Origin of the sequence: Xenophilus azovorans DSM 13620, from assembly GCF_000745855.1 — a bacterium.
Classification (GTDB): Bacteria; Pseudomonadota; Gammaproteobacteria; order Burkholderiales; family Burkholderiaceae_C; genus Xenophilus; species Xenophilus azovorans.
In genome coordinates this window covers 1-55,945 of sequence record NZ_JQKD01000025.1, presented here as the reverse complement: position 1 = coordinate 55,945, position 55,945 = coordinate 1, and the positions used below count along the sequence as shown (strand labels likewise).

The 55,945-nt window shown below is 72.1% G+C and carries 50 protein-coding genes (1 of these 50 cut by a window edge); 18 read left to right on the top strand and 32 right to left on the bottom strand.

The window, feature by feature from the left end; all coding sequences use genetic code 11:
- Positions 1-91: the end of a LysR substrate-binding domain-containing protein gene (locus Q392_RS15255; RefSeq protein ID WP_245610724.1), read on the top strand. The gene continues 854 nt to the left of window position 1, outside the view; only the last 91 of its 945 coding nucleotides appear in the window; its start codon lies beyond the left edge, outside the window; its stop codon occupies positions 89-91.
- A gap of 6 nt (positions 92-97) precedes the next feature.
- On the opposite strand, the gene Q392_RS15250 is transcribed toward Q392_RS15255, so the two are convergent.
- Genes Q392_RS15250 through uvrC form a run of 3 tightly spaced genes read right to left on the bottom strand, consistent with a single transcriptional unit; the run spans position 98 to position 3,555 of the window.
- On the bottom strand, positions 98-985 hold the full coding sequence (locus Q392_RS15250) for a DMT family transporter (protein WP_038209394.1): 888 nt from the start codon (positions 983-985) through the stop codon (positions 98-100).
- Positions 982-1,548: a CDP-diacylglycerol--glycerol-3-phosphate 3-phosphatidyltransferase gene (gene pgsA, locus Q392_RS15245; RefSeq protein WP_038209392.1), complete on the bottom strand. Its 567-nt coding sequence runs from the start codon at positions 1,546-1,548 to the stop codon at positions 982-984. The genes Q392_RS15250 and pgsA overlap by 4 nt, the downstream gene beginning before the upstream one ends.
- A gap of 45 nt (positions 1,549-1,593) precedes the next feature.
- Positions 1,594-3,555 carry an excinuclease ABC subunit UvrC gene (uvrC, locus tag Q392_RS15240; RefSeq protein ID WP_038209390.1) on the bottom strand — a complete coding sequence of 654 codons (1,962 nt, stop codon included), beginning with the start codon at positions 3,553-3,555 and terminating at the stop codon, positions 1,594-1,596.
- A 32-nt stretch (positions 3,556-3,587) separates the two neighbouring features.
- On the opposite strand from uvrC, the gene earP reads away from it, so the two are divergent.
- From earP to Q392_RS15215, 5 genes are all read left to right on the top strand, one after another.
- Positions 3,588-4,673 (top strand): elongation factor P maturation arginine rhamnosyltransferase EarP, encoded by a 1,086-nt coding sequence (gene earP, locus Q392_RS15235; RefSeq protein ID WP_038209513.1) that lies wholly within the window; start codon positions 3,588-3,590, stop codon positions 4,671-4,673.
- A gap of 146 nt (positions 4,674-4,819) precedes the next feature.
- Positions 4,820-5,374, top strand: a complete 555-nt coding sequence (gene efp, locus Q392_RS15230; protein ID WP_038209387.1) for an elongation factor P — start codon at positions 4,820-4,822, stop codon at positions 5,372-5,374.
- Between the two features lie 85 nt (positions 5,375-5,459).
- On the top strand, positions 5,460-6,701 hold the full coding sequence (locus tag Q392_RS15225; protein ID WP_157008015.1) for an MgtC/SapB family protein: 1,242 nt from the start codon (positions 5,460-5,462) through the stop codon (positions 6,699-6,701).
- A gap of 21 nt (positions 6,702-6,722) precedes the next feature.
- Entirely contained in the window at positions 6,723-7,517 is a 795-nt protein-coding gene (locus tag Q392_RS15220; protein WP_038209384.1) for a crotonase/enoyl-CoA hydratase family protein, read from the top strand.
- Positions 7,518-7,617: 100 nt separating this feature from the next.
- Positions 7,618-8,490: an LOG family protein gene (locus Q392_RS15215; protein ID WP_038209383.1), complete on the top strand. Its 873-nt coding sequence runs from the start codon at positions 7,618-7,620 to the stop codon at positions 8,488-8,490.
- 13 nt (positions 8,491-8,503) lie between these two features.
- Here Q392_RS15215 and Q392_RS15210 read toward each other — a convergent pair whose 3' ends face one another.
- The 12 genes from Q392_RS15210 to pncB all read right to left on the bottom strand — a co-directional run bounded on the left by Q392_RS15210 (position 8,504) and on the right by pncB (position 27,121).
- Complete coding sequence (locus Q392_RS15210) at positions 8,504-10,588, bottom strand: SWIM zinc finger family protein (protein WP_038209381.1); 2,085 nt, start codon at positions 10,586-10,588, stop codon at positions 8,504-8,506.
- Positions 10,588-11,733: a VWA domain-containing protein gene (locus Q392_RS15205; RefSeq protein ID WP_245610723.1), complete on the bottom strand. Its 1,146-nt coding sequence runs from the start codon at positions 11,731-11,733 to the stop codon at positions 10,588-10,590. Before Q392_RS15205 ends, Q392_RS15210 begins: the two co-directional genes overlap by 1 nt.
- Entirely contained in the window at positions 11,730-12,458 is a 729-nt protein-coding gene (locus tag Q392_RS15200; protein ID WP_038209506.1) for a hypothetical protein, read from the bottom strand. Before Q392_RS15200 ends, Q392_RS15205 begins: the two co-directional genes overlap by 4 nt.
- Before the next feature lie 35 nt (positions 12,459-12,493).
- A complete protein-coding gene (locus Q392_RS15195) occupies positions 12,494-14,875 on the bottom strand; it encodes a DUF5682 family protein (protein WP_038209378.1) in 2,382 nt (793 codons plus the stop codon).
- Positions 14,876-14,879: 4 nt separating this feature from the next.
- Positions 14,880-15,995 (bottom strand): ATP-binding protein, encoded by a 1,116-nt coding sequence (locus Q392_RS15190; RefSeq protein ID WP_051953515.1) that lies wholly within the window; start codon positions 15,993-15,995, stop codon positions 14,880-14,882.
- A gap of 68 nt (positions 15,996-16,063) precedes the next feature.
- A complete protein-coding gene (locus Q392_RS15185) occupies positions 16,064-16,483 on the bottom strand; it encodes a hypothetical protein (protein ID WP_038209375.1) in 420 nt (139 codons plus the stop codon).
- Complete coding sequence (locus Q392_RS34050) at positions 16,480-20,601, bottom strand: WGR and DUF4132 domain-containing protein (protein ID WP_038209372.1); 4,122 nt, start codon at positions 20,599-20,601, stop codon at positions 16,480-16,482. The genes Q392_RS15185 and Q392_RS34050 overlap by 4 nt, the downstream gene beginning before the upstream one ends.
- A gap of 240 nt (positions 20,602-20,841) precedes the next feature.
- Positions 20,842-22,032 carry an MFS transporter gene (locus tag Q392_RS15170; protein WP_038209361.1) on the bottom strand — a complete coding sequence of 397 codons (1,191 nt, stop codon included), beginning with the start codon at positions 22,030-22,032 and terminating at the stop codon, positions 20,842-20,844.
- Positions 22,033-22,048: 16 nt separating this feature from the next.
- Positions 22,049-23,509 (bottom strand): DNA recombination protein RmuC, encoded by a 1,461-nt coding sequence (locus Q392_RS15165; protein WP_038209358.1) that lies wholly within the window; start codon positions 23,507-23,509, stop codon positions 22,049-22,051.
- A complete protein-coding gene (locus Q392_RS15160; protein ID WP_038209355.1) occupies positions 23,509-24,492 on the bottom strand; it encodes a 2-hydroxyacid dehydrogenase in 984 nt (327 codons plus the stop codon). Before Q392_RS15160 ends, Q392_RS15165 begins: the two co-directional genes overlap by 1 nt.
- Positions 24,493-24,503: 11 nt before the next feature.
- The gene (locus Q392_RS15155) at positions 24,504-25,913 is read right to left on the bottom strand and encodes a sodium:proton antiporter (RefSeq protein WP_038209352.1); all 1,410 of its coding nucleotides are present in this window, start codon (positions 25,911-25,913) and stop codon (positions 24,504-24,506) included.
- Positions 25,910-27,121, bottom strand: coding sequence for a nicotinate phosphoribosyltransferase (gene pncB, locus Q392_RS15150; RefSeq protein ID WP_038209349.1), 1,212 nt, complete (start codon positions 27,119-27,121; stop codon positions 25,910-25,912). The genes Q392_RS15155 and pncB overlap by 4 nt, the downstream gene beginning before the upstream one ends.
- 217 nt (positions 27,122-27,338) lie before the next feature.
- On the opposite strand from pncB, the gene Q392_RS15145 reads away from it, so the two are divergent.
- Together Q392_RS15145 and Q392_RS15140 are read left to right on the top strand one after the other, a co-directional pair.
- Positions 27,339-27,572 (top strand): CsbD family protein, encoded by a 234-nt coding sequence (locus Q392_RS15145; RefSeq protein ID WP_038209346.1) that lies wholly within the window; start codon positions 27,339-27,341, stop codon positions 27,570-27,572.
- A 20-nt stretch (positions 27,573-27,592) separates the two neighbouring features.
- Positions 27,593-28,006, top strand: a complete 414-nt coding sequence (locus Q392_RS15140) for a hypothetical protein (protein WP_038209343.1) — start codon at positions 27,593-27,595, stop codon at positions 28,004-28,006.
- Here the strand turns inward: Q392_RS15140 and Q392_RS15135 are convergent.
- The gene (locus Q392_RS15135) at positions 27,984-28,436 is read right to left on the bottom strand and encodes an acyl-CoA thioesterase (RefSeq protein ID WP_038209341.1); all 453 of its coding nucleotides are present in this window, start codon (positions 28,434-28,436) and stop codon (positions 27,984-27,986) included. The genes Q392_RS15140 and Q392_RS15135 overlap by 23 nt on opposite strands.
- 184 nt (positions 28,437-28,620) lie before the next feature.
- Between Q392_RS15135 and phaP the strand changes: the two genes are divergently transcribed.
- Complete coding sequence (gene phaP, locus Q392_RS15130; RefSeq protein WP_038209339.1) at positions 28,621-29,172, top strand: TIGR01841 family phasin; 552 nt, start codon at positions 28,621-28,623, stop codon at positions 29,170-29,172.
- Positions 29,173-29,360: 188 nt separating this feature from the next.
- Positions 29,361-30,119 carry a 3-hydroxyacyl-CoA dehydrogenase gene (locus Q392_RS15125; RefSeq protein WP_038209337.1) on the top strand — a complete coding sequence of 253 codons (759 nt, stop codon included), beginning with the start codon at positions 29,361-29,363 and terminating at the stop codon, positions 30,117-30,119.
- A gap of 19 nt (positions 30,120-30,138) precedes the next feature.
- On the opposite strand, the gene Q392_RS15120 is transcribed toward Q392_RS15125, so the two are convergent.
- A complete protein-coding gene (locus Q392_RS15120) occupies positions 30,139-30,984 on the bottom strand; it encodes a dienelactone hydrolase family protein (protein WP_038209335.1) in 846 nt (281 codons plus the stop codon).
- 92 nt (positions 30,985-31,076) lie between these two features.
- Between Q392_RS15120 and Q392_RS15115 the strand changes: the two genes are divergently transcribed.
- Positions 31,077-32,072, top strand: coding sequence for a GlxA family transcriptional regulator (locus Q392_RS15115; protein WP_038209333.1), 996 nt, complete (start codon positions 31,077-31,079; stop codon positions 32,070-32,072).
- A 6-nt stretch (positions 32,073-32,078) separates the two neighbouring features.
- On the opposite strand, the gene Q392_RS15110 is transcribed toward Q392_RS15115, so the two are convergent.
- The gene (locus Q392_RS15110) at positions 32,079-32,912 is read right to left on the bottom strand and encodes a YihY/virulence factor BrkB family protein (RefSeq protein WP_245610727.1); all 834 of its coding nucleotides are present in this window, start codon (positions 32,910-32,912) and stop codon (positions 32,079-32,081) included.
- 179 nt (positions 32,913-33,091) lie between these two features.
- On the opposite strand from Q392_RS15110, the gene dnaG reads away from it, so the two are divergent.
- From dnaG to Q392_RS15095, 3 genes are all read left to right on the top strand, one after another.
- Positions 33,092-34,963, top strand: coding sequence for a DNA primase (dnaG, locus tag Q392_RS15105; protein ID WP_038209494.1), 1,872 nt, complete (start codon positions 33,092-33,094; stop codon positions 34,961-34,963).
- 330 nt (positions 34,964-35,293) lie between these two features.
- A complete protein-coding gene (gene rpoD, locus Q392_RS15100) occupies positions 35,294-37,690 on the top strand; it encodes an RNA polymerase sigma factor RpoD (RefSeq protein WP_038209330.1) in 2,397 nt (798 codons plus the stop codon).
- A gap of 90 nt (positions 37,691-37,780) precedes the next feature.
- The gene (locus Q392_RS15095; protein ID WP_038209325.1) at positions 37,781-39,013 is read left to right on the top strand and encodes a multidrug effflux MFS transporter; all 1,233 of its coding nucleotides are present in this window, start codon (positions 37,781-37,783) and stop codon (positions 39,011-39,013) included.
- A 30-nt stretch (positions 39,014-39,043) separates the two neighbouring features.
- Here the strand turns inward: Q392_RS15095 and Q392_RS32845 are convergent, their stop codons facing one another.
- From Q392_RS32845 to Q392_RS15075, 5 genes are all read right to left on the bottom strand, one after another.
- Positions 39,044-39,895, bottom strand: a complete 852-nt coding sequence (locus tag Q392_RS32845; protein ID WP_157008013.1) for a zinc-ribbon domain-containing protein — start codon at positions 39,893-39,895, stop codon at positions 39,044-39,046.
- Positions 39,896-39,964: 69 nt separating this feature from the next.
- Entirely contained in the window at positions 39,965-40,249 is a 285-nt protein-coding gene (locus Q392_RS31330) for a hypothetical protein (RefSeq protein WP_051953509.1), read from the bottom strand.
- A 120-nt stretch (positions 40,250-40,369) separates the two neighbouring features.
- Positions 40,370-41,350 (bottom strand): tripartite tricarboxylate transporter substrate binding protein, encoded by a 981-nt coding sequence (locus Q392_RS15085; protein ID WP_038209319.1) that lies wholly within the window; start codon positions 41,348-41,350, stop codon positions 40,370-40,372.
- 41 nt (positions 41,351-41,391) lie between these two features.
- Complete coding sequence (locus tag Q392_RS15080) at positions 41,392-42,543, bottom strand: CaiB/BaiF CoA transferase family protein (RefSeq protein WP_038209317.1); 1,152 nt, start codon at positions 42,541-42,543, stop codon at positions 41,392-41,394.
- Positions 42,544-42,572: 29 nt separating this feature from the next.
- Positions 42,573-43,523, bottom strand: a complete 951-nt coding sequence (locus Q392_RS15075) for a hydroxymethylglutaryl-CoA lyase (protein ID WP_038209315.1) — start codon at positions 43,521-43,523, stop codon at positions 42,573-42,575.
- A gap of 102 nt (positions 43,524-43,625) precedes the next feature.
- On the opposite strand from Q392_RS15075, the gene Q392_RS15070 reads away from it, so the two are divergent.
- Complete coding sequence (locus Q392_RS15070) at positions 43,626-44,576, top strand: LysR family transcriptional regulator (RefSeq protein WP_038209313.1); 951 nt, start codon at positions 43,626-43,628, stop codon at positions 44,574-44,576.
- A gap of 22 nt (positions 44,577-44,598) precedes the next feature.
- On the opposite strand, the gene Q392_RS15065 is transcribed toward Q392_RS15070, so the two are convergent.
- The 8 genes from Q392_RS15065 to Q392_RS15030 all read right to left on the bottom strand — a co-directional run bounded on the left by Q392_RS15065 (position 44,599) and on the right by Q392_RS15030 (position 51,455).
- Entirely contained in the window at positions 44,599-45,150 is a 552-nt protein-coding gene (locus Q392_RS15065; protein ID WP_038209311.1) for a DUF4329 domain-containing protein, read from the bottom strand.
- Between the two features lie 72 nt (positions 45,151-45,222).
- The gene (locus Q392_RS15060) at positions 45,223-45,870 is read right to left on the bottom strand and encodes a dihydrofolate reductase family protein (RefSeq protein ID WP_038209308.1); all 648 of its coding nucleotides are present in this window, start codon (positions 45,868-45,870) and stop codon (positions 45,223-45,225) included.
- A 40-nt stretch (positions 45,871-45,910) separates the two neighbouring features.
- On the bottom strand, positions 45,911-46,615 hold the full coding sequence (locus Q392_RS15055; RefSeq protein WP_038209305.1) for an ABC transporter ATP-binding protein: 705 nt from the start codon (positions 46,613-46,615) through the stop codon (positions 45,911-45,913).
- Positions 46,608-47,399 carry an ABC transporter ATP-binding protein gene (locus tag Q392_RS15050; protein WP_051953507.1) on the bottom strand — a complete coding sequence of 264 codons (792 nt, stop codon included), beginning with the start codon at positions 47,397-47,399 and terminating at the stop codon, positions 46,608-46,610. Before Q392_RS15050 ends, Q392_RS15055 begins: the two co-directional genes overlap by 8 nt.
- A complete protein-coding gene (locus Q392_RS15045) occupies positions 47,396-48,385 on the bottom strand; it encodes a branched-chain amino acid ABC transporter permease (RefSeq protein WP_038209302.1) in 990 nt (329 codons plus the stop codon). The genes Q392_RS15050 and Q392_RS15045 overlap by 4 nt, the downstream gene beginning before the upstream one ends.
- The gene (locus Q392_RS15040) at positions 48,385-49,257 is read right to left on the bottom strand and encodes a branched-chain amino acid ABC transporter permease (RefSeq protein WP_038209299.1); all 873 of its coding nucleotides are present in this window, start codon (positions 49,255-49,257) and stop codon (positions 48,385-48,387) included. The genes Q392_RS15045 and Q392_RS15040 overlap by 1 nt, the downstream gene beginning before the upstream one ends.
- Before the next feature lie 113 nt (positions 49,258-49,370).
- Complete coding sequence (locus Q392_RS15035) at positions 49,371-50,540, bottom strand: ABC transporter substrate-binding protein (protein WP_038209298.1); 1,170 nt, start codon at positions 50,538-50,540, stop codon at positions 49,371-49,373.
- A gap of 141 nt (positions 50,541-50,681) precedes the next feature.
- The gene (locus tag Q392_RS15030; protein ID WP_038209297.1) at positions 50,682-51,455 is read right to left on the bottom strand and encodes a GntR family transcriptional regulator; all 774 of its coding nucleotides are present in this window, start codon (positions 51,453-51,455) and stop codon (positions 50,682-50,684) included.
- A gap of 161 nt (positions 51,456-51,616) precedes the next feature.
- On the opposite strand from Q392_RS15030, the gene Q392_RS15025 reads away from it, so the two are divergent.
- Positions 51,617-52,669, top strand: a complete 1,053-nt coding sequence (locus tag Q392_RS15025) for an aromatic ring-hydroxylating oxygenase subunit alpha (RefSeq protein ID WP_038209296.1) — start codon at positions 51,617-51,619, stop codon at positions 52,667-52,669.
- On the opposite strand, the gene Q392_RS15020 is transcribed toward Q392_RS15025, so the two are convergent.
- On the bottom strand, positions 52,611-53,525 hold the full coding sequence (locus Q392_RS15020) for a LysR family transcriptional regulator (RefSeq protein WP_051953505.1): 915 nt from the start codon (positions 53,523-53,525) through the stop codon (positions 52,611-52,613). The genes Q392_RS15025 and Q392_RS15020 overlap by 59 nt on opposite strands.
- 118 nt (positions 53,526-53,643) lie before the next feature.
- On the opposite strand from Q392_RS15020, the gene Q392_RS15015 reads away from it, so the two are divergent.
- Both Q392_RS15015 and Q392_RS15010 read left to right on the top strand, forming a co-directional pair.
- On the top strand, positions 53,644-54,351 hold the full coding sequence (locus Q392_RS15015; RefSeq protein ID WP_038209293.1) for a CBS domain-containing protein: 708 nt from the start codon (positions 53,644-53,646) through the stop codon (positions 54,349-54,351).
- Positions 54,351-55,841, top strand: coding sequence for a nitronate monooxygenase (locus tag Q392_RS15010; protein ID WP_051953503.1), 1,491 nt, complete (start codon positions 54,351-54,353; stop codon positions 55,839-55,841). The genes Q392_RS15015 and Q392_RS15010 overlap by 1 nt, the downstream gene beginning before the upstream one ends.
- The last annotated feature ends 104 nt before the right edge of the window (positions 55,842-55,945 follow it).

Here is a 55,945-nt window from a genome sequence, read left to right as displayed (position 1 = left end):
GCCGAAGACGCCGCGCCGCGTGCGCCTGCTGGTCGATGCGCTGGCCGAGCGCTTCCGCGCCGAGCCGTGGAAGTCCGGCCGGGCCGGATGAACGGCGTCAGCGCTGCCGCACGACCAGCCCCACGCCGACGGCCGTGAGCGCGATGCCGGCCACCGTCAGCGCGGTGATCGGCTCGCCAAAGAGCAGCCACGCCATCACCGCCGTGCAGGGCGGCACCAGGTACAGCAGGCTGGTCACCGCCGTGGCCGTGCCGCGCTGGATCAGCAGGTACAGCAGCGAGTTGCCGCCCAGCGTGAGGGCCAGCACCGACCAGGCCATGGCGCCGATCGACTCCGCGTTCCAGACGATCGGCTGAGCCTCCAGCCACAGCGCCAGCGGCAGGGTGACGGCCAGCGCGGCGATCTGCTGCACCGCGCTGGCGGTACGCACGTCGCAGGGCGCGACGAAGCGCTTCTGGTAGAGCGTGCCGACGGTGATGGACAGCAGCGCCAGCACGGCCAGCGACATGGTCAGCGCGTTCACCTCGCCGCCCTGCCCCAGCTTGCGCCACACGACCAGCGCCAGCCCCGCGAAGCCCAGCAGCAGGCCCACCCACTGGCGTGCCGTGACGCGGCCGCCGTGCATTGCGAGCCACAGCGCGGTGAGCACCGGCTGGATGCCGACCAGCAGCGCCACCAGCCCCGAGCCCATGCCCGCCTTGACGGCGGCCCACACGCCGCCCAGGTAGCCGGCCTGCATCAGCACGCCGGTGATGGCCAGGTGCATGGCCTGCGTGCGCGAGCGCGGCCACGCCGCCGCGCCGGCCCGCGCCCAGAGGCACAGCGCCACGGCCGACAGCGCGTAGCGCACGGCGAGGTACTTGAGCGGCGGCGCGTGCGGCATCGCGTAGCGCGCCACGATGAAGCCGGTGCTCCAGATCAGCACGAAGACCACCGGCATGGCGCGCAGCCAGCCGTCGGCCTGCGCCCCGCGGCCGGGGCTCATCGCGCCCGCGCCCGGATCTCGGGAATGGCCTTTTGCAGGTAATACACCATCGACCAGACGGTGAGCACCGCCGAGAGCCAGATCAGCCACTGGCCCCAGAGGCCGGTGTCGATCAGGCCGAACAGCCGGCCGTCGAACAGCAGGAAGGGAATGGCCACCATCTGCACCGTGGTCTTGACCTTGCCGATCATGTGCACCGCCACGCTCTTGCCCGCACCGATGGTCGCCATCCACTCGCGCAGGGCGGAGATGGCGATCTCGCGGCCGATGATGATGAGGGCCACGAACACGTCGCAGCGGTTCAGGTGCACCAGCACCAGCAGCGAGGCGCAGACCAGGAACTTGTCGGCCACCGGGTCGAGGAAGGCGCCGAAGGCGGAGGTCTGGTTGAGCTTGCGCGCGAGGAAGCCGTCGAGCCAGTCGGTGGCGGCGAAGACGATGAACATCACCGTCGCGATGAGGTTGCGCACCGGCTCGGCCAGCGGCAGGTAGAACACCCCGACGATCAGAGGAATCGCGACGATGCGCGTCCAGGTCATGATGGTGGGGAGCGTCCAGAACATGGCGGGGATTGTGTCATGCGGCCGCGGCGGCGCCGGCCGCCGGGGTCAATGCAATGCGCGGTAGATCTCTTCGGCCAGATCGATGGCGATGCCGTCGACCGAGGCGATGTCCTCCACGCTGGCCGCCGCCACGCCGCGGATGCCGCCGAAGCGCTGCAGCAGGCGTGCACGGCGCTTGGGGCCGATGCCGGGGATGTCCTCCAGCTGGCTGCCGCCCACGCGCACCTTGGCCCGCTTGGCGCGCATGCCGGTGATGGCGAAGCGGTGCGCCTCGTCGCGGATCTGCGCCACCAGCATCAGCGCAGCCGAGTCGCGGCCCAGGTACACCTTGTCGCGGCCGTCGGCGAAGACCAGTTCCTCCAGCCCCACCTTGCGGCCCTCGCCCTTTTCGACGCCGGCGATCAGCGCCAGCGGCAGGCCCAGCTCGGTGAAGACCTCGCGCGCCATGCTCACCTGCCCCTTGCCGCCGTCGACCAGCACCAGGTCGGGCATGCGCGCGGCCAGCGTGCCGGGCTTCGCATCGGCGCCGCCGCCGTCGCCCGGCGTGGGCGCGTCGGCCTCGGAGGCCATGGCCTCGGCGATCTTGCCGTAGCGGCGGTGCAGCACCTGCCGCATGGCGGCGTAGTCGTCGCCGGGCGTGATGCCGTCGATGTTGTAGCGGCGGTACTCGCGGTTCTGCATCGCGTGGTGCTCGAAGACAACGCACGAGGCCTGCGTCGCCTCGCCCGCCGTGTGCGAGATGTCGAAGCACTCGATGCGGAAGCCGTCCAGGTCGTCGGGCGCGAGTTCCAGCGCATCGACCAGCGCGCGCGTGCGCGCCTGCTGCGAGCCCTCCTCGGCCAGCAGGCGGGCGAGCTGGATGTCGGCGTTCTTCTGTGCCATCTCCAGCCACAGGCGCCGCTGCGCGCGCGGCTGGAAGACGGCGGTGATGCGCGCGCCGCCCTGCTGCGCCAGCGCCTCGATCAGCTCGCGGCCCACCACCTCGCCCAGCACCAGCGTGGGCGGCGCGGGCGCGTCGATGTAGTGCTGCGCGAGGAAGGCCTCGAGCACCTGGCGCTCGACGGATTCGGCCAGCGCGCCGTCCGCCGGCGCGCCGGCCTCGTCGGCGCCCTCGGCCTGCGCCACCAGCGCCGCGTCCTCCACGTGCGCCGGGAAGTACGCGCGGTCGCCCAGGTGCCGGCCGCCGCGCACCATCGCCAGGTTCACGCAGGCCTTGCCGCCGTGCACCTTCACGGCCAGGATGTCCACGTCCTTGTCGGAGGCGATCTCCACCGACTGCTGGTGCAGCACCTTCGACAGCGCCGACATGCGGTTGCGCAGCTCGGCCGCCTGCTCGAATTCGAGCTTCTCGGCGTGCGCCATCATGCGCGCCTCCAGCTCCGACAGCACCTGCTGCGTGTCGCCGCGCAGGAAGGCCTCGGCGTCGGACACGTCGCCCGCGTAGGCCTCGGCCGAGATGTGGCCCACGCAGGGCGCGCTGCAGCGCTTGATCTGGTAGAGCAGGCAGGGCCGCGTGCGGTTGGCGTACACCGTGTCCTCGCAGGTGCGGATGCGGAACACCTTCTGCAGCAGCTGGATGGTGTCCTTGACCGCCCAGGCGCTCGGATAAGGGCCGAAGTAGCGGTGCTTGCGGTCGGTCGCGCCGCGGTAGTAGGCCAGCCGCGGGAAGGCGTGGCTGGCGATCTTGAGGTAGGGGTAGCTCTTGTCGTCGCGGAACAGGATGTTGTAGCGCGGCTTGAGCGTCTTGATGAGGTTGTTCTCCAGCAGCAGCGCCTCGGCCTCGGAGCGCACCACCGTCGTCTCCATGCGCGCGATCTTGCCCACCATGTGGCCGATGCGGGTGCCGGCGTGGTTCTTCTGGAAGTAGCTCGAGACGCGCTTCTTGAGGTTGCGCGCCTTGCCCACGTAGAGCACGCCGCCCGCCGCGTCGAAGTAGCGGTACACCCCCGGCATCGAGGGCAGCGCCGCCACCTCGGCCAGCAGTTGTTCGGAATGCGCTTGCGACATGGCGGCTATTGTGGCGCGCCGACAATCGCCGCATGCGCTGGGACATCTTCTGCCGAGTCATCGACAACCACGGCGACCTGGGCGTGTGCTGGCGTCTCGCGCGCCAGCTCGCCGAGGCGGGCGAGGCGCCGCGGCTGTGGGTCGACGACGGCGCGGCGCTCGCCTGGATGGCGCCGGATCGCGCGGGCGTGGAGTTCGTCGACTGGTCGGACCCCGCCGCCGAAGAGGCCGCTCTGGCCGCACCGGCACCCGACGTGCTGGTCGAGGCCTTCGGCTGCAACCCTTCGCCCGCACTGGCCGAGCGCTTCGCGGCCGGGCCGGGCGCCACGCATCCGCGCGCCTGGATCAACCTGGAATACCTCTCCGCCGAGCCGCACGTCGAGCGGCTGCACACCCTGCCCTCGCCGGTGTTCCGCGGGCCGGGCGCCGGGCTGACCAAGTGGTTCTTCTACCCCGGCTTCACGTCCGGCACGGGCGGGCTGCTGCGCGAGCCGGACCTGGCCGCGCGCCAGGCCGCGTTCGACCGCGGCGCGTGGCTGCAGGCGCAGCGCATCGACTGGCGCCCGGGCGAGCGCCTCGTCTCGCTCTTCTGCTACGAGCCGCCCGCGCTGGAGGCGGTGCTGGCCGGCATGGCCGGCGGCAGCGGGCCGACGCACCTGCTGGTCACGCCCGGCCGCGCCGCGGCGGCGGTACGCGCCCTGCCCGCGCTGGCGGCCGGCGCCGGGCGGCTGCGCGTGAGCGAGCTGCCCTGGCTGGCCCAGCCCGACTACGACCACCTGCTGTGGAGCTGCGAGCTGAACTTCGTGCGCGGCGAGGACTCGCTGGTACGGGCCCTCTGGGCCGGCGCGCCGCTGGTCTGGCACATCTACCCGCAGGACGACGACGCGCACCACGCCAAGCTCGCGGCCTGGCTGGACTGGATGCAGGCGCCGCCCTCGCTGCGCGCCCTGCACCTGGCCTGGAACGGCGCGGGCGCGCCCCCGGCACAGGCCGCGGCGCCGGCGGACGGGGCGCTTGCCGACTGGCGCCAGGCCGTGCAGTCCGCGCGCGCCCGGCTGCTGGCGCAGGACGACCTCCTCACCCAGTTGCGGCGCTTCGTCGGGGCCGGGGTAAAATAGCGGGCTTTGCGAAGAAAGGCAGCCCGGCCCGCCGGGGCCGCCGGCCTTTTCGCCCCACCCGCCGCGGGTTGGCAGCGCACCGTCACATCTCTTTCGGGCAGCCTGCCGCGCCGAGCGGCCCAACGTCCTCGCAAGGACCTTCACTCATGAAAATCGCTCAAGAAATCCGCGCCGGCAACGTGATCATGCACGGCAAGGACCCGATGGTCGTGCTCAAGACCGAATACAGCCGCGGCGGCCGCAACAGCGCCACCGTGCGCATGAAGCTCAAGGCCCTGCTCAACAACATGGGCACCGAAGTCGTCTTCAAGGCCGACGACAAGATGGACCAGATCGTGCTGGACAAGAAGGAGTGCACCTACTCCTATTTCGCCGACCCGATGTACGTCTTCATGGACACCGAGTACAACCAGTACGAGGTCGAGGCCGAGAACATGGGCGACGCCCTGCACTACCTGGAAGACGGCATGGCCGTCGAGGTGGTGTTCTACGACGGCAAGGCCATCTCGGTGGAACTGCCCACCAGCGTCGAGCGCGAGATCACCTGGACCGAGCCGGCCGTCAAGGGCGATACCTCGGGCAAGGTGCTCAAGCCCGCCAAGATCGCCACCGGCTTCGAGGTGAACGTGCCGCTGTTCGTGGACCAGGGCGACAGGATCGAGATCGACACCCGCACCGGCGAGTACCGCAAGCGCGTCTGATCCGGCACACTTCGGCACCCTTGGAAAAGAGCCCTGCGAGGGCTCTTTTCTTTTGGAGACGCCCGAACTGCCTTTCTGCCCGCCGATGCCGCCCTCCACCGACGCGCTCTCGCTGGTTTCGCTGTCCACCGCCCTGGGCACGGGGCTGCTGATCGGCCTGGTCTACGAGCGCCGCAAGGGCGAGGACCCGAGCATCGCCGGCGGCCTGCGCTCGCACACGCTGGCCGCGCTGATGGGCGTGGTGTCGCTGTGGCTGGGCCTGCCGGTGTTCACCGCCGCCGTGCTGCTGACCGGCGTCTTCGTCGCGCTGGGCTACTGGCGCACCAGCCAGACCGACCTGGGCGTGACCTCGGAGCTGGCACTGGTGTCGAGCTGCCTGCTCGGCGGACTGGCGCTGCGGCAGCCGGCCATCGCGGGCGCGCTGGCGGTGCTGGTGGCGATCCTCGTCTTCGCCAAGCCGCACCTGCACCGCTTCAGCCGCGAGCTGATCAGCAACCGCGAACTTGCCGACGGCCTGATGCTGCTGGCCTTCGCGCTGATCGTGCTGCCGCTGCTGCCCGACCGCACCGTCGACCCGTGGGGCCTGCTGAACCCGGCCACCGTCTGGACGCTGGCGGTGCTGGTGATGGCGATCAGCGCGCTGGGCCACGTCGCGCTGCGGCTGGTGGGCACGCGCTGGGGCCTGCTGGCGGCGGGCTTCTTCTCCGGCTACGTCTCCTCGACCGCCGCCACCGCCGGCTTCGGCAGGCAGGCGCAGCAGCAGCCGGCGCTGCTGCCCTCGGCCATCGGCGCGGCGATGCTGGCCAACCTGGCCTCGCTGAGCCTGTTCGTGCCGATCCTGCTGGCGGTGGCACCGGGCCTGCTGCCCGGCGTGCGCTGGATCCTGCTGGCCGCCGGCCTCGTGCTGCTGCTGGGCTCGGCCTTCGGCCTGCGCCGCGGGCAGCAGACCGAGGCCGCACCGCCCACCGCCGAGACGCGCATGTTCCGCATCGGCCACGCGCTCGGCTTCGCCGCGACCATCACCGCGGTGATGGTGGGCTCGAAGCTGCTGGGCCAGTGGCTCGGCCCGGGCGGCGCCCTGGCCGCGACGCTGCTGGCGGCGCTGGCCGAGCTGCAGTCGGCCGCGGCCGGCGTGGCCAGCCTGTACCGCGACGGCGTGCTCGACGAACGGCTGGCGCGCTGGGCCGTGGTCGGGCTGCTGGCGGCGAGCGCGGCGGCCAAGTCGCTGGTGGCCTTCACCAGCGGCGGGGCACGCTACGGCATCCGCATCACCATCGGCCTGGCGGGGATGACGCTGGCGGCAGCCCTGGCCGCGACACTGCCGTGAAGGCGCCTGTAAGCTGGCGCGATGGACACCGCCGCACCTGACGCCACCCCCGCCGTCCGCACCGAGACGAACGGCCCCGTCGCCACCATCGTCCTGAGCCGCCCGCACTGCCGCAACGCGGTGGACGGCCCCACCGCCGCGCTGCTGCGCCGGGCCTTCGAGCGCTTCGAGGCCGACGACAGCCTGCGCGTGGCGGTGCTGTGGGGCGAGCACGGCAGCTTCTGCGCCGGCGCCGACCTGGGCGCGGTGGGCGATCCGGCGCGCCGCAACGAGCTGGACCCGGAAGGCGGCGGCAGCGGCCCGATGGGGCCGACGCGCATGGCGCTCGCCAAGCCGCTGGTCGCCGCCATCGCCGGCCATGCGGTGGCGGGCGGGCTGGAGCTGGCGCTGCTGGCCGACCTGCGCGTGGCCGAGGAGGACGCAGTGCTCGGCGTCTTCTGCCGGCGCTGGGGCGTGCCGCTGATCGACGGCGGCACGGTGCGGCTGCCGCGCCTGGTCGGCATGGGGCGGGCGCTGGACCTGATCCTGACCGGCCGGCCGGTGTCCGCGGACGAGGCGCTGGCCATGGGGCTGGTCAACCGCGTGGTGCCGCGCGGCCGGGCCCGCGCCGAGGCCGAGGCGCTGGCGCGGCAGATCGCCGCCTTCCCGCAGCAGTGCATGCTGGCCGACCGCGCCAGCGCCTACGCGCAGTGGGACCTGCCGCTGGCCGAGGCACTGCGCCGCGAGGGCCGCGACGGCGTGCCCATCGTGGCGGCCGAAGGTGCCGCCGGAGCGGCGCGCTTCGTGGCCGGCGCGGGCCGCCACGGGCGCTTCTGAGCGCGGCGGCGGCGTGCGCGGCAGGCGCACAATGCACGCCCCGCATCACATCGCCCGCCCCCGCGGGGTGCCGCCCGGCGCCCCAGCCCGCCACTGCCGCATGTCTTCGAAGAACGCCACCCACCGCCTCCACGACAAACGCCTCGCCGACGCGTGGGCCACGCTGCAGGCCCACGCCGACCAGGGCCTGCCGCTGGACAAGGACCCTTCCCGCCTCGCCTTCGCCGACCCCGAATTCCTGCTGCGCCGCGAGACGCGCGGCCTGCGCATGCAGTTGGAACTGATGAAGCCCGACCTGGAGATGCAGGCCCATGGCATCGAGAACACCATCGTCGTCTTCGGCAGCGCGCGCTTCCGCAGCGAGGAAGAGAGCGCCGCCCTGATCGCCCAGGCCGAGGCGCAGGGCGACGCGAAGGCCGCCGCACGCTGGCGCCGGCTGGCGCGCGGCAGCCACTACTACGAGCAGGCGCGCGCCTTCGGCAAGCTGGTCGCCCACTACAGCGACGACAAGGAGCCGGCCGACAAGCTCTTCGTGTGCACCGGCGGCGGCCCCGGCATCATGCAGGCGGCCAACCGCGGCGCCTACGAGGGCGGCGGTCTCTCGGTGGGCCTGTCGATCGCGCTGCCGATGGAGGAAGCCGCCAACCCCTACATCACGCCGGCGCTCTCGTTCAAGTTCCACTACTTCGCCATCCGCAAGATGCACTTCATGATGCGGGCGAAGGCACTGGTGGCCTTCCCGGGCGGCTTCGGCACGCTGGACGAGCTGTTCGAGGTCGTCACCCTGGTGCAGACGCGCAAGTCCCGGCAGGTGCCGATCGTGCTGTTCGGCTCGGACTACTGGAAGCGGCTGATCGACTTCGAGTTCCTGGCGGAAGAAGGCGTGATCTCGCCGGAGGACGTGAACCTCTTCGAGTACGTGGACACGCCCGAGGACGCCTGGTCGGTGATCGAGCGCTTCTACAAGCTGTAGACCCCGGCGACGCTCACTGCTGCCGCACGCCCTGCGCCAGCAGGCTCAGCGTCGCGAGTTGCGCGACCAGTGCCGGCCGCTGCGAGGCGCGCAGGCCGGCGATCGCGCCCTGCAGCAGGTCGGCGCAGCGGCCCAGGCCCGACCGGCGCAGGCGCTCCGCCTGTGCGTCGGCACGCGCGGCCAGGCCGCCGCCCTGGTGGCGCAGGCCCTGCCGCAGCCACTGGGCGAGCAGCTCCAGCGTGTCGGCGGCCAGCCGCGCCAGGGGCGGCGCCTCGTCATGCGCGCCGTGCAGAGGCAGCGGGTGCGGCGGCGGCACCTCCACCTGCAGCACCACGGCGCGCTGCGCGGTGAGCAGCGCCAGCGGCTGCATCACGGCCCGGCCGGCCTGCAGGCGGACGGTGCCGGCGACGGCGCGCAGCGGGCCCCACTCGCCGGCCAGGGCGCGGGCCAGCGCGTCCACCGCGCCGGGCGCGGCGGCGCGATGCGGCAGTTCGATCCACAGCCGATCCTCGGGCGCCGGGTCGGTGCCCTCCGCCGCGATCTGCGCATGCAGCGTCTGCGCGGCGGCGTCCCAGTGGGTGTGCAGCGTGGCCATGCCGTCGAAGGCCAGCACGTGCAGCGCGCCGGCGGCGCCGGTCGCCGCGCCGGTGGCCGCCTGGCGCGGCTGCACGAAGCCGGGCGGCGCATCGCGCAGCTGCGCCACCAGCGCCGCCACGCCGGGCTGGCGCAGCGGGGCGGCGAGTTCGTCCCACGAGCGGGGCGACAGCGGCAGCACCCCGGTCTGGCGCGCGCCGGCCGCGATGTCGATCAGGCCGTTGGCGCGGCGCGTGGCCGCCTTGGTGACGACCTGGCCGGCGGCCACCTGGCGCAGCGGAAAACCGGCCACGCGCCGGCCCGCCAGGGGCGACGGCTGCCCGCCCGCGGCTGCATCGGCCGCACGCGGCCAATGGCGTTCGAGCACCGTGACAGCCTGCGTGTCGGGATCGGCGAAAAGCACGCTCGCGCCCTCCGCGTCCTCCTGCGACCACAGCGCGGCGCCGAGCGAGACCAGCCGCAGATGGTCCAGTGCGACCTCGCCCTTCACGCCGACGCCGAGGATCTGGCTGGCATGCAGCGCGGGCAGGGCGCCCTGATGCGCCCGCGCCTCGGCATGGCCCGCCGCCCGCAGGCGCGCCCACAACTCGGCCATCACGGCCAGCAGGCGCTGCGCGTCGAAACGGCTGCTGCGCGCCTGCTGCGCCTGCAGCAGTTGCCACAGCTCGTCGACCGCATCGTCGACCCAGCGCCAGCCGAGCGCCTGCACCCCGGCGCGCACGGCCTCGAAGCGGGCCGCCAGGCCCATGAGCGGCTGGCTCGACCCGTCCAGCCACAGGGCGTGCAGCAGGCCGTCGATCTGCACCCGGGCCGCCTGCGCGGCCTCGGTCTGCAGCGCCGCGGCGGGCGGCGCAGGTGCTTCGCCGTCGGCGCCGCGCGGTGCCACCTCCACCATGGTCTCGCCGGCGCCAGGCGCCGGCACGCCGGCATCGCGGAAGGCCCACACGGCCAACACCACGTGGGCGCAGCCGCTCCCTTGACGGCAGTCGCAGCGCGCATGCGCCAGCGAGCTGCGCGAGAAGAAGCGCACGCTGCACATCGGCAGGCGCGCCGAGGGCGTCGCCCCTGCCTGCACCGCCACCACGGGCCGCGATGCCGCCAGCCGCGCCGCCTGTTCCAGCACCGAAGGCGCGAAGCCGGCCGCCAGCGCGGCATCGTCGAACTGCGCCGGGGACCAGGGGCCGTCGGCGTCGTCTTCGGCCGCCGGCGCCGCGGCCTCCTGCATGGCACCAGCCCGCGCCTGGTAAGCCAACACCAGCATCACCCGGTGCCGGCACATGCCGCTGGCCGGGCAGTCGCAGGCCGCGTCGCGCAGGGTGCGTCCGGGCGGCAGGCGGGTGCAGACGCCGTCGTCGAAATGCGCGCTCACCGTGCCGTCGCCGGCCTCCTCCACGCGCGGCAGCAGGCCGGCGGCCACGTCCTTCTGCGCGCGCTTGACGAAGCCGGCGTTGGCCAGCGCCGTCAGCGCCTCGGGGGTGAGTTCGAGCAAATCTGCGCGCGGCATCAGCCCTGCACCTTCTCGGCGAGCCAGCCGGCCAGTTGCCCGGGCGTCATGGCGCCCACCTGCGCGCCCTCCTTCACCAGGCGCGCCGCCATCTCGCGGTCGTAGGCGGGCGCGGCCTGCGAGTCCAGCGCGGCCAGGCCCAGCACCTTGGCGCCCGATTCGACCAGCGCCTTCACGCGCCGCACCAGTTCGCCGGCGCTGCCGCCCTCGTAGAAGTCGCTCACCAACACCACGATGCTCCGGCCCGGGTTGGCGACGAGCGACTGCGCATAGGCCACCGCCCTGGCGATGTCGGTGCCGCCGCCGAGCTGCACCTTCATCAGCAGCTCCACCGGGTCGGACACGTCGGCCGTGAGGTCCACCACCTCGGTGTCGAAGGCCACGAGGCGCGTACGCATGCCGGGCAACTGCCACAGGCAGGCGGCCATCACCGCGCTGTGGATCACCGAGTCCACCATCGAGCCGCTCTGATCGATCAGCAGGATGATGTCCCACGGCTCGACGTGGCGGCGCGTGCGGCTGTTGAAGATCGGCGTCTCCAGGTACAGCCGCCGGCGCGCCGGGTCATAGCGGTGCAGGTTGGCGGCCAGGGTGCGCTTGAAGTCGAAGTTGCGCGCGATCTTCATGCGCGAGCGCCGGCGCCGGTCGCGCGTGCCGCTGAAGGCCTGGCGCACCTCGGTGGCCATCTTCTCCATGATGCGGCGCACCACCTCGGCCACCAGCCTGCGCGCCGCGGCCAGCACCTCGGGGTTCATCAGGTGCTTGGTGTGCAGCACGGCGCGCAGCAGCGATTCCGATGGCTCGATGCGCTCCAGCACCTCCAGGTTGGTCACCACCTCGTCGATGCCGTAGCGCTCCACCGCGTCGCGCTCCAGCCGCTCGATCACCTCCTTGGGAAAGAGCGTGTGGATGGCGTTGATCCACTCCGGCGTGCTGAGGGCCGAAGGGCCCAGGCCGGCGCTGCGCTCGCCGCGCTCGGCCCGCTCGCCGTCGCGGCCGTAGAGCCAGTCCAGCGCGGCATCGGCGGCCCGGCATTCGGCGCTCAGTGCGCCGCACGCGGGCTCGGCCGGCTCGCCGAGCAGCAGGCGCCAGCGCTGGAGGGGATCGGGGATGTCGAGCGGCATGCGGATGTCGCGCTCACTCACGGCCGGCCGTCGCCGGCGGGATCGGCATCGCCCGCCGCATGGCGCAGGCCGGCGCCGCCGGCCAGGCCCATCCCCATGCCCATGCCGGCGCCCGCACCGCCGCCGCCCCCGCCGCCGCCTCGCCCGCCGCCGCCACCCCCTTGGCCCGCCCCGCCCCGCCCGCCGCCCGAGGCGGCGCGCACCGGGCCCTGGCTGGGCACCTGCAGGTCGGCCGGGATCGGCTCCAGGTCGAGCGCCTCGCGGATGAAGCGCCGCAGCGAGGCCACCAGCTCGGCCGTGTGCACCGTGCGGCCGGCCACCATCTCGTTGGCCGCCGCCACGGCGAGCCGCACCTGCTCCTCCGTGCCCAGCAGGATCACGTCGGACAGCGCCGCCTCCACCGCGTCGCGGATGCGGCGCCGGCGCTCGGCGGCCGATTCCGGCAGTGCGTCGCGGCCGGCGTCGCCTTCGTCCACCGTTTCGGGGTCCGCCGCCCGCAGGCGCTGCGTGCGCCGGTGCGACGGGTCCACCGACAGGTCGCCCGTGAAGGAGCCGCCCAGCGTCTTGTAGGCGGCGATCAGCGTCTTCAGCCGCTCGTTGATCTGCCGGTTCTCGCGCTCGCGCCGGCGCTGCAGCGTCTGCATGAAGACCAGGCGGATGCCCACCGCCACCAGCGAGACGAGCACCAGGCCCAGCAGGGTGGAGAGGATGGCGGACCAGGAACTGAAGTCGAGGACGTTGCGCATGGTGTCGAATGGGTTGGATGCCGGCCGGGCCGGGTTCACGTCGCCTGCGGGTCGATGCCCCAGGCGGCCAGGCGCTGCATGACGGCCGCCTCGGCGGCCCGGGCCGCCGCCTGGTCTTCCGCCGAGGCGCCGGCCGCCAGCCGCCCTGTCAGCGCCCGCCGCGACAGGTGCCCTGCATCATGCAGCGCCAGCACCTGCCCGGCCAAGTCGCCGCGCTCCTGCGGCGGCAGCCAGGCGAAGGCGGCGCGCAGGGCCGGCAGCGCGAGGACGAACCCGGCGTTGTCGAGGGCCTGCACCATGCGGTCCATGCCGGCGGCGAAGGCGGGCTCGGAGGACAGGACCTCGCGCGCCAGCGCCAGCAGGCCGGTGAGCGCGTCGCCCAGCGTGGCGGCGGGCATGGACTGGAGCAGTTGCAGGGCGTCCGCCACGTGGTGCGTCGGCGCCGCGGCGCCGCGACCCGCCAGGCTCAGGGCGGCGCCGAGCGCCGCGCCGCGGCTGACGGGCGCGGCAGCGGCATCGGCGGCCTTGCGCTGCCACACGGCCAGGGCACGCGCGGGCTCGATGGCCAGGCGGTGCGCGGCCTCGCCTTCGCCGGCGGCGGCGTCTTCCAGTGCGGCCAGGGTGTCGGCCACCACCTGGCGCAGCGCGAGCTGGCCTTGCAGGTGCGCACGCATGTCGGCGGGCGCGATGGCGGCCGGCGGCTCCAGCAGCCACAGCGCGCGGTCGAAGCCGGCCTCGATCACCACGCGCAGCACCGGCGCATCGGCCATGCCGAGCATCTGGCCGTGGCGCAGCAGCGTGTGCAGCGTGCCGAGGGCGGGCGCCAGGTCGTCGAAGCGCGGTTCGTTGGCGACGGCCGCCTGCAGTTCGCGCAGCAGCGATCCGCTCACCGCCGCAAGGCCCGCCCAGGCGGCGCGGTTCAGGCCCTCGGCCAGCGCGGCGATGCGGCCCTGCGCCCGGCGCAGCTCGTCTTCCAGCTTCGCGCGGGCGGCGTCCTGCAGCGTGGCGCCCCAGGCACCGGCCTCGATCAGCGCGGCCTGCTGCTCGAAGGGCTGGGCCAGCGTCCACACCTCGGTGCGCTCGCCCGACAGCGCCCGCTTCGGGCCGCGCGTGCGCGTCACGCCGGGCAGGCCGAGGATTGCCAGCCGGTGCAGCACGCGGCTCCTGGCGCGGCCGGTGTCGCTGAGCAGGTCCAGTTGCAGCGTGCCGCGCAACTCGATGCCCAGCCCAGCCAGTTCGCCCTGTACCGCCTGCACCAGCGGCGGCTGCGGCGTGCCGGGCGCCAGCGCGCCGGCGACGTCGCCGGCCAGCACGTCCATCGCCTGCACCAGCACGGGGTCGGTGCCGGGGCGCAGGGGGCCGCGGTAGGTCCAGGGCAGTGGCGCGTCCAGCGCGCCCTTGACCAGCGCGCCGGCCAGCGCGTCGAGCCAGTCGCTGCGCAGCGGCCGGCCGTGGCCGCGCAGCCGCGCGAGGCCCTGCGCGCGCAGGTGGACGGCCATGAGGTCGGCGGTCGATGCGGCCAGCTTCTTCTCGCGCAGGCGCCGCATCACATGCTGCAGCGCGCGCCGGGCCGCGCCCTCGGCGCCGTGCTCCCACAGCCACTGGTACCAGGCCGGCGACGGCATGCCGGAGGCATAGCCCGCGAAGGCGTCGAGCCGCTTGAAGGTGTAGGGCACGAGGTAGGAGCCGAAGCGCACGGCGGCGCCCTCCTCCTGCGGCGGCGCGGGCAGTTCGGGCTCGTCCGCCGGCATGGCCGGCCACAGCCGCGCCAGCGCGGGGGCGTGGTAGCCGCCGCAGACCACCAGCACCGGGCCGTCACCCCGGGCCATGGCCCAGGCGATCCAGCAGGCCATCATCCGCTCGCGCGCCTGGTTGCCCTGCGATCCGGGGTCGTCCGCCGAACGCAGGCGCTCGAAGTAAGCGGCCAGGCGCGCGGCCAGTTCGTCCTCGGCGCAGCCGTCCTCGAACAGGTGGTCCCACAGCGCGTCGCGGCCCTGCACCGCGAGCCGCTCGGTCAGCGCCTCCTCGTAGGCCTCGGCGCGGCGCTCGTGCTCGGCGTCGGCCACGTCGGCATAGCGGTTCTCCAGCGACGCGAAGGCGTCGTGCCAGGCCGGCAGGTCGATGAAGCGCACCTGCGCCCCGGCCTCGCGCCCCGCCTGCAGCGCCTGCCACTCGGGCGAATGCTCGGCCAGCGGCGACCACGAGCCGCGGTGCATGTCGTCGCCGCAGAGATACGAATAGATCGCCACCGGCAGCCGGTGCGGCAGGTACAGCTCGTCGAGCCGCGCGTTGAAGTCGGCCGGCCCCTCGATCAGCACATGCGCCGGGCGCAGCGCACGGATGCGCGCCGCGACGAGCCGCGCGCAGGCGGGGCTGTGGTGGCGGATGCCGAGGATGTGGGGCTGCGCCGCCGTCACGCGTTCACGGCAGCCGGTGCCGCGCCTCGTAGTACGCCTGCCAGTGCGCGCCCTCGCGCTTGGCCGCCTTCTGCTCGAAATAGCGGCGCAGCTTGGCGCGGTCGTCAGCGTTGTCCTTGACGACGGTGCCGGCGATGCAGTCGACCAGGTCCTGCGGCGAGCCCTCGCGCTGCTCGAGGAACCAGGCGCGCACGCCCACGGCATGGGCGACGTTGACGGCCTCGGCGGTGGACATGACGGCGTTGAGACGGTCCATCGCGCCATCACCGCCGGCGGCGCCGCGCAGGTCGCGGAAGGTGGTGACCAGCAGTTCCAGCACGGGCTGCGGCACGGTCTGCGGGATGCCGCTCTGGGCCAGCAGGCGCGCGGAGGCGTCCTCCACCAGCGCCAGCTCGCGGTCGAAGTCGAGGATGGGGAACACGGTCTCGAAGTCGAAGCGGCGCTTGAGCGCGGCGCTCATCTCGTTGACGCCGCGGTCGCGCGTGTTGGCGGTGGCGATGATGTTGAAGCCCTCGCGCGCATAGAGCATGCCGTGCTCGCCGGCCAGCTCGGGCACGGCCATCACGCGGTCGGAGAGCATGCCCAGCAGGCAGTCCTGCACCTCCAGCGGCGCGCGGGTGATCTCCTCGAAGCGCACCACCTGCCCGGCCTGCATGCCGCGGTACAGCGGCGCCGGCACCAGTGCGCGCGGGCTGGGGCCCTCGTTGATCAGCAGCGCATAGTTCCACCCGTACTTGATCTGGTCCTCGGTGATGGAGGCGCCGCCTTGGATGGTGAGCGTGGACGTGCCGCTGATCGCCGCCGCCAGCAGTTCCGACAGCATCGACTTGGCGGTGCCCGGCTCGCCCACCAGCATGAGGCCGCGGCCGGTGGCCAGCGTGACCAGCATGCGCTCGATGCTGGCCACGGGCGCGACGATCTTGGGTGCGATGGCGAGCTGCGCGTCGCCCAGGATGAACGCACGCGCGGCCTTCAGGCTGAGCTGCCAGCCGGGCGGACGCGGATTCGCGCCGTCCTGCGCCTGCAGCTTCGCGAGCTGGTCGGCATAAAGGATCTCGGCAGGCGGACGCTGCAGCGCGGCTGGAGAAGCGGCGGGATCGGGTTTGCGGGACGAGGCCATCCGGGTTCCTGTGAATCAAGTCGGCCGCCGGCAGCGGCGGCAAGGAGAACAACCATAGCGCGACGCCTTCACGGTCCGCCGATCCAGCGGTAGTGCCCCGGCGGTCCGAATTCCAGCACGCGCGCGCGGCGCTCCATCGAGTAGGTGTGCGTGGCGTCGAAGTGCACGCGGCGGCCGTCGATGCCGCGCGGCGCGGGCGCCAGCACCCAGGAGCCGACGTCGTGCACCGCCATGCGGCGCAGACGCACCGGCGCGCCGCGCTCGCGCGGCGACAGCCATTCGATCCACACGCGCGACTGCACGTGCTCGAAGCCCTCGTCGGCGACGATCACGCGGCACAGGCCGGCGAAGCCCGGCGCCTCGCAATGCGCGCTCGTGAGCACCGTCGAGACGCGGGTGGACACCTCCGGCGCGGCATCGCGGGGCGCCGCTCCTGCGGCAGCGGCCAGGGCCATGCCGGCGAGGGCCGCGCCCGCCCGCCGGCTCATGCCCGCAGCGCCTCCAGGTCGCGGATCAGCTCGCTGGCCGAGATGTCGTCCAGTGCGCTGAAGGCTTCGGGCTCCTGGATCTCGCCCCAGGAGCCGGGCGGGCCGACCTTGACCTCGCCCAGTTCCTGCTCGGGGTACTCGTCGACCATGCCGACGATGATGCCGGGGTCGAGGTACAGCTCGATCACCTTCTTCGCGCCCAGGGGCTTGAGGAAGTACCAGATGCCGCCGCCGTCCTGCGCCTGGCCGCGCCGCCAGCCCTTGTTGACGAGCCCCAGCACGCGGCCGGTAGGCACCTTGGCGCCCTTCCAGCGGTCGAGCTTGTCGGCGGCCTTCTCGGCGTCGCCCAGCGTGTAGGTGTCGCGGCCGATCTGCGCGAAGGGCTGCAGCAGCTCGTAGTCGGCGAAGACCTGGCCGAAGGCCGCGGCGTCGGCGGCCGGCAGTTCCAGCGCGTGCGGCACGCCGATGCGGACCTGCTCCCCTTCGGGCAGCTCGAACGGGTCGTCCTCGGCGGTGGTGAAGCTGCCGTCCTCGGCCACGCGGAAGCAGGAGACCAGCCGACCGCCGTAGCTGCCGCCGCCCTCCACCTCGTACACGCCCCAGATGAGGCGCTGGACGATGTGGCGCACCAGCGGGTGCTCGACCAGGAACATGCGGAACAGCTCGGGCGTCCAGCGGCGGCGGGCGCACATGGCCACCTCCAGCCGCAGCAGCTGCTGGCCGGCGATGGTGCGCACGTCCTTCTTCAGCAGCTTGAAGCGCTCGGTGGCCTCCTTCGACAGCGCAGGGTCGTCGGTCTTCTTCGGCTTGGGCAGGTCGGGAAGGCGGGCCCCCGGCGTGCCGGCGGCATCCAGTTCGCGCACGTAGGGCTTGAGCGTCTCGTCGAAGCCGACCTTGAAGGCGCGCGGGCCGAAGTCCAGGCTCAGCGTGCCCTGCTCGTCCAGGCCCAGGTCGGGCGCCAGGCGGTCCTCCAGCTCCTCGGTCGTCAGGCCGCGCGCCTCGGCGATGGCATCGATCTTCTCGCGCGCCTTGTCCTGCAGGCCCTTGAACTTGATCTTCTGCGCGATGCCGTTGAGCAGCATCAAAGCCACGTCGGAACCGATGGCGGCCAACACGTCCAGCCCCGTGACCGCGCGGGCATGCGCCGACTCGCCGGGCCAGGCGCGGATGAAAGGGGTGAGCCTGCGCGCCGTGTCGTCGTTGCCGAAGAGGCCCAGCGCGGTGAGCGCCCAGCCTTCCTTGCTCGGGCCGCCCGCCTCCAGCCAGGCGCTGAAGCCGTCCCAGGCGAAGTCGGCCAGCGTTCCGGGCCGGCATGCTTCCTGGACGACGGCGATGCCGCCGTAGACCTCCTCGTTGGTCGGGAAGGTGAGCATCTGGCCCAGGTGATCCAGCGCCTCGTCGGGCAGCGCCTTGCCGTTCAGCAACTCGGGCCGGCGCCAGCCGCGCGGCTGCCACCACTCGGGCAGCTTCGCGCGCTTGGTGGGGAAGCGGTCGAGCGGGCTCTCGTCCAGCACGGCGCGCAGGGCCTGCACCGCGGCCTCGTCGCCGTAGCGGCCGGCCACCTCCAGCAGCAGCGCGCCGTGGCCCTGGGCCTGCAGCAGCCGCAGCGCGGAGCCGGCGCAGTCGCGCGCCTCGCCGGCCTTGCCCAGCGCCGGCGCGACGAGGCCGCAGGCCGCATGCTCGGGGTAGCGCAGCAGCCAGGCCCGGCCGGCCTCACGCACCGACTTGAGCTTGGCGAAGGCGCGCGCCGCGGGCGCGGCCAGTTCGACGGCGCCGTAGTTCAGCGCCAGCGGCAGGTTCTCGCTCGGCTTGGAGCGCACCACCGACAGCAGGCCGGGCAGCGCCGGCAGGCCCAGCGAGGCCATCACGTAAGCGGCGCCGTTGGTTTCGGTCTCGCCGGCCACCGCGTTCCAGAACGGCACGGCCACGTCCGGCGGCAGCACGGGCACGTACTGCGCGTCGAACCAGAACCAGTAGTAGCGCTCTTTCTTGCGCTCGGCCACCATCGCATGCCAGGCATCGACCAGGCCCTGCGCATCGCGCCGGCGGATGGCGGCGGCGGCCGCTTCGCCGATGGCGCCGAAGTACTTCTTGCGGTCGTCGAAACCCAGCTCGTCGATGAGCGCCAGCACGTCCTTGGCCGCCTTGTCGTGGCGCTGCTGCTGCCACTGGTTCAGGCGCAGGGCCGCCTCGCGTTCGCCCGGCGCCCACTGCTCCACCGACGCCAGCGGCAGCGGCTCCAGCGCGAGCACGCCCGCGGCCTTCTTCTGCACCTTGGCCAGCCAGGGCGGCGAGGCCAGCACGCCGGGCAGTTCGTCCGCCCCGGCCACCTCGGCGGGGCCGGACAGCAGGGCCAGCTGCCGGTCGATGGCGCCCTGCGCGCCGGCATCGAGCCAGGGGCGCAGGCCGTCGACCAGGCCGCCGTGCGCGCGCAGCAGGCGCGTGAGGCTGGGCGTGAGCAGGCCGGCGTCCTTGCCGCCGGCGGCGACCAGCTTCGACAGCGCCACGATCGCCGCCTGCGGCCAGCGGTCCACCGCCAGCGACAGGCGCGCGAGCGCCGCCTTCGACGTGCTCGCCACCCGGGCCAGCGCCGCCACCGCCTCGGGCGTGCCGATGGCGGCCAGCGCCTCGCCGGCCTCGTCCTGCGCGGCACCGCGCTCCAGCACGTCGACGGCGGCCGTGCCCCGCTCGACGAGCGCGGTGGCCGCCATCCGGGCGTAGCCCCAGAAGCCGCTGGAATAGCTCAGCCGCACCTTCGCCGCCGCCGCGAGGGCGGCGGGATCGTTCGCGGTGAGCAGCAGCCAGTGCGCCGTGTCGGGCGTGTCCTTCTCGCCGGCCAGCCGCAGCGCCAGCGCGTCGGAGAGCTGCGGCCGGTCGGGCAGCAGCAGCGCGACGACCGGCTGGCGGCTGGCGTGCAGCGACGGCAGCGCCGCCTCGATGCGGTCGGCGCAGTCCTGCCACACGGCCTCGGGCGCGGCGGCCAGGTGCTTGCGCAGCGCCTCCTCGCCCTGCCCCAGCGGGCCGCGCCAGCCGTTGCTCATGGGGCGGCTGACGGCGGCGGTGAAGCCGCTCTTGCGGGCCTTGGCGTTGCGGTCGTAGGTGGTGTCGACCTTCACGCGCTGGGCGGCCAGGAACACGTCCACCGCGCCCGGCAGGCCGTACTGCGCCACCAGGTAGTCGACGATGGCCGCGCCGGGTTCGCTCTCGCCGTAGTAGCCGGTGGTGCCCAGCGCCAGCGCGAGCAGCAGCGTGTCGGCCTCCGCGTCCGCGGCAGGCTCGGCCAGCGCCGTGCGGTCCAGCATGCGCTGCAGCGCGGGGCGCAGCGCGGCGTCCGTCGCGCTGACGTCGACGCTCAGTTCCGTCTTCGAGCGCGCCAGATGCCAGGCGGCGGCCACGCTGCGCGGCGTGACGGGCTGCGGGTGGCGGCGCGTGGCGTAGGCGGCGGCGCGGACGGTCTCCGTCAGCCGCAGCGGTTCGCCCTGCGCCAGCCACGGCGGCGTGCCTTCGGCCGCCGGCGCAGCAGCGGCCGGCGCAGCACCGGCGACAGCCCCCTGCGCCTGTTCGCCCAACGCCAGCGCGAGGGCCTGGGCCCTGTCCTGCACCTGTGCCGTGCCGCCCCAGCCGTACAGCATGCCGCTGTTCTTGAGCCGCTCGAAGGCCATGGCTGCGCCTTGCTCGCTCACGCCATGCTGGCGCTTGAGCACGGCGGCGGAGAGCTTGTCGCCCAGCTTGAGCGCGCCCCCGGCGATCTCGGCGCGCACCGCCTCGAACACGCGGTCGCACTGGCTGTCCAGGCTTTCGGCGGCAACGGGCAGTGCGGGCGCGGCGACCGGCGCCGCCGATGCGGCTGCGGGCGCCGGAGCGTCGGCCTGGGGTTTGGCCTCGGTCCTGCCGATGGTGGCGCCGGCCGCCACGCCCGCCTCCTTGTAGCCCTTGCCGGTCTTCTCGCTCACCAGCTTGGTCAGCGCGGCCGCGGCCTTGGCCTCGTCGTCGAAGGATTTGGTCTGGCTCTGGCCCGCGGTGCCGATGCGGCCCCAGCGGATGTTCAGGTCGCTGCCTGCCTGCTCCACCTCCCAGAACTTGCTGGAGTTGCCCTCGACCAGTTCGAAACGTCGCATCGTCGCTCACTCCCCTTCAATGGAACCGGCCGAGCATACCGGCCCGGCATGTCGATGAATCAGTTGTCCATGGCGCGGCACACCACCCGCATCGCATGAAACGCACCATCCCGGTCGGCGAGCGCAGCGAAGCCCTCAGGGCACCCGAGGAACTGGCTCTGCCAGGCCTCTGGGTGCGCCCCCCTCCCGCCGAAGGCGAGAGAGGGGGGAGCCGCGAAGCGGCTTGGGGGGTGCTTCATTTCAATGCCGACCCTGCGGCGTCTTGAGCCCTCGCACCGCCGGCATGCCCAGCGCCACCACCGCGCCGATCACCCAGAACACGCCACCGATCCCGATCAGCGCGCCCAGCGAGCCGAACAGCATCGGCATGGCCACGCTCGACGCGTTGATGGTCATCAGCCGCAGCCCCAGCGCCTCGCCGTGCCGATCGTGCGGGGTGATCTGGTGCAGCATGCTCATCACCATCGGCTGCACGGCGCCGAGCGCGAAGCCCAGCGCCACCGAGCAGGCGGCCATCGTCCACGGCGAGTGCAGCAGCGGGTAGACCGCGAACACCAGCACCGTGACGGCGGTGGAAGCGAGGATGACGCTGCGCTCGGTCGCGCGCGCCGCCAAGAGCGGCAGCAGCACGCGCACCAGCGCGGCGGCCACGGCGAAGGCGCCGAGGATGGCGCCGATGGCGGAGGCGCCCAGCCCGCGCTCGTGGCCCAGCACCGGCAGCACGAAGGCGTGCACATCCCAACTGGAGGACTGCAGCCAGTTGACGAACAGCAGCCGGCGGAACATCGGTGCGTGCAGCAGGTCCCAGGCGCGCGTGGGCGCCTGGCCGGCGGGCGGCGGCGTGGGCGCCGGCTCCTGCGCGCGGCGCACCAGCAGCCAGCAGGCCACCGGCAGCAGCGCCAGCAGCACGAAGCACAGGCGGAAGGCCAGCGGATCGGCCGCCTGTCCGCCGAAGGGCGCGCTCGCGTGGTCGATGAGCAGCCCGGCGGCGAAGGGGCCGAGGAAATTGGCCACCGCCGGCGCGATGGCCAGCCAGCTGAACACGCGCTTGAGCTGCGCCGGCCCATGCGCGGCGCGGCCGACGTGGCGCTGCAGCGCGATCACGGTCGCGCCGGTGGCGCCGCCGGTCAGCAGCGCGGCCACGCACAGCACTCCGAAGTGCGGCCAGGCGACGGCCATCGCCGGCCCCGCCACGGCCGCGACCACCGACAGCCGCAGCGGCCGCTTGAAGCCGTGCCGGTCGGCGAAGCGGCCGGCCGGCAGCGCCAGGAACACCTGCGTGAGCGCGAACAGCGCGATCAGCACGCCCACCGCGGCGGCGCTGTGGCCCTGCTGCAGCGCCAGCAGCGGCGTCGCCAGGCGCATGCCGGCCATGGTGGCGTGCAGGCACACCTGCGCGGCGATCAGGCGCAGCAGCTCGGCGCCGTTCATGACGGGCGCACGCAGCTCAAGCGCCGCCCTCGTCGTCCGCCCCGCCGGCCGCCGCGTCCAGGCCGGGCAGCAGCGCCTGGGCCTGCGCATCGGGCAGCGCCTCGACGCTGCGCAGCCGGCGCGTCAGCACGTTGGTGCGCGTCTGCGTCTGGTCGAGCGTGTTGAGCACGGTCTGCGTCTGCTTCTTCACCTTGTCCAGCACCTCGCCGAACTTCATGAACTCGGTCTTCACCGCGCCCAGCACCTGCCAGACCTCGCTGCTGCGCTTTTCCAGCGCCAGCGTGCGAAAGCCCATCTGCAGCGAGTTGAGCATGGCCAGCAGCGTGGTCGGCCCGGCCAGCGTGACGCGGTGCTCACGCTGCAGCGACTCCACCAGGCCCGGCCGGCGCAGCACCTCGGCGTACAGGCCCTCGGTGGGCAGGAACAGGATGGCGAAGTCGGTGGTGTGCGGCGGCTCGACGTACTTCTCGCGGATGCCGCGCGCCTCCAGGCGGATGCGCGTCTCCAGCGCCTTGGCCGCCGCCTCCGCCGCGAGCGCGTCGGCGCGCTGCTGGGCGTCCAGCAGGCGCTCGTAGTCCTCGTTGGGGAACTTGGCGTCGATCGGCAGCCAGACCGGCTGCCCGCCCTCGGAGCGTCCCGGCAGGCGGATGGCGAAGTCCACCGCGTGCCGCAGGTCCGGGCGCGTGGCCACCTGCGCGGCGTACTGCTCGGGCGAGAGCACCTGCTCCAGCAGCGCGCCGAGCTGCGCCTCGCCGAACATGCCGCGCGTCTTCACGTTGGTCAGCAGGTGCTTGAGGTCGCCCACGCCCTGCGCCAGCGTCTGCATCTCGCCCAGGCCCTTGTAGACCTGTTCCAGCCGCTCGGCCACCTGCTTGAAGCTCTCGCCCAGGCGCGCCTCCAGCGTGGTCTGCAGCTTCTCGTCCACCACCTGGCGCATCTCGTCGAGCTTGGTGGCGTTGCTGGCCTGCAGTTGCGCGAGCTGCTGCTCCATCGTCGCGCGCACCTCGGCCATGCGGCGCGCGTTGGTCTCGCTCAGCGCCTGCAGCTGCGTGTTGAGCGTCTGCGCCAGCTGCTCTGTGGTGGCGCGCACCTCGGCCAGCCGGCGCGCGTTGGATTCGGTCAGGCCGTGGAGCTGGGTGTTGAGCGTCTCGCCCAGCGAGCCCTGCATGCGCGCCAGTTGCTGGGCGAAGGCGTCGATCTGCGCGTTCTGCGTGCGCGCCGTCTCCGCGCCCTGGGCCAGCAGCGTCTGCTGGAAGGTGGCAAGCTGCTGCGCACTTTCCTGGCGCGTCGCGCGGGCGGATTCGGCAAGCTCCTGGCGCAGGCTGCGCTCGGACTTGTCGACGGCCGCGCCGACGACGGAGGACAACACCCCGCCGTCGGGCGGCGGCGGGCGGCGCAGCAGCAGCCACAGCAGCAGGACGAGATTGACCGCCGCCAGCGCCAGCAGCAGCCAGGTCTCCAGGGGGAACGTATCCATCAGGCCTTCACCACCTCCGGGTTCAGCGGCGTCTTCGGCTCGCCGTGCACCAGGTAGCCGACCAGGTTGTCCACCGCCAGGTCGGCCATCGCGCGACGCGTCGGCACCGTGGCGCTGGCGATGTGCGGGGTGAGCACCACGTTGGGCACGGTCAGCAGGTCGGGATGCACCTGGGGTTCGCCCTCGAACACGTCGAGCCCGGCGGCGGCGATGCGCTTCTCGCGCAGCGCCGCGGCGAGCGCCGCGTCGTCGACGATGCCGCCGCGCGCGATGTTGATCAGCGTGGCGGTCGGCTTCATCAGCGCCAGCTCGGCCGCGCCGATGGTGTGGTGCGATTCGGGCGTGTACGGCACCACCAGCACCACGTGGTCGGCGGTCTTCAGCAGCTCTTCCTTGCCGGCGTAGCCGGCCTTGCATTCCGCTTCCAGCGCGGGCGCGAGGCGCGAGCGGTTGTGGTAGATCACCTTCATGCCGAAGCCGTGCGCGCCGCGCTTGGCGATGCCCTGCCCGATGCGGCCCATGCCGATGATGCCCAGCGTGCTGCCGTGCACCTCGCCGCCGGCGAACATGTCGTAGGACCATTTGGTCCACTTCCCGGCGCGCAGGAAATGCTCGCTCTCGGTGAGGCGGCGGGCCGTGGCCATCAGCAGCGCGAAGCCGAAGTCCGCGGTGGTCTCGGTCAGCACGTCCGGCGCGTTGGTGGCGAGCACGCCGCGCGCGGTCATGGCCGGCACGTCGAAGTTGTTGTAGCCCACGGCCATGTTGGCGCAGATCCTCAGGTCCGGGCAGGCGTCGAGCACCTCGGCGTCGATGCGCTCGCTGCCGGTGGTGAAGACGCCCGCCTTGCCCTTCAGCTTCCCGATGAGCTGCGCCTTGCTCCACAGCGCATCGTCGGGATTGGTCTCGACCTCGAAATGCTCTTCCAGCCGCGCGATGGCCTCGGGAAAGACGGCACGGGCGACCAGGACCTTGGGCTTGCTCATGGACATGAACCTCAGCGGAAGAAGATGAAAGTGGCGATGACGAACAGCGGCAGCAGGATGCCGCACGACCAGGCCATGTAGCCGAAGAAGCTGGGCATCCGCACGCCGCGGCTCTCGGCGATGGCCTTGACCATCAGGTTGGGCGCGTTGCCGATGTAGCTGTTGGCGCCCATGAACACCGCGCCGGCCGAGATGGCGGCCAGCGTGGCGGCATGGGTGGTCATCAGCGTGGCGGCGTCGCCCCCGGCGGTGTTGAAGAAGACCAGGTAGGTCGGCGCGTTGTCCAGGAAGGAGCTGAGCGCGCCCGTGGCCCAGAAGTACGCCGCCGGGCTGGGCTGGCCGTCGGGCCGCGTGACGGCGGCGACGATGGCGCCGAAGGGCCCCTCGGTGCCGGCCTTGAGCATGGCGATCACCGGCACGATGGTCAGGAAGATGCCGGCGAAGAGCTTGGCGACCTCCAGCATCGGCTCCCAGCCGAACTGGTTGGCCTCGTGCACCTCGCGGCGCGTGATCTTGAGCGACACCAGCGTCACGGCGATGAGGCCGGCGTCGCGCACCAGGCCCGGCAGGCCGACCGGCGTGCCGAAGACGTCGAAGGCCACGGTCGACTGCCACACCCCGCTCATCAGCACCAGCCCCACGATGGCGGCCAGCAGCCAGAAGTTGGCCGCGCCGTCGAAGACGACGCCGCGCGTGTCGGGCGTCGGGTCCAGCGGCATCACGCCCTCGTTCCGGTAGTAGAAGCGGTCCAGCGCATAGAAGCCGGCCAGCAGCGCGGCCAGCATGAACAGCGTGTCGGGCAGCAGGTGGACCGTCGTCCAGAAGAAATCCACGCCCTTGAGGAAGCCCAGGAACAGCGGCGGGTCGCCCAGCGGCGTGAGCGAGCCGCCGACGTTCGACACGATGAAGATGAAGAACACGACCACGTGCACCCGGTGGCGCCGGTTGTCGTTGGCGCGGATCAGCGGGCGGATCAGCAGCATCGAGGCGCCGGTCGTGCCCATCACGCTGGCCAGCACCGCGCCGATGGCGAGGATGACGGTGTTCAGCCCCGGCGAGCCGTGCAGGTTGCCGCGGATGTGGATGCCGCCGGCCACGGTGAACAGCGCCGTCAGCAGCAGGATGAAGGGGATGTACTCGCCCACCAGCGCATGCACGAACTGGCTGCCGGTGGCGGCCGGGCCGAACGCCGCGGCGAAGGGCAGCAGGAAGGCCAGCGACCAGGCGGCCGCCACCTTGCCGAAGTGGTGGTGCCAGAAGCCCGGCGCCAGCATCGGCAGCAGCGCGATCGACAGCAGGATGCCGGCGAAGGGCACGGCCCACAGCGGCGACAGCGCCGCGCCGTCGATCTCGGCGGCGCCCGCGGCGGCGGGCAGCAGCAGCGCGGCCAGGCCGGCCGCCAGGGTGGCCGCCGCCTTCATGCGGCGGGCTGCTCGATCTGGAACACCTGGCGCAGGTAGGCCAGGTACTTCTCGTCCTCGCACATGTTCTTGGACGGCGTGTCCGAGAGCTTGGCCACCGGCTGGCCGTTGCAGCGGATCATCTTGATCACGATCTGCAGCGGCTCGTAGCCCAGGTCGTTGGTCAGGTTGGTGCCGATGCCGAAGGCCAGGATGCAGCGGCCGCGGAACTGCCGGTACAGCTCGATGGTGCGCGGCATGGTCAGGCTGTCGCTGAAGATCAGCGTCTTGGTGCGCGGGTCCACCCGGTTGGCGATGTAGTGGGCGATCATGCGCTCGCCCCACTGGAACGGATCGCCGCTGTCGTGGCGCGCGCCGTCGAACAGCTTGCAGAAGTACAGGTCGTAGTCGCGCAGGAAGGCGTCCATGCCGTACACGTCCGACAGCGTGATGCCCAGGTCGCCGCGGTACTCGCGCGCCCACATCTCGAAGCCGTAGGTCTGGCTGTCGCGCAGCCGCGGCCCCAGCGCCTGGCAGGCCTGAAGGTACTCGTGCGCCATCGTGCCCAGGGGGATCAGGCCCAGCTTCATCGCATAGAGCACGTTGCTGGTGCCGGCCAGCTGCGGCTGGCGCTCGGTGACGGGCGCGCCGGGCGTCACCGCGCCCAGGCGCGCGGCCAGGGTACGCAGCACTTCCTCGTGCCACTCCTTGGAGAAGCGCCGGCGCGTGCCGTAGTCGGCGATCTTCAGGTCCTCCAGCCCCTCGCCCTGGAGCTGCTCGATCTTGGCCTCCAGCCGCCGGCGCCCCTCGGCCAGGTCGGGCTGCGGCTGCGTGTTGCGGAAGTACACCTCGTTGACGATCGCCAGCACCGGGATCTCGAACAGGATGGTGTGCAGCCAGGGGCCGCGGATGCTGATCTCCAGCTCGCCGCTGGCCTGGGGAACGATGTCGATGTACTTCTCGTTGAGCTGGAACAGGCCCAGGAAGTCGATGAAGTCGCTCTTGATGAAGCGCATGGAGCGCAGGTAGGCAAGCTCTGCCTCCTTGAAGCGCAGCTGGCACAGCCCGCGCACCTCCTCGCGGATCTCGGAGGCGAAGCGCGCCAGGTTGATGCCCGGGTTTCGGCACTTGAAGCGGTACTCCACCTTCGCGCCCGGGAAGTGGTGCAGCACCACCTGCATCATCGTGAACTTGTACAGGTCGGTGTCCAGGAGGCTGGTGATGATCATGGTGCGGCGCCGGGCGGCTCGGGCGTTGTCTCGGGCGAAAAGGGGTGTCGCAGCCATTATCACGAAGCCCGTCGGCCCGCGCCTACGGGGCCTCGCCGGGGCGTCCTACCGGTCCGTTTTCGCCCGGCCACCAGACTGGATCCCACGGCGGCAAGGCGCCCTGCGCAACGGGGCGCAGCGCATAGACCGCCGGATGTTTCAAGCAAAGGAGTTCGGCATGAACAAGGACACCATCGAAGGCAACTGGAAGCAACTCAAGGGCAAGATCAAGGAGCAGTGGGGCAAGCTGACGGACGACGATTTCGACGTCGTCGCCGGCAAGCGCGACCAGCTCCTGGGCAAGATCCAGGAACGCCACGGCATCAGCCGCGACGAGGCCGAGAAGCAGGTCAAGGAATGGGAGAGCGCCGAGGGCCGCACGCCCGCGGCCCTGTGGTTCGAGAAGTACTGAGCGCAAGGAGGACGCCGACCATGACCACGAGACAGCACCTGCTCATGATGGCCATCGCCTCCGTCTGCTTCGCCGGCACGCAGGCCGCGAACGCCATGACGCGCGAGGAATACAAGGCCGCCAAGGACAAGATCGAGGCCGACTACAAGTCGGCCAAGGCCCAGTGCGACACGCTCAAGGACAACGCCAAAGACGTGTGCGAGAAGCAGGCCAAGGGCCAGGAGAACGTGGCCAAGGCCGAGCTGGAGCAGCAGTACAAGCCCAGCGACTCGCACGCCCGCAAGGTCGCCGAGGAGAAGGTCAAGGCCGGCTACGAGGTCGCCAAGGAGAAGTGCGACGACATGCAGGGCGATGCCAAGAACGCCTGCCAGAAGGAAGCCAAGGCCGTGGAGGCCAAGGGCAAGGCCGACATCAAGGCGATGAAGAAGATGTGAGTGCCTGCAGGGCGCCCCGCAGCGCATCCGGCAGGGGCACGGGGCGCTGCGTGGCGCGGTCCACGTACACATGGACGAAATGCCCCTGCGCCGCCGCCTGCGGCGCGCCGGCGGCGAACAGGCCGACCTCGTAGCGCACGCTGGAACGTCCGGCCTCGGCCACGCGGATGCCCGCTTCCACGGTCTGCGGGAAGGCCAGCGGCGCGAAGTAATTGCACTGCGTCTCCACCACGAAGCCCACCGTGGCGCCGTGGTGGATGTCCAGCGCGCCCTGCTCGATCAGGTAGGCGTTGACCGCCGTGTCGAACCAGCTGTAGTAGACGACGTTGTTGACGTGCCCGTACAGGTCGTTGTCCATCCAGCGGGTGGTGATGGTGCGGAAGACGGGGTAGCTCCCGCGGGCCTGCGGCGTGGGTCGTGATGCGCTCATGCGGCCGATTCTGCCCAGCCGCCGGCGGCCGCCCTGTCGCCCCGGCGTTAGGCAGGCGCCTCTAATCTTGCTGCAATGCAGCAAAAAGGACTTGTAGAGGGAAATCCCCGATGCCATACTTCGATTCATGCTGCACCGCAACAAAAAGAGCAGCGCCCATCCACCTACCTCTGGAGAATTGAACATGGCACTGACCGCTGACCAACTGATCGCCGCCCAAAAGGCCAACGTCGAAATCCTGTTCGGCCTGACCACCAAGGCCTTCGAAGGCGTCGAGAAGATCGTCGAACTGAACGTGCAGGCTTCCAAGGCCGCCCTGAGCGAAGCCGCCGAAACGGCCCAGGCCGTGCTCAGCGCCAAGGACGCGCAAGAGCTGCTGGCCCTGCAGGCCGGCCTGCTGCAGCCCCTGGCCGAGAAGACCGCTTCCTACAGCCGTCACCTGTACGAGATCGCCCAAGGCACCAGCGCCGAATTCAGCAAGGCCTTCGAAGTCAAGGCCGCCGAAGCCCAGCAGGCTTTCGTGAACCTGGTCGACAGCGCCGCCAAGAACGCCCCGGCCGGCTCCGAAACCGGCGTCGCCCTGATGAAGAGCGCCGTGGCCGCCGCCAACAACGCGTTCGAGTCCGTCCAGAAGGCCGTCAAGCAGGCTTCCGACGTGGCCGAAGCCAACTTCAACGCCGTCCAGTCGCAAGCCGTCGCCGCCGCCAAGACGGCCGCCGGCAAGGCCAAGCGCTGATCCCGGCCAGCCGGCCCCGGCGACCACCACCCGGCCGGCTGCACAACCGACAAGTTGTCTCCTTGGGTCCTACGGATCCATTCAGGCCCCGTCCACGCGACGGGGCTTTTTTTTTGGCGAAGCCTGCGGGAGGGCTTCTCTATGATGCGTTTCTTTCATCGAACCCATCACGCAAGAGAGAGACTTCCATGCAGATCGAAGGCAAGGTTTTCATCGTCACCGGCGGCGCCTCGGGCCTGGGCGAAGGCACGGCCCGCATGCTGGCCGCGGCCGGCGGCAAGGTGGTCATCGCCGACATGCAGATCGACAAGGGCGAGGCCGTCGCCCAGGAAATCGGCGCCCGCTTCGTCAAGTGCGACGTGAGCCAGGAAGCCGACGGCCAGGCCGCGGTGGCGGCGGCGCTGTCGCTGGGCAAGCTGGTGGGCCTGGTCAACTGCGCCGGCATCGCCCCGGCCGAGAAGACGGTGGGCAAGAACGGCCCGCACGCGCTGGCCGTGTTCGAGAAGACGCTGCGCGTGAACCTGCTGGGCAGCTTCAACATGATCCGCCTGGCGGCCGACGCCATGGCGAAGAACGAGCTCGAGCCCACCGGCGAGCGCGGGGTGCTGATCTCCACCGCCTCGGTGGCGGCCTACGACGGCCAGATCGGCCAGGCCGCGTACAGCGCCTCCAAGGGCGGCGTGGTGGGCATGACGCTGCCCATCGCCCGCGACCTGGCGAGGAACGGCATCCGCAACATGACCATTGCCCCCGGCATCTTCGGCACGCCGATGCTGTTCGGCATGCCGCAGGAGGTGCAGGACGCGCTGGCCGCCAGCGTGCCCTTCCCCTCGCGGCTGGGGACGCCGGCGGACTACGCCAAGCTGGCGAAGCACATCATCGAGAACGACATGCTCAACGGCGAGGTGATCCGCCTGGACGGCGCGATCCGCCTGGCGCCGCGCTGAGCGCCCGGGCAGGCACGGATCAGTCCTGCCCGCCGGCCGGCGGCATCAGCCGCCGGGCGAAGAAGGCCAGGATCTCGTCGCGCGCGGCCACCGTGGGCTGGCCCGCCTCGTCGATCAGGTGGGCCGTCACCACGCTGTGCGGGGAGGCGACCACCTGCTCGAAGAAGGGCGCGAGCCCCTCGCGGCGCGCCGCGCCGTCCGGCAGCACGCGCGCCACGAAGCGGGGGCCGAGCGCCTGCGCATAGGCGGCGAAGCGCTCGGCCCGGCAGAAGCGGTCGCCCTCGAAGCGGTAGGCGCGCACGGTCAGGCTCTCCCGCTCCAGGCGCTCGCGCACCGCGGCCAGCTCGTCGGGCGCCATCTCGATGCTGCCGGGTTCATCCAGCGGCAGCGAAGGCTGCGACAGCACCGGCGCCAGCACGGCCGGCTCCAGCATCATCGCGAGCGCGAAGTTGCCGGTGAAACACATGCCGATGGCGCCCACGCCCGGCCCGCCGCATTCGCCGTGCGCCAGCCGCGCCAATGCCCGCAGCCAGCGCGTGACCGGGCTGGCGCGTCCGCCGCCCAGCGCGCGGAACTCGGCGCTGACGCAGGCCCGCCGGAACACCTCCCTGCCCTCCTGCGCGCCGGGCACCGCGCCGTCGCGGCCGAACAGCGAGGGCATGTAGACCGTGAAGCCGGCGTCCCGCACCCAGCGCGCGAAGCGCGCCACCTCGGGGCTGATGCCGGGCATCTCGGCCATCACGACCACGGCCGGGCCGCTGCCCGCGACGTGGACCGTCTTCGTCTCGCCGTCCAGCGCGATGCGGCGCGGCACGAAGTCGTCGAGCGGATCGTCCGCCTGCGGGCGGATCTGGCGTGAGGGCATCGGGTGGGCTCCGTGGATGAAGGCCCCGATTGAACGCCGGGGCGCCCTACACTTCGAGTGTCCGATTCATCCCATTTCAAGCTTTTTCAGCCATGCATGACTTCACCGTGCTGCTGCTGCCCGACAGTTACGGCAGCGCCGTGTCGGCCACGCTCGACATGCTCGACGCGGCCGCCGCGCTGGCCCCGGGCCTGGGCGCGCCGCAGCCGCGCTGGCGCGTGGTCGCGCCGGACGGCGGCGCGGTGCGGCTGGGCAACGGCATGACGGTGCAGGCCGCGCCGCTGCCGCGGCAGGGCACGGCCGCCGCGCGCCGGGACGGCTCGGTGTGGGTGGTGCCGGGCCTGGGCATGCGCCGCGCCGAGGACCTGGCCCGGCGGCTGACCGGCGACGACGCCCGGCAGGCGGCGCGCGCGCTGGCGCGCCACGCGGCGAACGGCGGCGCCGTGGCCGCCGGCTGCTCGGCCGTGTTCCTGCTGCAGGCGGCCGGCCTGCTGAAGGCGCGCCGGGTGACCACCACCTGGTGGCTGGCCGCCACGCTGCGCGGCATCGAGCCCGACTGCACGGTCGATGCGGACCGCATGGTCTGCAGCGACGGGCCGGTGCACACCGCCGGCGCCGCCTTCGCGCAGGCCGACCTGATGCTGCATCTGCTGCGCCTGCGCTGCGGCTCGCCGCTGGCCGAAGCCGTGGGCCGCGTGCTGCTGATCGACGGACGGCAGGCGCAGGCACCCTACGTGATGCCGGCGCTGATGGCCGGCGGCCACGAGCTGATCCGGCGCCTGAGCGCCCACATCGAGGCCGCCCTGCCGACGCCGCCCGGCGTCGCGGCGCTGGCCAGCGCGTTCGCCATGTCGCCGCGCACCCTCTCGCGCCAGGTGCGCGCGGCCACGGGCCACGGCACGCTGGCGCTGGTGCAGCAGGTGCGGCTGCACCGGGCCCGCGCCCTGCTCGAAGGCAGCCGGCTGAGCATCGAGCAGATCGCGGCCCAAGTCGGCTACGAGGACGCCACGGCCCTGCGCCGGCTCATGCGCAAGCGCACCGGCGCGCCGCCGAGCCGCTTCCGGCGGGCCGCGGCCGCCGCCGGGTGAGCCCTGCTACAGGGACGCCTTCCTCACCAGCGTGCGCCGCGCCAGGCGCTCGTGGCGGGCGATCACCTGGGCGCCGAAGAGCACCAGCGTGGCGGCGATCTCCAGGCTCAGCAGCACCACGATCGCCGTGGTGAGCGAGCCGTAGACCACGTTGACCTGCGACAGGGTCGAGAAGTACCAGACCAGCACACGGCGCGTCAGCTCCCACAGCAGCGCCGCCGTCACGCCGCCGATCAGCGCATGGCGGAACGACAGGCGTCCCACCGGCATCACGAGGTAGAGGGAGGTGAGCATGAAGATCTCGCCGGCCAGCCCCAGCAGGTAGAGCAGCACCCCCGAGACGCCGCTGAGCGACCAGCTGCGGCCCAGCAGCTCCACCTGCTCCTGCCCGATCAGCTGCAGCGCGCCCGACACCAGGGTGACCAGCAGCAGCCCGAAGCACAGGCACAGGATGTAGAGGTAGGGCATGACGACCGACACCAGCACGTGCCGCCCGTGCGTCGCCTTGCGGTGGTGGAAGATCATCGCCATCGCGCTCTCCAGCACCGTGAAGGCCAGGGAGCTGAAGAACACCATCGTCACCAGCAGCACCGGCCCCATGAGGTCGCGGTGGTCGAGGAAGTTCGCCAGCTCGTGCACCATCGCGTCCGACTGGCCCGGCAGCAGCCAGGCGAGGTAGCGGCCGATGGTGGACAGCAGCAGGTCCTGCGGCAGCACGTGCGACAGCGCGATCACGCTCAGGATCAGCAGCGGCACGATGGACAGCAGCGCGTAGTAGGCCACCGCCCCGGCCAGCAGCAGCCCCTGGTTGGCGCGGAACTCCTTGACGGCCTGCCACATGAAACCGGGCGGGTTGCGCCAGAGCGTGGCGCCGTCGGCCGCGGCGGACGCGGGCGCATCGGTCGGCGTGGAACGGTCGGGCATGGTGGCCGGCAGTATGCCGCCGCACCCGCGCGCGCCGGCGTAGGAGAGCCTTGCGTATCATCGACCGCCCCTTCTGCCTGCCCGCCCGCGCCGCCATGGCGATCCCCCAGACCTTCATCCAGGAGCTCATCGCCCGCGCCGACATCGTCGAGATCGTCGGCCGCTACGTGCAGCTCAAGAAAGGCGGCGCCAACTTCATGGGGCTGTGCCCCTTCCACGGCGAGAAGTCGCCCTCCTTCTCCGTCAGCCCGACCAAGCAGTTCTATCACTGCTTCGGCTGCGGGGCGCACGGCAACGCCATCGGCTTCCTGATGGAGCACACGGGCATGGGCTTCCGCGAGGCGGTGCAGGACCTGGCCGGCCAGCTCGGCATGCAGGTGCCGGAGGACGATGCCAGCCCCGCCGAGCGCGAGCGCGCCGCCGCCGCGCGCCAGAAGCAGGCCACGCTGACCGACGTGCTGGAGAAGGCCGGCGAGGCCTACCGCAGGCACCTGAAGACCTCGCCCCGCGCCGTCGAATACCTGAAGGGCCGCGGCTTGTCGGGCGCAGTGGCGCGCGACTTCGGCCTGGGCTACGCGCCCGAGGGCTGGCGCGCGCTGGCCAGCGTGTTCCCCGCCTACGACGACCCGCTGCTGGCCGAGAGCGGCCTGGTCATCGTGAGCGAGGAGGAGGAAGGCCGGCGCTACGACCGCTTCCGCGACCGGATCATGTTCCCGATCCGCAACGTCAAGGGCGAATGCATCGGCTTCGGCGGCCGCGTGCTGGGCGACGAGAAGCCCAAGTACCTGAACTCGCCCGAGACGCCGGTGTTCAGCAAGGGCCGCGAGCTGTACGGCCTGTTCGAGGCCCGCGCGGCGCTGCGCGACAAGGGCTACGCGCTGGTGACCGAGGGCTACATGGACGTGGTGGCGCTGGCGCAGCTGGGCTTTCCCAACGCGGTGGCCACGCTGGGCACGGCCTGCACGCCGGAGCATGTGCAGAAGCTGTTCCGCTTCACCGACGCGGTGGTGTTCAGCTTCGACGGCGACGACGCGGGCCGCCGCGCCGCGCGCAAGGCGCTGGACGCCGCCCTGCCCTTCGCCACCGACGTGCGCAGCGTCAAGTTCCTGTTCCTGCCGCCCGAGCACGACCCGGACAGCTTCATCCGCGAGCACGGCGGCGAGGCCTTCGCCCGCTTCGTCGGCGAGGCGATCCCGCTGTCGCGCTTCCTGGTCGAGTCGGCGCGCGAGGGCTGCGACCTCGCCACCGCCGAGGGCCGCGCCCACCTGGCCGCCAACGCGCGGCCGCTGTGGACGGCGCTGCCCGACGGCGCGCTCAAGCGGCAGATGCTGGGCGAACTGGCCGAGCTGGTGCAACTGGACGCGCGCGAGCTGGGGCAGCTCTGGTCCGCCGGCGCGGCGCGCCCCGCAGCGGCAGCACCGGCGCCCGACGAGCGCCACCGGCACGACGCGCGCCAACGGCCGTTCGCCTCCTCGTCGCAGCGAAGGGCTGCGCCGCCTCCCCTGCGCGGGCGCGGCCAGCCGCCCTCGCGCGCCGACGTGGCGCTGCGCCTGCTGCTGGCCCATCCGCTGGAGTGGGAGACGCTGTCGCACGAGATGCACGCCCTGTTGTGCGCCCTGCCCGGCGCGCACGGCGAGTTCTTCACCTGGCTGGACGGCCAGGTGCACGAGCACGGCATCCAGCCCTTCGCGGCCCTGCGCGAGGGGCTGCGCGGGCAACCCTTCGAGCCGCTGGTCGAGCGGCTGGCCGCCGGGCCGCAGTTCACGGCCGAGGACGGCGAGGCGCCGGCCGAGGAGGCCCTGGCCGAGTTGCGCAACGTGCTGGACTTCATGCTCGACGAGCGGCTCAAGGCCGAGCAGACGGCGGTATTGGCCACGGTGGGCAGCGACCCGCAGGCGCTGGAGCGCTACAAGGCGCTGGAGCGGCGCCGGCTGGAACTGCGCCACCGGCTGCGCCGCCAGCCATGAAAATCCCCCTCTTGCGCTGCAGCGCGCTATAATGTAAGGCTTCGCAACCGGCAAGAGCGACAGCGGCACCTCCGGCCCGGCCCGGCGTCCAAGCAAGGACGCAGCATCCCAGCAGCAGGGATCAGGGCCCCTCCCGGCACCCCCGGGAGGATCACCGCAAGGACCGCACACCAAATGTTCGCCCACCCATCTTGCCCTGCGGACGGTGCGCCCGCGGCCTCGCCGCTTGCGTGCGCGCTTTCCGGCCCCAGTTGAATCATTCCTGCATGCCCGGTGCTTCAGGCGCCCGTGTTCCGTTCGTTCGCCCGTTTTCTTGTTCCGAGAGGTTCTATGCCGAGTTCCAAGAAGCCAGCAGCCACGTCACCCGCCAAGAGCGCTGCCAAGCCAGCCGCCAAGTCCGCCAGGACCGCGGCCTCCACCGCCACCAAGGCGGCGGCCCGGCCGGCAGCAGGAACCGCCAAGACGGCCCCCGCCGCCAAGTCCAAGACCGTGACCAAGAAAACTCCCGACGCTGAAACCAGGAAGGCCGCCGCCGCAGCAGCCGTTGCCGACGCCGCCACCGCCACCGCTCCCGCCAAGAAGAAGCCCGGCCGCCCGCCCAAGGCCGAGGGCGCCGCCAAGCCCGCCGCCGGCGGCGCCAAGCGCGGCCGCAAGCCGAAGACCGACGCCGCCAAGGGCAAGCCCGAGGTCGACGAGGAGGACTTCTCCGACGTCGAGGCCGAGTTCGCCGAGGAAGAACCGGCGCCGGCCGCCGAGGCCGCCACGGCCGAGAAGGCCAAGCCCCTGCGCATGAAGATCAGCAAGGCCAAGGAACGGGCCTTGATGAAGGAGTTCGGCCTCGACGAGACCGTGCTCAGCGAAGAGGACATGGCCAAGCGCCGCCAGCGCCTGAAGGCGCTGATCACGCTGGGCAAGACGCGCGGCTACCTGACGCAGGGCGAGATCTCCGACCACCTGCCCGACAAGCTGGTCGACGCCGAGACGATGGAAGTCGTGGTCGCCATGCTGGGCGACCTGGGCGTGGCCGTGTACGAGCAGACGCCCGACGCCGAGACCCTGCTGCTGAACAACACCGCGCCCACCGCCACCACGGTGGAAGAGGCGGAGGAAGAGGCCGAGGCCGCCCTGTCCACCGTGGACAGCGAGTTCGGCCGCACCACCGACCCGGTGCGCATGTACATGCGCGAGATGGGCACGGTGGAGCTGCTCACGCGCGAGGGCGAGATCGAGATCGCCAAGCGCATCGAGGGCGGCCTGCAGGACATGATGGAGGCCATCAGCGCCTCGCCCGCGACCATCGCCGAGATCCTGAAGATGGCCGGCGAGATCCGCGAGGGCAAGGTCGTCATCTCCACCATCGTGGACGGCTTCTCCAACCCCAACGAGGCCGACGACTACGTGGCCGAGGAGGACTACGACGAGTTCGACGCCGAGGACGACGACGACGGCAACGGCGGCTCCAAGGCGCTGACCAAGAAGCTCGAGGAGATGAAGAACGAGGCGCTCGCGCGCTTCGACCGCATCGCCGACCTGTTCGAGAAGGTCCACAGGATCTACGACAAGGAAGGCTACGGCACGCCGGCTTACGTCAAGGCGCAGCACGCCCTGTCGGAAGAGCTGATGACCATCCGCTTCACCGCGCGCACCATCGAGAAGCTGTGCGACATGGTGCGTACGCAGGTGGACGAGGTGCGCAAGAAGGAGCGCGAGCTGCGCCGCATCATCGTGGACAAGTGCGGCTACCCGCAGGAGCAGTTCATCGCCGAGTTCTCGGGCGTGGACAGGAACGGCAACAAGGTCGCCTCCAACCTGCTGAACCTCAAGTGGATCGAGAAGCAGTCCGCCGCCGGCAAGTCCTGGAGCGCGGTGATGGAGCGCAACATCCCGCCGGTGCAGGAGCTGCAGCAGCAGCTCATCGACATCCAGGCGCAGGTGGTGGTGCCGCTGACCGAGCTGAAGGAAATCAACCGCCGCATGAACCAGGGCGAGGCCAACTCGCGCGAGGCCAAGAAGGAGATGATCGAGGCCAACCTGCGGCTGGTGATCTCCATCGCCAAGAAGTACACCAACCGCGGCCTGCAGTTCCTCGACCTGATCCAGGAAGGCAACATCGGCCTGATGAAGGCGGTGGACAAGTTCGAATACCGCCGCGGCTACAAGTTCTCGACCTACGCGACGTGGTGGATCCGCCAGGCCATCACGCGCTCGATCGCCGACCAGGCGCGCACCATCCGCATCCCGGTGCACATGATCGAGACGATCAACAAGATGAACCGCATCAGCCGCCAGCACCTGCAGGAGTTCGGCTTCGAGCCCGATGCGTCCATCCTGGCCGAGCGCATGGAGATCCCCGAGGACAAGATCCGCAAGATCATGAAGATCGCCAAGGAGCCGATCTCCATGGAGACGCCGATCGGCGACGACGACGACTCGCACCTGGGCGACTTCATCGAGGACACCAACAACACCGCGCCGATCGAGGCGGCCATGCAGGCCGGCCTGCGCGACGTGGTGAAGGACATCCTCGACTCGCTGACTCCGCGCGAGGCCAAGGTGCTGCGCATGCGCTTCGGCATCGAGATGTCCACCGACCACACGCTGGAAGAGGTGGGCAAGCAGTTCGACGTGACGCGCGAGCGCATCCGCCAGATCGAGGCGAAGGCGCTGCGCAAGCTCAAGCACCCGAGCCGCAGCGACAAGCTGCGCAGCTTCATCGACAGCCTGTAAGCCACACCGCCTGCAGACCCAGCGCCCGCGGCGCCCATCCACTGGGCGCGGGGCGCTCTTCTTTTTTCGAGTGAAACGGAGACTTCCCGCATGAACCCCGACGCCGCCCACCTGTGGCGCGCCCCGCGCTGGGCGCTGGCCGTCCTGCTCGCGGTGCTGGGCATGCTGGGCCCCTTTTCCATCGACACCTACATCCCGGCCTTCGCCGGCATCCAGCAGTCGATCGGCGCGACGCCGGGCGAGATGCAGCAGACGCTGTCGGCCTACCTGTTCGGCTTCGCCTTCATGAACCTGTTCCACGGCGCGCTGTCGGACAGCTTCGGCCGCCGGCCTGTGGTGCTGTGGGGGCTGGCGGTGTTCACGCTGGCCTCGCTGGGCTGCGCGCTGTCGCAGACCATCGGGCAGCTCGTGTTCTTCCGCGCGCTGCAGGGCCTGTCGACCGGCGCGGGCATCGTCGTCTCGCGCGCCGTCATCCGCGACATGTTCCCGCCGGCCGAGGCGCAGAAGGTGATGAGCCAGGTCACCATCTTCTTCGGCGTCGCGCCGGCCATCGCGCCGATCGTCGGCGGGCTGCTGTTCGCGCACCTGGGCTGGCACAGCGTGTTCTGGTTCCTGGTCGGCGTGGGGCTGGTGCTGTGGGCGGCCAACTGGCGGCTGCTGCCGGAGACGCTGCACGTGGCGCACCGCCAGCGCTTCGCGGTGCGCGACCTGATGCGCGGCTACTGGCAGCTGTGTTCCGACCCGCGCTTCCTGCTGCTGGCGCTGGCCAGCGGCGTGCCCTTCAACGGCATGTTCCTCTACGTGCTGGCGGCGCCCGCCTTCCTCGGCCACCACCTGGGGCTGGAGCCCACGCAGTTCTTCTGGTTCTTCGTGCTGAACATCAGCGGCATCATGCTCGGCGCGCGCGCCAGCGGGCGCAAGGCCGGCAAGCTCACGCCCAAGCGGCAGATCCGCGACGGCTTCCTCATCATGCTGGTGGCGGCGGCGGTGAACCTGGTGGCCAACACCTTCTTCTGGCCGCAGGCCTGGTGGGCGATCTGGCCGCTGACCGTCTTCGCCTACGGCTGGGCGCTGATGGTGCCGGTAGTCACGCTGCTGGTGCTGGACTTGCACCCGGAGCGGCGCGGCATGGCCTCGTCGCTGCAGGCGGTGATCGGCTCCACCGCCAACGGCCTGGTGGCGGGCGTGATCGCGCCGCTGGTGATGCACTCGCCCTTCGCGCTGGCGCTGACCTGCATCACGATGCTGGGGGTGGGCCTGCTGTCGTGGGTGTGGCTGCATCGCCGCTGGCCGGAGATCGGCCGCGCAGTGCAAACGGGCTGAGCAGGCGCGGCCTGCCGGGGTTCGCGGCGTTCAGCGCCGCGCGGCGCCGGGCGAACCGAAGTCGTAGCGCGGCCCGGGGCCGGCCGCCGGGGGCGGGCCGGGATCGCCTCGCACCGCCGGGGCGCGCGGATCGCCCGACTCGGCGAACGCCGGCGGCATGACGCGCGGGCCGGGCCCGATCACGACCGGCGGGCCGGCATCGCGATAGCCGGGTGCGGCGGTGTTGGTCGCCTCCCGCGCCGGAGGCGGACTCACCCAAGGTGCGTCGGCAGGCGCCATGGCGTCGCCGGGTGGCGGCGCGGACGGAACCGGCGCCGCTTCTTCGCGCGGGGACGCCCGCCGCGGGGCAGCCGCGGCGCGTGTCTCGGGTGGTGGTTCGCGGCGCACGTTTCGAGGGCGCGCAGGCGCCACGGCGCGGTCAGCCTCGCGCGGGGCGGGCGGCGGTGCGGCCTTGGCCTGCGACGGCTCGACTGGCGCAGGAGCCGGCACGGCAGCAGCCGGCGGCGCCGCAGGCACAGGCACAGGCACAGGCACAGGTGCAGGCGACGGCGCAGCGACCGCAGCAGGCGCCTCTTCGCCCGCGGAAGGCGTCGGCACCGGACGGTTCAGCACGACGTAGCCGGCCACCGCCGCCGCGATGCCGGCGATCGCCCACGGCAGCCAGGCCATGCCCGTGCCTGACGCGACGCGACGATCCCGGGCACGGCCATCGCCGGCGCGCGGGTCGTCTGCAGCATCCGCGCGCCAGTCAGGCACCCCGTTTTCCGGCGCAGCAGGCATCGCCGCTGCGGTCGGCTCGGCGCCCAGCGGCGCGCCGCAACGCGCGCAGCGCAGCGCCTTGTCGCGGTTGCGCTGGCCGCAGGACGGGCAGACGGTGGCCATCACCCAGCCGGCCGGGATGCGGCCGGCCTCACCTGTCCGCCCCGCCGTGCGCGGGGGCGGCGCGGGGGATCACTTGGGCTGCGACGGGTCCGTGGAGGCCGGTGCGCCTTCGCCCGAGCCGGGCGCCGGTGCCGGCGTGCCGGGCGTTGCCGGCGCGGCGCCGGAAGGCTCGCTGGGGTTCGGGGCCGCGGCCGGCGAATCGGGCATGGCGGGCGCCGGTGCAGCCGCCGGGGGCGGCGGGCTGGCCGAGTCGGGCGTGGGAGCGCCGTCGGGGCCCTTGCCGCAGGCCGTGATCAGGGCGCCTGCCGCGAGGACGGCGGCCAGGGCGGAGAGTCGGGGGAAGGATGGGTTCATGTCGGGGTCTCCCAATGGTCGGGTCAAACCACCACTCTAGGGACGCCGGCGCGCCGCGTCTGTCCCTCCCCCGTCCTCCTGTCGCGTCAGCCTTTGGCTGCCGGCGCTGTCGGGAGGGTCCTACTCCAGTACGACATTGGCTTTCTTTACCAGCGCGGCGTAGCGAGCCGCCTCGCTGCGGAAATACGCTGCCGCCTCCTGCGGCGTGCCGGGGTGGATGACGTTGCCCTGCTTGCGCATCGCCTCCGCCACCTCGGGCGCGGCGAAGGCGGTGGCGATCGCGTCGTGCGCGCGCCGGACCTCGGCGGCGGACAGCTTCGCCGGGCCGACGAAGGCGAACCAGCCCTCGACGCTGTAGCCGGGCAGGCCCTGCTCGGCGATGGTCGGCAGGTCCGGCGCCGCCGGCGAGCGCGCCGGGCCGCACAGGCCGACGGCGCGCAGCGCGCCGCTCTTCATGTGCGGCTGCGCCGCCGGCAGCGCGACCACACCGATCTCGACCTGGCCGGCGATCATGTCGGTGACCATCGGGCCGGTGCCCTTGTAGGGGATGTGGCGCGCCTTCACGCCGGCCTCGTCCATGAACATCTCGCCGGCCAGGTGGATGATGGTGCCGTTGCCCGAGGAAGCGTAGTTGTAGCCGTCGGGCTTGCCCTTGAGCAGCGCGACCAGCTCGGGCACGTTCTTCGCCGGCACCTTGGGGTTGACCAGCAGCACCAGCGGCGTGGCGCCGACCACGCTGATGGGCGTGAAGTCCTCGATCGCGTCGAAGGGCATCTTCTTGTAGACGGCCGGGTTGATGACGTGGTTGTTGGAGACCATGCCCAGCGTCAGCCCGTCGGGCGCGGCCTTGGCGACCACCGCGGCGCCGGTGATGCCGCCGGCGCCGGGCAGGTTCTCGATCACCACCGGCTGGCCGAAGGCCTGGCCCAGCGCGGGCGCGGCGGCGCGGGCGATGGCGTCCACGCCCGAACCGGCGCTGATCGGCAGCACGATGCGGATCGGCTTGTCGGGCTGGGCCAGGGCCGCGCGCGGCAGCGCCAGCGCGCCGGCCAGGCCCAGCAGGTCGCGGCGGGAAAGGGCGAAGGGGGATGTGATGTTCATGGGGTGTTGTCTCCTTGGTTTGTCTCCGTGATGCGTGGTGCTCAGGCCGGGGCGGCGGATCGCAGCCCCGAGAGGATCTCCTCGGTGTGCTCGCCCACGCGCGGCAGCGGCCGGCGCACGCCGGGCCGGCGCCCGCCCATCTGCAGCGGCAGCAGCACCGCATCGCTCTGGCCGCCCTCCTCGTTGCGCATCGGCACCAGGCCGCCGCTTTGCCGCAGGTGCGGGTCGTCCAGCAGCTGGTCGGGCCGCACGATGGGTGCATAAGGCACGCCGGCGGCTTCCAGCTTCGGCGCCAGCTCAGCCGCGCGGTGGTGCTGCAGGATCGCGCCCAGGCGCTGCAGCAGCTGCGGGCGCACCGCCACGCGGCTGGCGTTGTCGGCCAGTTGCGGGTCGGCGGCCAGCTCGTGCGCCTCCAGCACGCGGCACAGGGTGGCGAACTGCTTGTCGCTGACGGCACCGATGAAGAGCTGCTCGCCGCCCGCGAGGGTGAACACGTCGTACACGCTCCAGGCCGACACGCGCGAGGGCATCGGCGGCGGCGCCTCGCCGGTCATCGCGAACTGCTGCATGTGCTGCGCGCAGAGGAACACGCAGTTCTCGAACAGCGCGCTCTGCACTTCCTGCCCGCGGCCGGTGCGCTCGCGCTCGCGCAGCGCGGCCAGCACGCCGATGGCGCCGAACATGCCGCCCATGATGTCGTTGACGCTGGTGCCGGCGCGCAGCGGGCGCCCCTCGGGGCCGGTCATGTACGACAGGCCGCCCATCATCTGCACCACCTCGTCCAGCGCCAGGCGCTTCTCGTAGGGGCCGGGCAGGAAGCCCTTGTGCGAGGCGTAGACCAGGTGCGGCGCCCCGCGGCTGAGCGTCTCGTAGTCCAGCCCGCGCTCGCGCATCAGGCCGGGGCGGAAGTTCTCGACCACCACGTCGCATTGGCGCGCCAGCCCGGCGGCGGTGGCGGCGCCCTCGTCGGTCGAGATGTCGATGACGACGCTCTTCTTGTTGCGGTTGAAGCTGCGGAAGAAGCCGATGCCCAGGCCGGGCAGCCGGCGGGTGCGGTCGCCGCCGGGCGGCTCGACCTTGATGACCTCGGCGCCCAGGTCGGCCAGGATCATTCCGCAGGTCGGACCCATCACCATGTGCGAGAACTCGAGCACGCGGATGCCGGCCAGCGGCAGGGGGGTGTCTTCAGGCATGGACTCCTCGTCGGGGAAAAGTAAGCGGGTCAGGCGGCCGCGGGCAGCGGCTGCGGCACGAAGGTCTTGGGCAGGCCGGCGCGCCACAGCGTGCCGTGCAGCGTCTCGCCGGCCAGCCAGCCGGCCACGCGCTTGCGCAAGGCCAGCAGCGCGCCGATGTCCAGCCCGGTGGCGATGCCCATGCTGCCGAGCATGTAGGCCAGGTCTTCGGTGGAGACGTTGCCGCTGGCGCCGGGCGCGTGCGGGCAGCCGCCGATGCCGGCCAGGCAGGCGTCGAAGCGGGCCACGCCCACTTCCAGCGCGGCGTACACGTTGGCCAGGCCCAGGCCGCGCGTATCGTGGAAGTGGCCGCACCAGAAGCGCTCGCCGGCGATGTGCACGGCCTGCTCGAACAGGCGGCGCACCTGCGCCGGGTCGGCATAGCCCACGGTGTCGGCCAGGCTCACGCGGTCGGCGCCGGCGTCGAGCAGGGCCTGCATCAGGCGCAGCACCTCGGCCGGCTTCACCTCGCCCTGCAGCGTGCAGCCGAAGGCGGTGCCGACGCCGCCCTCGATGAGCGTGCGGCTGCCGGCGGCGTCGCGCGCGGCGCGGATGCGCGCCACCTCGGCCACCACCTCGTCGGGCGTCCGGCGCAGGTTGGCCAGGCTGTGGGCGTGGCTGGCCGACAGGGGCACGATTATCAGGTCGGCTTCGGCGGCGATGGCGTTCCCGGCGCCGCGCAGGTTGGGCACCAGCACCGAGACGAAGAGTTGCGGCAGCGTCTTCGCATAGGCCACCAGCTCGGCGGTGTCGGCCAGTTGCGGCAGGAGGCGCGCCGGCACGAAGGAGCCGACCTCGATCTCGCGCTGGCCGGCCGCGTGGGCGGCACGGATCCACTCGCGCTTGCGCTCGGTGGGCAGCACGGTGGCGATGCTCTGCAGGCCGTCGCGCAGGCCGACCTCGCGGATCACGGCGCGGGCGGGCAGCTTCGTGGGGGTCATCGGGCTGTGTCTCCTTTCGGGGCGACTTTAGGCATTCCCGATTCATCACAAAAGCGATAATCTGGAACGCCAGACATACCCGATCGGAACGCTACGCCCGCCATGCGCGACCTCGACCTCACCAGCCTGCGCCTGTTCGTCGCCGTCTGCGAGACGCGCAACATCGCCCGCGCCGCCGAGCGCCAGCACATCGTGGCCTCGGCCGTGAGCAAGCGCCTCGCGCAGCTCGAAGCCACGGTGGGCGCGCCGCTGTTCGAGCGGCGCCGCCGCGGCGTGGTGCCGACGCCGGCCGGCGAGATCCTGCTGGAGCACGCGCGCGGCATGCTGGCCGGCGCCGACCGCGTGGCGCGCGACATGGCGGCCTACGGCCGCGGCGTGAAGGGGCTGGTGCGCATGCTGGCCACCGTCTCGACCATCGCGGAGCTCCTGCCCGACGACATCGCGCGCTTCCTGCAGGCGCCGGCGCACCGCGAGATCCGCGTGGACATCGAGGAGGCGCTGAGCCGCGACCTGGTGCGCTCGATCCGCGAGGGCGTGGCGACGCTGGGCGTGTGCTGGGACGCGGCCGACCTGGAGGGGCTGCAGACGCGGACCTACCGCCACGACCGGCTCGCCATCATCGCGCCGCCCGCGCACCCGCTGGCACGGCAGGCCGAGTGCCGCTTCGAGGAGACGCTGGCCTGCGAGCACGTGGGCCTGCCCGCCTCCACCGCGGTGCACAGCATGCTGGCGCGCGCCGCGGCCATCGCCGGGCGGCCGCTGCACTACCGGGCGGTGGTGTCCACTTTCGACGCCTCGCTGCGCTGCGTGCGCGCGGGACTGGGCATCGCGGTGGTGCCGCGCGAGGTGGCGGAGCCGATCGCGCAGACCGTGGGCGTGCGCGTGGTGCCGCTGGCCGACCCGTGGGCGCACCGGCGCATCGTCATCTGCTTCCGCGACGAGGATTCGCTCTCGCCCGCGGCGCGGATGCTGGTGGAGCATCTGGAGGCGGCGAGCCGCGCGGCGCCGCCGCCTGCGGCCGCCGCGGCCCCGGTGCGCCGCCGGCAGCGCTGAGCCGCCCGGCGCCCGCACCCGCTCAAAGCGGCGGCGCGACCTTGATGGTCTTGGGCGGCAGGCCCTTCTGCCTGGTCTGGGGCTTCTTCGCGGGCGGCGGCGGGGGCGGCTCCGAATTGATCAGCCGCGGGCCGGCCACATAGGTCTTGCCGGTCTTGTGGTTGAACTTCAGGTACAGGCCGCTGATGCTGCCCATGTAGGCATCGATGCGCGCGCCCCTGGCCACGGCCTCGTCCTCGGGCGACATCTCGTCCGGCTTCATGGTGAAGCCGGCGCCCGCCACGTTGGGATGGGTGTGGTAGTAGGCCACCGGCACGGCGCCCTCGATGGGGCAGCCCTTGTCCGGCGCATCCTGGCCCACGCTCACGCTGTTGCGCTCGCCCTCGACGTAGGGCATCACGTAGTACTTGCCGCGCAGCCTGCAGATCATGCCGCCGTACTCGTTGCGCGTGGCGATGGAGTGGATCAGCAGGGCCTGCAGCGCCGCCCGCGCCGCCTCGCCGGGCGTATTGAAGGGCTTGTCGAGCGCCGGAAAGCTGGCGAGCTGGTAGGGCTGGGGTGCGGGTTCGGCCATCCCGGAAGTCTGCCGGCGCGCTGCAGTGCGCGCCATCGGCCACATCGCCTAGGCCGGCCTGTCCGGCGGCATTCAGGCGCGGCGCCGCAGGAAGACGTGCGTGGCGCGCTCGCCCGGCTCCTGGCGGTCGCACACGTAGCCGAGCGCCGGCAGGTCCAGCCCCTGGAACAGCGCCTCGCCGCGGCCCATCAGCACCGGGCGCAGCGCCAGGTGCAGTTCGTCGATCAGGCCCGCCTGCAGGTACTGCCGCACGGTGGACGTGCCGCCGCCGATGCGCACGTCGCGCCCGCCGGCCGCCTCCTTCGCGCGGGCCAGCGCCTCCTCGATGCCGCCGGTGACGAAGTGGAAGGTGGTGCCGCCCTGCATCGCCAGCGGCGCGCGGGCATGGTGGGTGAGCACGAAGACGGGCACGTGGTAGGGCGGCTCCTCGCCCCACCAGCCGCGCCACGATGCGTCGGGCCAGGGGCCGCGCACCGGGCCGAACATGTTGCGCCCGAGGATCCAGGCGCCGACCTCGGCGAAGCCCAGCTCGGCGATGCGGTTGTCCACGCCGGTCTCGCCCTCGCCCTGCCCCTGCATGCGCTGCCACACGCGGGTCGGGAAGAACCAATCCATCAGCTCGACGCCGCGCACCCCGAGGGGATGTTCGAGGCTCTGGTCGGGCCCGGCGGCGAAGCCGTCGAGCGAGACACCGAAACTGCGCACCAGGACACGGGACATGGCGGGACTCCTTGCCGTGCGCCGCGCGGGCCGCGGCGCTCTATCGCGCGACGCCGAGCAGCCGGTCCAGCACCTCGGGCTGCGACGCCAGGGTGGCCGCCGCGTCGCGATGCACGATGGTGCCATGGTCCAGCACCACCGCCTCGTCGGAGATCGCGAGGATCGCCTGCGGGTGCTGTTCCACGATGATGGCGGCCAGCCCCTCGCCCTGCGTGATGCGGCGGATGGCGCGCAGCAACTCCTCGACGATGATCGGCGCCAGGCCTTCCAGCGGCTCGTCCAGCAGGAGCAGGCGCGGGTTGACCACCAGCGCGCGGGCCACCGCCAGCATCTGCTGCTCGCCGCCCGAGAGCTGCGTGCCCAGGTTGCCCTTGCGCTCGGCCAGCCGCGGGAACATCTCGTAGGCGCGCGCCGGCGTCCAGGCACCGGGCCGGGCCACGGCCGTCAGGTTCTCGTGCACCGTCAGCGACTTGAAGATGTTGCGCTCCTGCGGCACCCAACCGATGCCGGCGGCCGCGCGCAGGTGCGAGGCCAGTCCGTCGATGCGCTGCCCGCCCAGGCGGATGCTGCCGCCGTGCTGGCGCGTGGCGCCGGCCAGGGTGTCGATGAAGGTGGTCTTGCCGGTGCCGTTGCGGCCCAGCAGCGCCAGCGTGCGGCCCTCGCCCAGCGCGAGCGAGATGCCGTCGAGCACCACCGCCTCGCCGTAGCCGGCGCTGAGGTTCTCGACTTCGAGCAGTTCAGCCATGCGCGGCCTCCCCATGCCCCAAGTACACCTCGCGCACGCGCGCATCGGCGGCGATCTCGTCGGGCGTGCCCTCGGTGAGCAGGGCGCCGTTGACCAGCACCGTCATGCGGTCGGCGAAGCTGAAGACCAGGTCCATGTCGTGTTCGATGAGCAGCACCGAGACGTCGGCCGGCAGGGCCGCGACGGTGGCCAGCAGTTCCTCGCGTTCGCCCGGCGGCACGCCGGCCACGGGCTCGTCCAGCAGCAGCACGCGCGGCTCGCAGGCCAGCGCGATGGCGATCTCCAGCAGGCGGCGCTTGCCGTAGGCCAGGTGCTGCACCTTCTGCTGCGCCACGTCGGCCAGGTGGAACTGCTCCAGCAGCGCGCCGGCGCGCTCGGCCACCGCCTTCGAGCTGCCCAGCGCCCGCCACCACCGGCGCGTCAGGCCCTGCTGCTGCGACACTACCAGCGCCAGCGTCTCCAGCGGCGTCATGGCGTCGAACAGCTGGTTGATCTGGAAGGTGCGCACCATCCCGCGCGCCACGCGCTGGTGCGGCGCCAGGCGGGTCACGTCCTGGCCCAGCAGCGCGATGCGGCCCGCGGTGGGCGCGAGCACGCCCGTCAGCAGGTTGACCAGGGTGGTCTTGCCGGCGCCGTTGGGGCCGATCAATGCATGGCGCGCGCCGCGGCGCAGTTGCAGCGAGACGTTGTCGGTGGCGGTGATGCCGCCGAAGCGCATCACCAGCCCCTGGGCCTCTAGCACGACCGGCGCGTCGTTCACGTTGGACACGGTGGCGGACGTCATGCCTTGCGCCCTCCCCCGAACCAGGTCCACGGCCGCAGCAGCCGCTCGCGGCCCACCAGCACCAGCAGCACCAGGATCAGCCCGATCCAGAACATCCAGTACTGCGGCGTCACCGATGACAGCCAGTCCTGCAGCAGCTTGAACACGATGGCGCCGGCCACGCCGCCGTAGAGCCAGCCCACGCCGCCGATCACCAGCATCAGCAGCACGTCGGCCGATCGGTCGAAGGCCAGCACGTCCAGCGAGGCGAAGCCGGTGGTCTGCGCCAGCAGCGCGCCGGCGGCGCCGGCGATGGCGGCGGCCACGGTGTAGATGGTCACCATGCGCGCGGCCACCGGCACGCCGATCGCCATGGCGCGCAGCCGGTTGTCGTGGATGGCCCTGAGCGTCGCGCCGAAGGGCGAGTGCACGATGTGGCGCATCACGACGAACAGCAGCAGCAGCACCGTGAGCGAATACCACGCCGCGGTGCGGCCGAACAGGTCGAACTCGAACAGGCCGAGCACCGGCCCCATCACCACGCCCTGCAGGCCGTCGGCACCGCCGGTGAGCCAGTCGAGCTTGTTGGCCAGCTCCAGCAGCAGCAGCGCGGTGCCGAGCGTGACCATCAGCCGCGTGAGGTCGCTGCCGCGCAGGATGGTGACGCTGGCCACCAGCCCGAGCAGCGCGCTCAGCGCGACCGCCACCACCAGCCCGACGGTCGGGTCGGGCATGACGTGCTTGGCGAACAGCGCCGCCGCGTAGGCGCCGAAGCCGAAGAAGGCCGCATGACCCAGCGAGACGATGCCCGTGTAGCCGAGGATCAGGTCCAGCGACATGGCGAACAGCGCCACGATCGCGATCTCGTTGACCATCAGCGAGTGCGAGGGGAAGACCAGCGGCAGCGCGAAGGCGGCGGCCCACAGGACGAACTCCCACGGGCGCCAGCGCGCCTTGGCCATCAGCGGCGCCTGCCAGTCGCGCGTTGTCGTGACGGGTGTGCTCATCAGCGGGCCCCCTTGCGGGTGAACAGGCCCTGCGGCCGCCACATCAGGATCACGATCATCAGCAGGTACACCGTGAAGGCGCCCATCTTGGGGATGTAGTACTTGCCGGCCACGTCGGCGATGCCCAGCAGCAGCGCCGCCATCAGCGGGCCGGTAATGGACGAGGTGCCGCCCACCGCCACCACGATGAGGAAATAGATCATGTACTTGAGCGGGAAGGTCGGGTCCATGCCCAGGATCTCCGCGCCCAGCGCACCGCCCAGCCCGGCCAGCCCGGAGCCGGCGGCGAAGGTGAGCAGGAACACCACGTTGACGTTGATGCCCAGGCCCGAGGCCACGCGCGGGTCGTCCACCGCCGCGCGCAGCCGGCTGCCGAAGCGCGTGCGGGTGAGGATGGCCTGCAGCACCACCGTCAGCAGCGCGCACACCGCGATGATGAAGATGCGGTAGTGGCCCATGCCCAGCAGGAAGGCGCCGTCGCCGATCTCGGTGCGCCCGCGCAGCCACTCGGGCAGGTGGATGTTCTGCTGCGAGGAGCCGACGAAGTAGTCCAGCCCCGCCACCGCCATGAAGGCCAGGCCGATGGAGAAGAGCACCTGGTCCAGGTGCGGCCGGCCGTACATCGGCCGGTACAGCAGCCGCTCCAGCACGGCGCCGGCCAGCGCCGTCAGCACGAAGGCCAGCGGCAGGCACGCGAGGAAGGGCACGCCCGCCTTCTGCATGGCGAACACGGTGATGTAGCCCCCCGCCATGGCGAAGGCGCCGTGCGCCAGGTTGATGAAGTTCATCAGGCCCAGCGTCACGGCGAGGCCGACGGCGAGCACGAACAGCAGCATGCCGTAGGCGATGCCGTCGAAGAGGATGGTCAGCATGCGGGAAGTCTCACACCGTTCGGCCCGAGCAGGCTCACACCGTTCGGGCCGAACCCGTCGAAGGCGGTGTACAAGGCTTCGACAGGCTCAGCCCGAACGGGCGGAAGGATCGCTTACTTGGACTTGCCGGGGTCCTTGACGGCCTTGAGCACGTCGAACTCGACGTTGTAGAGCTTGCCGTCCTTCTTCTCGACCTTGCGCAGGTACACGTCCTGCACGATGTCGCGCGTGGCCGGGTCGATCAGGACCTCGCCGCGCGGGCTCTCGAAGCGCATGCCCTTCATCTTCTCGACCAGTGCGGTGCCGTCGCCCTTGCCGCCGGTGGCCTTCAGCGCCTCGTAGATCAGGTGCATGCCGTCGTAGCCGCCCACGGCCATGAAGTTCGGGCGCATGCCCTTGTTGGCCTTCTCGAAGGCCTCGACGAACTGCTTGTTCAGCGCCGAGGGGTGCGCCGCCGAGTAGTGGTGCGTGGTGACCACGCCCAGCGCGCCGTCGCCCATGTCGTTGAGTTGGTCGTCGTCCGTCACGTCGCCGGTGGCGATGAGCTTGATGCCGGCCTTGTCCAGCCCGCGCTCGAGGAACTGCTTCATCACCGCCGCGCCGGCGCCCGAGGGCACGAAGACGAAGAGGGCATCGGGCTTGGCGTCGCGCACCTTCTGCAGGAAGGGCGCGAAGTCCGGGTTGCGCAGCGGCACGCGCAGCTTCTCGATCACCTTGCCGCCGTTGGCGGCGAAGCGCTCGGTGAAGAACTTCTCGGCGTCGTTGCCCGGGCCGTAGTCGGACACCAGCGTCACCACCGACTTGATACCGTTCTTGGGCGCCCAGTCGGCCATGGAGACGGACACCTGCGGCAGCGTGAAGCTGGAGCGCACCACGTAGGGCGAGGCCTCGGTGATGCTGGAGGTGGCGGCGGCCATCACGATCTCGGGCACCTTGGCCTGCGTGGCCAGCGGCGCGGCGGCCAGTGCCGCGGGCGTGACGCCGAAGCCGGCGATGACGTTGACCTTCTCGTTGACGATCAGCTCCTGCGCCAGGCGCTTGGTCACGTCGGGCGTGGCCACGTCGTCCTTGACGATCAGCTCGATCTTGCGTCCGGCCACGCTGTCGCCGTGCTGCGCCATGTACAGGCGCGCGGCGGCCTCGATCTGGCGGCCGGTGGAGGCCTGCTGGCCCGTCATGGGCAGGATCAGGCCGATCTTGAAGGCGTCCTGCGCCAAGGCGGTGGCCGTGGCGGCCAGCGCGGCGGCAGCGACGGCGGCCTGGATCAGGGTTCTTTTCTTCATCTGCGGTCTCCTGTGAAACGAAAGGATGGGACGCCACTGCGCGAGGCAAGAAACGGCGCGGATTTTCCGCCGATCGCCGACGGGGCGGTCCAGAGAACTGTGCACTATCAGTTATCGCGGATTGCTATAGCCGGGGCGGGGCTATTTCATTCGGGTAAACGTGGATGCCTCCGGCCGGATCAGCGCGACGCCGGGCAGCGCCTGCGGCCGCTGCAGGCGCAACGCTTCGCGCAGGTTGCGCTGCGCGATGCGTGCATGCTCGCGCATGATGGCCTCGGCGCGCGCGCCCTCGCGGCGCTGGATGGCGTCGAGCACGGCGCGGTGCTGCGCCTGGGCGACGACGAACATGTCGCGCGCCTGCGGCGAGTCGGCCTGCACCACCACGAAGGCCGAGGGCGAGGCGAAGGGCATGCGCACCACCCGCTCCACCTCGCGCGCCAGCACGCGGCTGTCGGCCATGCGCAGCAGCACGGCGTGGAAGCGGCCGTTGGCCGCCACGTAGCGGGTGAAGTCGGCCTCGTCCAGTTGCGGACGCGCCAGCACGGCGTCGATCTCGTCCAGCGCCTCGCGCGCCTCCCCCAGCAGCGCCGACGGCACGCCGCGCTCGGCCGCCACGCGCGCCAGCAGGCCCTCCAGCGTGCCGCGCAGCTCGATGGCGTCGGCCACCTCGCGCTCGGAGAAGGAGCGCACCGCGAAGCCGCCGTGCGGCAGCGCCTCCAGCAGCCCTTCCTGCTCCAGCCGCACCAGCGCCGCGCGGATCGGCGTGCGCGAGATGCCCAGCTTCTCGACGATGGCGACCTCGCCCACGCGCTCGCCGGGGGGCAGCTCGCCGGCCAGGATCATCTCGCGCAGCTGCAGTTGCGCGCGCACCGCCTGGGAGCCGCCTTCGGCCGTGGGAATCGCGGAGGTCATCATGGGGCGACGAGTCTATCTGTATACATCACCACTTGAATCAAGTTCATTTATCCTCGTTTACCCTAGATAAACATCGAATGAAGCCAGATTCTGTATACATTTAAGGCGCCTCTTCCCATAATCCGACCCAGCGCATTCCCCGACACGAAGAGGTTCCCACGATGTTTCCCAAGAACGCCTGGTACGTCGCCTGCACGCCCGACGAGATCGACGACAAGCCCCTGGGCCGCACCATCTGCGGCGAAGCGATGGTCTTCTACCGCGGCCAGGACGGCCGCGCCGTCGCGCTGGAGGATTTCTGCCCGCACCGCGGCGCCCCCCTGTCGCTGGGCACGGTCTGCGAAGGCCAGCTGGTGTGCGGCTACCACGGCCTGGTGATGGGTGAGGAAGGCCGCACGGTCGCCATGCCCGGCCAGCGCGTGCAGGCCTTCCCCTGCATCGGGCGCTTCGCGGCGGTCGAGCGCCACGGCTTCGTCTGGGTCTGGCCCGGCGACCAGGCGCTGGCCGATCCGGCGCAGATCCCGCACCTCGAATGGGCCGACAGCCCCGACTGGGCCTACGGCGGCGGCCTGTACCACATCGCGGCCGACTACCGCCTCATGGTCGACAACCTGATGGACCTGACGCACGAGACCTACGTGCACAGCACCAGCATCGGCCAGAAGGAGATCGACGAGACGCCGGTCAAGACCCGCACCGAGGGCGAACAGGTCATCACCAGCCGCTTCATGGAGGGCGTGATGGCCCCGCCCTTCTGGCGCGCCAACCTGCGCGGCAACCACCTGCCCGACGACCAGCCGGTGGACCGCTGGCAGGTGTGCCGCTTCACGCCGCCCAGCCACGTGATGATCGAGGTGGGCGTGGCCCTGGCCGGCCACGGCGGCTACGACGCGCCGGCCGACAAGAAGGTCTACAGCATCGTGACGGACTTCATCACGCCCGAGACGGAGACCTCGCACTGGTACTTCTGGGGCATGGCGCGCAACTTCAACGTCAAGGACCGCAACCTCACCGCGCAGATCCGCGAGAACCAGGGCCGCGTGTTCGCCGAGGACAAGGTGATGCTGGAGGCGCAGCAGCGCTCGATCAGCACGCACCCGCAGCGCAAGCTGCTCAAGCTGAACATCGACGCTGGCGGCGTGCGCTCGCGCGAGATCATCGACCGCCTGCTGGCCGGCGAGCAGGCCGCGGCGCCGTCGGCGCTGGCGGCGTGAGACCCGAGGCAGCCTTCGGCCGCACCGCCTGCCGGAACCCGGCCAGCCCGGGTTCGACGATGGCCGCATCGCCCTCCGCCGCATAGACCGCGTAGGCCGGGTAGAGGAACTCGGGCGCGCCCTTCACGCGGTACAGCCGGCCGGCCTGCAGGTCGTCGCGCACCACGTCCTGCCGGAAGTAGCCGGCGCCGCCCGCGGCCAGCAGGTATTCGCGGCCCAGCGGCCCCAGCCCGGCCGTCACGCCGGGGTTCGACAGCTCGGCGAAGACCATGCCGTGCTGCAGCGCGAAGTCCGGCCCCCAGTCGACGTACACGTACTCGCCCGGCCGCGGAAAGGCGCGCTGCGGCGAGGTGGTGACCATCACCAGCTTCTCCTCGATCAGCAGCTCGACGCGCAGGCCCGGGCGCTGGCGGGGCGCGTAGACGATGGCGATGTCCAGCACGCCGGCCGCCACCTTGTCCAGCAGTTCGGCGGCGCCGCCGACCTCGGTGCGCGCGGCCAGGTGCGGCGCGGCCGAGCGCATCCACAACAGCCAGTCGAGCAGCAGCGGGTCCCACAGGCTGACCTCGCAGCCCACCGACAGCACGGCGCGGCGGCCCTCCGGCACCGCCACCTGCTGGCGCGCACGCTCCCACACCTGCACCAGCAGGCTGGCATGCGGCACGAACTGCTCGCCGGCCGGCGTGAGCGCGGCGCCGGCCTTGTTGCGCGTGAACAGCGGCCGGCCCAGCAGCGACTCCAGCGTGCGCACCCGCGCGCTCACCGTGGTCGGCGTGACGTGCAGCCGCTCGGCCGCGTGCAGGAAGCTGCGCGAGCGCGCGATCTCCAGGAAGGTCAGGGCGAGCGTGATGTCCACGGTGTCGGCGCCTCTTTTTGAATGCGATTTTTCCGCATTCATTGTCCAATAAATATCGCTTTACCGAGATCGTGCAAGGGTGCAGCATCAGGGCACGACGGCCTCAGAGGAGTACGACATGCAAGCCAGCGACATCATGACCCGCTCGGTGATCTCGGTTCAGCCCGACACCGAACTGCACGAGGTGGTGGAGATCCTGCTCAGGCACCGCATCAGCGGCGTGCCGGTGGTCGAACGCGGCGAGGTGCTGGGCTTCGTCGGCCAGGGCGACCTGCTGCACCGCTACGAGATCGGCACCGACACCGCGCCGCACGACGCGCGCACCTGGTGGCGGCGCCTGGTGGGCCCGGACGGCAGCTCGCAGGCCTACATCCGCTCGCACAGCCGCCGCGTGCGCGACGTGATGAACCCCGACGTGGTCAAGGTGGAGGAGGACGCCCCCGTCTCGCGCATCGCCTCCATCTTCGAGGCGCGCCACGTGCGCCGCGTGGTGGTGGTACAGGGCGGCTGCCTGGCCGGCCTGGTCACGCGCTACGACCTGATGCGCGCGCTGGCCAGGGCGTCCGCATCCGAGCCCGAGCCGCAGGCGCCGGCCGACGACGACCAGATCCGCGCCCGCCTGCTGCAGGAGCTGGACGGCCAGCCCTGGTGGTCCGACGCCTGGTCCAGCGTCTTCGTGCACGGCGGCGTGGTGTACTTCGCCGGCGTGGCGCGCAGCCGGGCCGACCAGGATGCGGCCCGCGTGGCGGCGGAGAACATCCCCGGCGTGCGCGCGGTGCGCGACCAGCGCCAGGTCGGCATCGAAGCGCAGCCGATCTTCCTGTGATGCAGGCCGCGGACGCGAAGGACCTCGGGGATCCGGCCCTGCGCCGGGCGGCCGGCGTGCTGCACCGGCCGGTGTGCGAGCTGCTCGGCTGCCGCCTGCCGCTGGTGCTGGCCGGCATGGGCGGTGTGGCGCGGGCCGAGCTGGTCACGGCCGTGACGCGCGCCGGCGGCTTCGGCCTGCTGGGCATGGTGCGCGAGCCGCCGGCGCTGATCCGCGAGCAGGTGCAGGCGGTGCGCGCCGCGACCGACCGGCCCTTCGGCGTGAGCATCATCCCGGCCGCCACCGAGGCCGGCCTGCTGCGCCGCCAGGTCGACCTGCTGCTGACGCTGGAAGTGCCCGCCATCTGCCTGTTCTGGGACCTGAGCGCGCCGATCGTGGAGCGCTGCCGCGCCGCCGGCATGCGCGTGCTGTGCCAGGTGGGCAGCGCCGCCGAGGCGCTGGCGGCACAGGAGGCCGGCGCGCAGGTGCTGATCGCCCAGGGCGTGGAGGCCGGCGGCCACGTGCGCGGCCGGCAGCCGCTGGCCGGACTGCTGCCCGAGGTGCTGGCGGCCGTGCACGTCCCGGTGCTGGCGGCCGGCGGCCTGGCCGACGGCGGCGACGTCGCGGCGGTGCTGTCGGCCGGTGCGCAGGGCGCGATGCTCGGCACGGCGCTGCTGGCCACGCACGAATCCTTCGCCCACCCCTATCACCAGCAGCGCATCGTCGATGCGCGCGAGGGCGACACGCTGCTGACCGAGGACTTCCACATCAACTGGCCGCGCGGCGCCGGCGTGCGCGTGCTGGTCAACAGCGTCACCCGCGGCGAGCACGGCAGCCCCTTCAGCGGCGCCCGCATCCCGATCGGCACCGACGACGGCCGGCCGATCCTGATGTTCAGCACCGACTCGCCGCTGCGCTCGACCAGCGGCAACCTGGAGGCGATGGCGCTGTACGCCGGCCAGGGCGCCGCGCGGATCGACCGCATCGCCGGCGCCGCCGAGCGGCTGCGCGCGATCGCGCTGGACGCGGCCGACCGGCTGGGCGCGGAACTCGTGCAGGGGCCGCAGGCCGGCCCGGGCGCCGAGGCCGGGCGCCGCGACGATGCGCTGATCGCGGCCCTCGACGAGTTGCTGGAGGCCGAGCGCGCCGGCGCGCGGTTGGCGCTGACGCTGCTGCGCGAAGGCATCGGGGACGACGCGCTGGCCGAGGTGATGCGCGAGGTCCACCGCGGCGAGGTGCAATGGTGCGGCGTGCTGATGACGGCCATCCGCCGCCTGGGCGGCACGCCCGGCACCCGCACCGGCGACTTCTTCGGCAAGGTGATGGCCCTGCCCGACCTGCCGGCGCGGCTGGCGCTGCTCAACCGCGGCCAGGGCTGGGTGGCGAAGAAGCTGAAGGCGCTGCTGCCGGAGATCGGCGACGAGGAACTGCGCGCCGCCCTGGGCGCCATGCTGACGGCGCACCAGGACAACATCGAGCACGTGAACGCGCACCTGGCGCCGGTGGCCTGACGGGCAGGCCGTCGGCCTTAGAGCGCCTTGACCAGCTCCGGCACGGCGGCGAACAGGTCCGCCTCCAGCCCGTAGTCGGCCACGCTGAAGATCGGCGCCTCCGG

Bases quoted from the DNA above. Each gene is read 5' to 3' on its own strand.
- Q392_RS15250 (WP_038209394.1), bottom strand. From the start codon at position 985: ATGAGCCCCGGCCGCGGGGCGCAGGCCGACGGCTGGCTGCGCGCCATG.
- pgsA (WP_038209392.1), bottom strand. From the start codon at position 1,548: ATGTTCTGGACGCTCCCCACCATCATGACCTGGACGCGCATCGTCGCG.
- uvrC (WP_038209390.1), bottom strand. From the start codon at position 3,555: ATGTCGCAAGCGCATTCCGAACAACTGCTGGCCGAGGTGGCGGCGCTG.
- earP (WP_038209513.1), top strand. From the start codon at position 3,588: ATGCGCTGGGACATCTTCTGCCGAGTCATCGACAACCACGGCGACCTG.
- efp (WP_038209387.1), top strand. From the start codon at position 4,820: ATGAAAATCGCTCAAGAAATCCGCGCCGGCAACGTGATCATGCACGGC.
- Q392_RS15225 (WP_157008015.1), top strand. From the start codon at position 5,460: ATGCCGCCCTCCACCGACGCGCTCTCGCTGGTTTCGCTGTCCACCGCC.
- Q392_RS15220 (WP_038209384.1), top strand. From the start codon at position 6,723: ATGGACACCGCCGCACCTGACGCCACCCCCGCCGTCCGCACCGAGACG.
- Q392_RS15215 (WP_038209383.1), top strand. From the start codon at position 7,618: ATGTCTTCGAAGAACGCCACCCACCGCCTCCACGACAAACGCCTCGCC.
- Q392_RS15210 (WP_038209381.1), bottom strand. From the start codon at position 10,588: ATGCCGCGCGCAGATTTGCTCGAACTCACCCCCGAGGCGCTGACGGCG.
- Q392_RS15200 (WP_038209506.1), bottom strand. From the start codon at position 12,458: ATGCGCAACGTCCTCGACTTCAGTTCCTGGTCCGCCATCCTCTCCACC.
- Q392_RS15190 (WP_051953515.1), bottom strand. From the start codon at position 15,995: ATGGCCTCGTCCCGCAAACCCGATCCCGCCGCTTCTCCAGCCGCGCTG.
- Q392_RS15185 (WP_038209375.1), bottom strand. From the start codon at position 16,483: ATGAGCCGGCGGGCGGGCGCGGCCCTCGCCGGCATGGCCCTGGCCGCT.
- Q392_RS34050 (WP_038209372.1), bottom strand. From the start codon at position 20,601: ATGCGACGTTTCGAACTGGTCGAGGGCAACTCCAGCAAGTTCTGGGAG.
- Q392_RS15170 (WP_038209361.1), bottom strand. From the start codon at position 22,032: ATGAACGGCGCCGAGCTGCTGCGCCTGATCGCCGCGCAGGTGTGCCTG.
- Q392_RS15165 (WP_038209358.1), bottom strand. From the start codon at position 23,509: ATGGATACGTTCCCCCTGGAGACCTGGCTGCTGCTGGCGCTGGCGGCG.
- Q392_RS15160 (WP_038209355.1), bottom strand. From the start codon at position 24,492: ATGAGCAAGCCCAAGGTCCTGGTCGCCCGTGCCGTCTTTCCCGAGGCC.
- Q392_RS15155 (WP_038209352.1), bottom strand. From the start codon at position 25,913: ATGAAGGCGGCGGCCACCCTGGCGGCCGGCCTGGCCGCGCTGCTGCTG.
- pncB (WP_038209349.1), bottom strand. From the start codon at position 27,121: ATGATCATCACCAGCCTCCTGGACACCGACCTGTACAAGTTCACGATG.
- Q392_RS15145 (WP_038209346.1), top strand. From the start codon at position 27,339: ATGAACAAGGACACCATCGAAGGCAACTGGAAGCAACTCAAGGGCAAG.
- Q392_RS15140 (WP_038209343.1), top strand. From the start codon at position 27,593: ATGACCACGAGACAGCACCTGCTCATGATGGCCATCGCCTCCGTCTGC.
- Q392_RS15135 (WP_038209341.1), bottom strand. From the start codon at position 28,436: ATGAGCGCATCACGACCCACGCCGCAGGCCCGCGGGAGCTACCCCGTC.
- phaP (WP_038209339.1), top strand. From the start codon at position 28,621: ATGGCACTGACCGCTGACCAACTGATCGCCGCCCAAAAGGCCAACGTC.
- Q392_RS15125 (WP_038209337.1), top strand. From the start codon at position 29,361: ATGCAGATCGAAGGCAAGGTTTTCATCGTCACCGGCGGCGCCTCGGGC.
- Q392_RS15120 (WP_038209335.1), bottom strand. From the start codon at position 30,984: ATGCCCTCACGCCAGATCCGCCCGCAGGCGGACGATCCGCTCGACGAC.
- Q392_RS15115 (WP_038209333.1), top strand. From the start codon at position 31,077: ATGCATGACTTCACCGTGCTGCTGCTGCCCGACAGTTACGGCAGCGCC.
- Q392_RS15110 (WP_245610727.1), bottom strand. From the start codon at position 32,912: ATGTGGCAGGCCGTCAAGGAGTTCCGCGCCAACCAGGGGCTGCTGCTG.
- dnaG (WP_038209494.1), top strand. From the start codon at position 33,092: ATGGCGATCCCCCAGACCTTCATCCAGGAGCTCATCGCCCGCGCCGAC.
- rpoD (WP_038209330.1), top strand. From the start codon at position 35,294: ATGCCGAGTTCCAAGAAGCCAGCAGCCACGTCACCCGCCAAGAGCGCT.
- Q392_RS15095 (WP_038209325.1), top strand. From the start codon at position 37,781: ATGAACCCCGACGCCGCCCACCTGTGGCGCGCCCCGCGCTGGGCGCTG.
- Q392_RS32845 (WP_157008013.1), bottom strand. From the start codon at position 39,895: ATGGCCACCGTCTGCCCGTCCTGCGGCCAGCGCAACCGCGACAAGGCG.
- Q392_RS31330 (WP_051953509.1), bottom strand. From the start codon at position 40,249: ATGAACCCATCCTTCCCCCGACTCTCCGCCCTGGCCGCCGTCCTCGCG.
- Q392_RS15085 (WP_038209319.1), bottom strand. From the start codon at position 41,350: ATGAACATCACATCCCCCTTCGCCCTTTCCCGCCGCGACCTGCTGGGC.
- Q392_RS15080 (WP_038209317.1), bottom strand. From the start codon at position 42,543: ATGCCTGAAGACACCCCCCTGCCGCTGGCCGGCATCCGCGTGCTCGAG.
- Q392_RS15075 (WP_038209315.1), bottom strand. From the start codon at position 43,523: ATGACCCCCACGAAGCTGCCCGCCCGCGCCGTGATCCGCGAGGTCGGC.
- Q392_RS15070 (WP_038209313.1), top strand. From the start codon at position 43,626: ATGCGCGACCTCGACCTCACCAGCCTGCGCCTGTTCGTCGCCGTCTGC.
- Q392_RS15065 (WP_038209311.1), bottom strand. From the start codon at position 45,150: ATGGCCGAACCCGCACCCCAGCCCTACCAGCTCGCCAGCTTTCCGGCG.
- Q392_RS15060 (WP_038209308.1), bottom strand. From the start codon at position 45,870: ATGTCCCGTGTCCTGGTGCGCAGTTTCGGTGTCTCGCTCGACGGCTTC.
- Q392_RS15055 (WP_038209305.1), bottom strand. From the start codon at position 46,615: ATGGCTGAACTGCTCGAAGTCGAGAACCTCAGCGCCGGCTACGGCGAG.
- Q392_RS15050 (WP_051953507.1), bottom strand. From the start codon at position 47,399: ATGACGTCCGCCACCGTGTCCAACGTGAACGACGCGCCGGTCGTGCTA.
- Q392_RS15045 (WP_038209302.1), bottom strand. From the start codon at position 48,385: ATGAGCACACCCGTCACGACAACGCGCGACTGGCAGGCGCCGCTGATG.
- Q392_RS15040 (WP_038209299.1), bottom strand. From the start codon at position 49,257: ATGCTGACCATCCTCTTCGACGGCATCGCCTACGGCATGCTGCTGTTC.
- Q392_RS15035 (WP_038209298.1), bottom strand. From the start codon at position 50,540: ATGAAGAAAAGAACCCTGATCCAGGCCGCCGTCGCTGCCGCCGCGCTG.
- Q392_RS15030 (WP_038209297.1), bottom strand. From the start codon at position 51,455: ATGATGACCTCCGCGATTCCCACGGCCGAAGGCGGCTCCCAGGCGGTG.
- Q392_RS15025 (WP_038209296.1), top strand. From the start codon at position 51,617: ATGTTTCCCAAGAACGCCTGGTACGTCGCCTGCACGCCCGACGAGATC.
- Q392_RS15015 (WP_038209293.1), top strand. From the start codon at position 53,644: ATGCAAGCCAGCGACATCATGACCCGCTCGGTGATCTCGGTTCAGCCC.
- Q392_RS15010 (WP_051953503.1), top strand. From the start codon at position 54,351: ATGCAGGCCGCGGACGCGAAGGACCTCGGGGATCCGGCCCTGCGCCGG.